Annotated in this window: 45 protein-coding genes and 1 tRNA gene; 29 read left to right on the forward strand and 17 right to left on the reverse strand. The window is 63.7% G+C overall.

What is annotated here, in order from left to right; genetic code table 11:
* The first annotated feature begins 156 nt into the window (after window positions 1-156).
* The 6 genes from FJ988_RS16170 (at window position 157) to FJ988_RS16195 (ending at window position 3,194) form a co-directional block, all read left to right on the forward strand.
* On the forward strand, window positions 157-474 hold the full coding sequence (locus FJ988_RS16170; RefSeq protein WP_140819333.1) for a hypothetical protein: 318 nt from the start codon (window positions 157-159) through the stop codon (window positions 472-474).
* Window positions 471-704, forward strand: coding sequence for a DUF680 domain-containing protein (locus FJ988_RS16175; RefSeq protein ID WP_140819334.1), 234 nt, complete (start codon window positions 471-473; stop codon window positions 702-704). Before FJ988_RS16170 ends, FJ988_RS16175 begins: the two co-directional genes overlap by 4 nt.
* A gap of 467 nt (window positions 705-1,171) precedes the next feature.
* Window positions 1,172-1,711 (forward strand): rod-binding protein, encoded by a 540-nt coding sequence (locus FJ988_RS16180; protein WP_140819388.1) that lies wholly within the window; start codon window positions 1,172-1,174, stop codon window positions 1,709-1,711.
* Window positions 1,712-1,719: 8 nt separating this feature from the next.
* Window positions 1,720-2,142: a hypothetical protein gene (locus FJ988_RS16185; RefSeq protein ID WP_140819335.1), complete on the forward strand. Its 423-nt coding sequence runs from the start codon at window positions 1,720-1,722 to the stop codon at window positions 2,140-2,142.
* Window positions 2,143-2,173: 31 nt separating this feature from the next.
* Window positions 2,174-2,713, forward strand: a complete 540-nt coding sequence (locus tag FJ988_RS16190) for a hypothetical protein (protein ID WP_140819336.1) — start codon at window positions 2,174-2,176, stop codon at window positions 2,711-2,713.
* Between the two features lie 196 nt (window positions 2,714-2,909).
* Entirely contained in the window at window positions 2,910-3,194 is a 285-nt protein-coding gene (locus FJ988_RS16195) for an SCP2 sterol-binding domain-containing protein (protein ID WP_140819337.1), read from the forward strand.
* Window positions 3,195-3,310: 116 nt separating this feature from the next.
* Here FJ988_RS16195 and FJ988_RS16205 read toward each other — a convergent pair whose 3' ends face one another.
* On the reverse strand, window positions 3,311-4,018 hold the full coding sequence (locus FJ988_RS16205) for an N-acetyltransferase (RefSeq protein WP_348644321.1): 708 nt from the start codon (window positions 4,016-4,018) through the stop codon (window positions 3,311-3,313).
* A 101-nt stretch (window positions 4,019-4,119) separates the two neighbouring features.
* The gene (gene odc2 / locus FJ988_RS16210; protein WP_140819339.1) at window positions 4,120-5,253 is read right to left on the reverse strand and encodes an ornithine/lysine decarboxylase; all 1,134 of its coding nucleotides are present in this window, start codon (window positions 5,251-5,253) and stop codon (window positions 4,120-4,122) included.
* 538 nt (window positions 5,254-5,791) lie between these two features.
* On the opposite strand from odc2, the gene FJ988_RS16215 reads away from it, so the two are divergent.
* The 4 genes from FJ988_RS16215 to FJ988_RS16230 all read left to right on the forward strand — a co-directional run bounded on the left by FJ988_RS16215 (window position 5,792) and on the right by FJ988_RS16230 (window position 9,879).
* Window positions 5,792-6,988 (forward strand): amidase, encoded by a 1,197-nt coding sequence (locus tag FJ988_RS16215; RefSeq protein ID WP_140819340.1) that lies wholly within the window; start codon window positions 5,792-5,794, stop codon window positions 6,986-6,988.
* A gap of 2 nt (window positions 6,989-6,990) precedes the next feature.
* Window positions 6,991-7,890, forward strand: a complete 900-nt coding sequence (locus tag FJ988_RS16220) for a LysR family transcriptional regulator (protein WP_140819341.1) — start codon at window positions 6,991-6,993, stop codon at window positions 7,888-7,890.
* Window positions 7,891-7,961: 71 nt separating this feature from the next.
* Window positions 7,962-8,630 (forward strand): DUF1007 family protein, encoded by a 669-nt coding sequence (locus FJ988_RS16225; RefSeq protein ID WP_140819342.1) that lies wholly within the window; start codon window positions 7,962-7,964, stop codon window positions 8,628-8,630.
* A gap of 7 nt (window positions 8,631-8,637) precedes the next feature.
* Entirely contained in the window at window positions 8,638-9,879 is a 1,242-nt protein-coding gene (locus FJ988_RS16230; protein WP_140819343.1) for a nickel/cobalt transporter, read from the forward strand.
* 3 nt (window positions 9,880-9,882) lie between these two features.
* Here the strand turns inward: FJ988_RS16230 and denD are convergent, their stop codons facing one another.
* Genes denD through FJ988_RS16250 form a run of 4 tightly spaced genes read right to left on the reverse strand, consistent with a single transcriptional unit; the run spans window position 9,883 to window position 12,848 of the window.
* Complete coding sequence (gene denD, locus FJ988_RS16235; RefSeq protein WP_140819344.1) at window positions 9,883-10,851, reverse strand: D-erythronate dehydrogenase; 969 nt, start codon at window positions 10,849-10,851, stop codon at window positions 9,883-9,885.
* 3 nt (window positions 10,852-10,854) lie between these two features.
* On the reverse strand, window positions 10,855-11,061 hold the full coding sequence (locus tag FJ988_RS16240; protein WP_140819345.1) for a hypothetical protein: 207 nt from the start codon (window positions 11,059-11,061) through the stop codon (window positions 10,855-10,857).
* 48 nt (window positions 11,062-11,109) lie between these two features.
* Window positions 11,110-12,111 (reverse strand): cation diffusion facilitator family transporter, encoded by a 1,002-nt coding sequence (locus FJ988_RS16245; RefSeq protein WP_140819346.1) that lies wholly within the window; start codon window positions 12,109-12,111, stop codon window positions 11,110-11,112.
* Between the two features lie 50 nt (window positions 12,112-12,161).
* Complete coding sequence (locus tag FJ988_RS16250) at window positions 12,162-12,848, reverse strand: GNAT family N-acetyltransferase (RefSeq protein WP_140819347.1); 687 nt, start codon at window positions 12,846-12,848, stop codon at window positions 12,162-12,164.
* Between the two features lie 83 nt (window positions 12,849-12,931).
* Here FJ988_RS16250 and FJ988_RS16255 point away from each other — a divergent pair, with 83 nt between their 5' ends.
* A complete protein-coding gene (locus FJ988_RS16255; protein WP_140819348.1) occupies window positions 12,932-14,116 on the forward strand; it encodes a pyridoxal phosphate-dependent aminotransferase in 1,185 nt (394 codons plus the stop codon).
* A gap of 120 nt (window positions 14,117-14,236) precedes the next feature.
* Entirely contained in the window at window positions 14,237-15,679 is a 1,443-nt protein-coding gene (locus tag FJ988_RS16260; RefSeq protein ID WP_140819349.1) for a hypothetical protein, read from the forward strand.
* A gap of 266 nt (window positions 15,680-15,945) precedes the next feature.
* On the opposite strand, the gene FJ988_RS16265 is transcribed toward FJ988_RS16260, so the two are convergent.
* Both FJ988_RS16265 and FJ988_RS16270 read right to left on the reverse strand, forming a co-directional pair.
* The gene (locus tag FJ988_RS16265; RefSeq protein ID WP_140819390.1) at window positions 15,946-16,698 is read right to left on the reverse strand and encodes an SDR family oxidoreductase; all 753 of its coding nucleotides are present in this window, start codon (window positions 16,696-16,698) and stop codon (window positions 15,946-15,948) included.
* A gap of 249 nt (window positions 16,699-16,947) precedes the next feature.
* Window positions 16,948-17,679, reverse strand: a complete 732-nt coding sequence (locus tag FJ988_RS16270) for a tellurite resistance TerB family protein (protein ID WP_140819350.1) — start codon at window positions 17,677-17,679, stop codon at window positions 16,948-16,950.
* A 195-nt stretch (window positions 17,680-17,874) separates the two neighbouring features.
* Between FJ988_RS16270 and FJ988_RS16275 the strand changes: the two genes are divergently transcribed.
* Window positions 17,875-18,237: a nuclear transport factor 2 family protein gene (locus FJ988_RS16275; RefSeq protein ID WP_140819351.1), complete on the forward strand. Its 363-nt coding sequence runs from the start codon at window positions 17,875-17,877 to the stop codon at window positions 18,235-18,237.
* Here FJ988_RS16275 and FJ988_RS16280 read toward each other — a convergent pair.
* Window positions 18,234-19,160 carry a rhodanese-related sulfurtransferase gene (locus tag FJ988_RS16280; RefSeq protein WP_140819352.1) on the reverse strand — a complete coding sequence of 309 codons (927 nt, stop codon included), beginning with the start codon at window positions 19,158-19,160 and terminating at the stop codon, window positions 18,234-18,236. The genes FJ988_RS16275 and FJ988_RS16280 overlap by 4 nt on opposite strands.
* 146 nt (window positions 19,161-19,306) lie before the next feature.
* Here FJ988_RS16280 and FJ988_RS16285 point away from each other — a divergent pair, with 146 nt between their 5' ends.
* Window positions 19,307-19,945: a 2-dehydro-3-deoxy-phosphogluconate aldolase gene (locus tag FJ988_RS16285; RefSeq protein ID WP_140819353.1), complete on the forward strand. Its 639-nt coding sequence runs from the start codon at window positions 19,307-19,309 to the stop codon at window positions 19,943-19,945.
* A 372-nt stretch (window positions 19,946-20,317) separates the two neighbouring features.
* Here the strand turns inward: FJ988_RS16285 and FJ988_RS30825 are convergent, their stop codons facing one another.
* The 4 genes from FJ988_RS30825 to FJ988_RS16305 all read right to left on the reverse strand — a co-directional run bounded on the left by FJ988_RS30825 (window position 20,318) and on the right by FJ988_RS16305 (window position 24,550).
* Window positions 20,318-20,494 carry a hypothetical protein gene (locus FJ988_RS30825; protein ID WP_181183547.1) on the reverse strand — a complete coding sequence of 59 codons (177 nt, stop codon included), beginning with the start codon at window positions 20,492-20,494 and terminating at the stop codon, window positions 20,318-20,320.
* 124 nt (window positions 20,495-20,618) lie between these two features.
* A tRNA-Gln gene (locus tag FJ988_RS16295) sits at window positions 20,619-20,692 on the reverse strand.
* A gap of 84 nt (window positions 20,693-20,776) precedes the next feature.
* Window positions 20,777-22,627 carry a DUF882 domain-containing protein gene (locus FJ988_RS16300; protein ID WP_140819354.1) on the reverse strand — a complete coding sequence of 617 codons (1,851 nt, stop codon included), beginning with the start codon at window positions 22,625-22,627 and terminating at the stop codon, window positions 20,777-20,779.
* 378 nt (window positions 22,628-23,005) lie between these two features.
* Window positions 23,006-24,550, reverse strand: a complete 1,545-nt coding sequence (locus FJ988_RS16305; RefSeq protein WP_140819355.1) for a sigma-54 dependent transcriptional regulator — start codon at window positions 24,548-24,550, stop codon at window positions 23,006-23,008.
* Window positions 24,551-24,708: 158 nt separating this feature from the next.
* Between FJ988_RS16305 and FJ988_RS16310 the strand changes: the two genes are divergently transcribed.
* The 11 genes from FJ988_RS16310 (at window position 24,709) to FJ988_RS16360 (ending at window position 37,641) form a co-directional block, all read left to right on the forward strand.
* Window positions 24,709-26,547, forward strand: a complete 1,839-nt coding sequence (locus FJ988_RS16310) for a M3 family oligoendopeptidase (protein ID WP_181183548.1) — start codon at window positions 24,709-24,711, stop codon at window positions 26,545-26,547.
* Window positions 26,548-26,890: 343 nt separating this feature from the next.
* Window positions 26,891-27,586, forward strand: coding sequence for a proton-conducting membrane transporter (locus tag FJ988_RS16315; RefSeq protein ID WP_140819356.1), 696 nt, complete (start codon window positions 26,891-26,893; stop codon window positions 27,584-27,586).
* A gap of 157 nt (window positions 27,587-27,743) precedes the next feature.
* The gene (locus FJ988_RS16320; protein ID WP_140819357.1) at window positions 27,744-28,889 is read left to right on the forward strand and encodes an aminodeoxychorismate synthase component I; all 1,146 of its coding nucleotides are present in this window, start codon (window positions 27,744-27,746) and stop codon (window positions 28,887-28,889) included.
* Window positions 28,838-29,500, forward strand: coding sequence for an aminotransferase class IV family protein (locus FJ988_RS16325; RefSeq protein WP_140819358.1), 663 nt, complete (start codon window positions 28,838-28,840; stop codon window positions 29,498-29,500). The genes FJ988_RS16320 and FJ988_RS16325 overlap by 52 nt, the downstream gene beginning before the upstream one ends.
* Before the next feature lie 39 nt (window positions 29,501-29,539).
* On the forward strand, window positions 29,540-30,475 hold the full coding sequence (locus FJ988_RS16330; RefSeq protein WP_140819359.1) for a DUF3445 domain-containing protein: 936 nt from the start codon (window positions 29,540-29,542) through the stop codon (window positions 30,473-30,475).
* A gap of 129 nt (window positions 30,476-30,604) precedes the next feature.
* Window positions 30,605-32,050, forward strand: coding sequence for a homospermidine synthase (locus tag FJ988_RS16335; protein WP_140819360.1), 1,446 nt, complete (start codon window positions 30,605-30,607; stop codon window positions 32,048-32,050).
* Window positions 32,051-32,136: 86 nt separating this feature from the next.
* Entirely contained in the window at window positions 32,137-32,514 is a 378-nt protein-coding gene (locus FJ988_RS16340; RefSeq protein ID WP_140819361.1) for a hypothetical protein, read from the forward strand.
* Window positions 32,515-32,761: 247 nt separating this feature from the next.
* The gene (locus tag FJ988_RS16345) at window positions 32,762-34,852 is read left to right on the forward strand and encodes a bifunctional UDP-sugar hydrolase/5'-nucleotidase (RefSeq protein ID WP_140819362.1); all 2,091 of its coding nucleotides are present in this window, start codon (window positions 32,762-32,764) and stop codon (window positions 34,850-34,852) included.
* Between the two features lie 148 nt (window positions 34,853-35,000).
* Window positions 35,001-36,065 carry a ferrochelatase gene (gene hemH, locus FJ988_RS16350; protein ID WP_140819363.1) on the forward strand — a complete coding sequence of 355 codons (1,065 nt, stop codon included), beginning with the start codon at window positions 35,001-35,003 and terminating at the stop codon, window positions 36,063-36,065.
* Window positions 36,066-36,199: 134 nt separating this feature from the next.
* Window positions 36,200-37,150, forward strand: coding sequence for an SPFH domain-containing protein (locus tag FJ988_RS16355; RefSeq protein ID WP_140819364.1), 951 nt, complete (start codon window positions 36,200-36,202; stop codon window positions 37,148-37,150).
* Window positions 37,151-37,176: 26 nt separating this feature from the next.
* Complete coding sequence (locus FJ988_RS16360; RefSeq protein WP_140819365.1) at window positions 37,177-37,641, forward strand: NfeD family protein; 465 nt, start codon at window positions 37,177-37,179, stop codon at window positions 37,639-37,641.
* A 38-nt stretch (window positions 37,642-37,679) separates the two neighbouring features.
* Here the strand turns inward: FJ988_RS16360 and FJ988_RS16365 are convergent, their stop codons facing one another.
* On the reverse strand, window positions 37,680-38,681 hold the full coding sequence (locus FJ988_RS16365; protein WP_140819366.1) for an SIS domain-containing protein: 1,002 nt from the start codon (window positions 38,679-38,681) through the stop codon (window positions 37,680-37,682).
* Between the two features lie 160 nt (window positions 38,682-38,841).
* On the opposite strand from FJ988_RS16365, the gene FJ988_RS16370 reads away from it, so the two are divergent.
* Window positions 38,842-40,629 carry an outer membrane beta-barrel protein gene (locus FJ988_RS16370; protein WP_140819367.1) on the forward strand — a complete coding sequence of 596 codons (1,788 nt, stop codon included), beginning with the start codon at window positions 38,842-38,844 and terminating at the stop codon, window positions 40,627-40,629.
* Window positions 40,630-40,850: 221 nt separating this feature from the next.
* Here FJ988_RS16370 and galU read toward each other — a convergent pair whose 3' ends face one another.
* Window positions 40,851-41,756, reverse strand: a complete 906-nt coding sequence (gene galU / locus FJ988_RS16375) for a UTP--glucose-1-phosphate uridylyltransferase GalU (protein ID WP_140819368.1) — start codon at window positions 41,754-41,756, stop codon at window positions 40,851-40,853.
* Between the two features lie 209 nt (window positions 41,757-41,965).
* On the opposite strand from galU, the gene FJ988_RS16380 reads away from it, so the two are divergent.
* From FJ988_RS16380 to FJ988_RS16390, 3 genes are all read left to right on the forward strand, one after another.
* Window positions 41,966-43,186 (forward strand): lytic murein transglycosylase, encoded by a 1,221-nt coding sequence (locus FJ988_RS16380; RefSeq protein ID WP_140819369.1) that lies wholly within the window; start codon window positions 41,966-41,968, stop codon window positions 43,184-43,186.
* Window positions 43,187-43,292: 106 nt separating this feature from the next.
* Window positions 43,293-44,510: a DUF459 domain-containing protein gene (locus tag FJ988_RS16385; protein ID WP_140819370.1), complete on the forward strand. Its 1,218-nt coding sequence runs from the start codon at window positions 43,293-43,295 to the stop codon at window positions 44,508-44,510.
* A gap of 88 nt (window positions 44,511-44,598) precedes the next feature.
* Window positions 44,599-45,006, forward strand: coding sequence for an MAPEG family protein (locus FJ988_RS16390; protein ID WP_140819371.1), 408 nt, complete (start codon window positions 44,599-44,601; stop codon window positions 45,004-45,006).
* A gap of 70 nt (window positions 45,007-45,076) precedes the next feature.
* Here the strand turns inward: FJ988_RS16390 and FJ988_RS16395 are convergent, their stop codons facing one another.
* Window positions 45,077-46,531 carry a glutamate synthase subunit beta gene (locus FJ988_RS16395; protein ID WP_140819372.1) on the reverse strand — a complete coding sequence of 485 codons (1,455 nt, stop codon included), beginning with the start codon at window positions 46,529-46,531 and terminating at the stop codon, window positions 45,077-45,079.
* 141 nt (window positions 46,532-46,672) lie between these two features.
* A partial coding sequence (gene gltB, locus FJ988_RS16400; protein ID WP_140819373.1) for a glutamate synthase large subunit occupies window positions 46,673-51,183 on the reverse strand: 4,511 nt, incomplete at its 5' end.

The following is a 51,183-nucleotide window of genomic DNA, read 5'->3' on the forward strand; positions in this document are numbered from 1 at the left end:
TGCAGCCGCGTGGCTTGCTTAATGCATGTCGCGCCGTTTTGCGGCAACGACATGCATGAAACAAACACCTAAAGCGCGTCGCCTGAATCCGTTTCAGCGCGACGCGCTTTAGACATTCGCCGCGCTTCGCGAGGCTTTCAACGCAAAATACCACGTTTGAACACGCTCTTCCCCTGTCGGTTACAACGCTCGCTAAAACGCGGCGTCTCTAAACCTGCCGCCATGTCGATCGCGGCGGACAACAGGCGGTACATTCCGCTCCACCGCGAGGCGACGGGCAATCCGGCTGCCGAGAGGCAGCCGATCCGAAAAGCGCGCGGCGACTCCCAAGACGATCGCGCGCTGGACCGGTGCTGCAAAGGCAGCGTTTGGCGGATTTTGCCTAAGTGCATGAAAAAGCGGCCTTATCAACGCGATGCGGGGCATGGCGTCGGGCCTGAAGTCAACCTTTGGAAATATGGAGAATTGAAATGAAGACGATTATTCTTGCCTCTATTGCGCTTCTGTCTGTCTCGGGCGCGGCTTTTGCCGGCAGCGACAATTTCGGCTCGGACTACGTCCCCGGTGCCGGCAGCTATCCGGGCACGGGTCACCACGCGATGCTCGACATGAGCACCACCAACAGCATCGGCAAGGCCGCGGGCGAAAACTCGACCGTCGACAAGCCGGCGCCGGGCTACGGCCAGGGCATCTGGGGCCGTTGATGGCTGGAGCAATTCCAGGAAAAGTGTGAAGCGCTTTTCTGTTCGGAATTGCTAAAGGCAAAAGCATAGAGCGGTCCGCCGTGTCCGTGAAACGGGGGACCGCTCTGGCCGGCCTATACGCTCGACACGCGACTTCCGGGCGGCGGATTCTCTTGCCGCCCGGAATCGAGAGAAATCCGCAAGCGGAATTTGTTCCGCGATATCGACCCGTGGACCGAACCGGCGAGGCACTGCGCACGCCATATGTCGGTCATGTCGAGCGGCTATCATGCGGGCATGCGCGGCGCGTTAAGACCACCGCAACCGGGCTGCGCCGGATAGCCAGCCGGGTCGCCGAGAGGCGTTCCTCCCACCGCAAGCCTGCCTCCCACCGCAAGCCTGCCACAAGCTTGCTGGTTCATTGTGCGGGCACCAAAACCGGCAAAGGGCGGACTTTCTTGGCTATTTCTCCTCCCAGCGACATCGTCATGGACGTTGCCCGCGCAGCGGAGCCGGCCGATGTCGACGCGGCCCGGGCCGCACTCGCCAGACGCGCGAACGGCGTCTCGGCGCCATTCTCGGTTGATCCATCCGCCACGGTCGATGCCGGTTCTGTGCTGTCGCGTGCGGCGGCCGACAAGGCGGAAGCCACCAATCCGGCAAAAAAATTCCAGCGCTTCGAGGCGATGGTCCTGACGACCTTCATCCAGAACATGATGCCCAAGGATACCGAAGGCGTTTACGGCCAGGGACTGGCCGGCGACATGTGGAAGTCGCAGTTGGCCGAGAAGGTAGCCGACGTCATGGCCGCCCATGGCGGCATCGGCATCGCGAAATCGATGCTTGCCGATCACTATCTCGACGGCAAGCGCAAGGTGCCGGTCGGGCCGGTCGGCGGCGGACCGCAGAAAACCGAGATCGACCAGCAGACGCGGCTCTCGACCTCGATGGTCGAACAGCTTGAACGCAAGGCCGCGCGAGCGATGACCGGCGACGACACAACCATAAAAACAGATATCAAGATCTAGGGACCTACATGGCCGACCAAAACGACCTTCCCAATCTGCTTGCACCGGCAACCGCGACGGAGGCGCCGGCCGCGTCCTTGCGGCCCGGCAATCTCGCCGCCATCATCGGCCGTATCGAAGAAGTGGTGGATGAGGAAACCGCCGGCATCCGCAGCGGGACCGGTTACGACCTCAAGTCCTCGAACGCGCGCAAAAGCCGTTATCTCTATGAGCTGAACCGGGCGCTCAAGGGCGCCAACGAGATCGAATTCCTTCAGCAGCACCGCGAAGGCCTGCTGCGGCTGCGTCAGAAGTTGGCGAAGAACGAGGCGGCGATCCTTGCCCATCTCAACGCCGTCAACGAGGTCGCAATGCTTTTGAAGAACGCTATCCAGCGCGCAGAGGCCGACGGCACCTATTCGGCGGGCGAATTCGGAATGGCCCGGGCCTGATTACGATGATTGAGGCGCAAGGACAGACCTGTTGATCAAGTTCATCGCCGCCGCGCTGTGGATCTGCGCCGTCACGCTCGGCGCGGTGTTCTATTCCTTCCAGGCGGCAGGCCAGCGCGGCGTCGGCGAACCGCCGAAGCCGATGCTGGGCGGTCTCGACTACGTCAAGTCCGACATGATCTCGGTGCCGCTGCTGCGCGACGGCAAGATCGACGGCTATTTCCTCACCAAGCTGGTCTACACGGTCGAGCCGGCCGAGATAAAGAAGCTGTCGATCCCGGCGCAGGCGCTGATGACCGACCAAGTCTATTCCTATCTCTACACCAACCCGCAGATCGACTTCACCAAGAAGGAATCGATCGATCTCGACGCCTTCCGCAATTCGATCCGCGACACCATCAACACCCGCGTCGGCGTCGACCTGGTGCATGACGTGCTGGTCGACCAGGTCAACTTCCTGTCCAAGGACGAGATCCGCGACAATGCGCTGCGCCGCCGCAAGGACTCCGGCGAAACCGCGGAAGCGATGACCAAGCCGTTCCAGTCGGCACCGGCGGCGCCGGCGCATTGACTGCCTGACCAAGGTCCGGCGCGATCCTCTGAACTTTTCCCGTAAAGCGATATGACGCAGCGGCACCGCGTTGACGTTAACGTCAACTAGAAGCTATATGCCCGGTGACCTGTGACCGCGCGCCTGCGCGGCATACCCTCGCCCAGCGGCTTCAAGAAGCCGGTTGGCGTCAACGCAACCAACGAGGAGAACCGCCATGGGCGTTCAGGAGATTGCCGACAAGATCAAGTCGCGCGTGGCAAGCGCGGGCTTCGAGCATTCCGTCAAGTTCGACACCGGCAGCGACGGCGTCATCGTCATCGACGGCGCGACCGTCTCGACCACCGACGCGCCGACCGACTGCACCGTCAAGCTTTCGCTCGACGACCTCGATTCGCTGATCGCCGGCGACCTCAACCCCACCATGGCCTTCATGGCCGGAAAGCTGAAGGTCGAGGGCGACATGACCGTCGCCATGGCGCTAAGCCAGTTGCTCGGCTGATCATTCGCAAGACACGACGCCGCCCGTCGGGCGGCGTTGTTTTTTGTCGAACCCAGAGCAATTCCAGGAAAAGTGCATGGCGGTTTTCCGTCCGGAATTGCGTGAAAACAGAGACTTCAGGCGACAAAGCCCAGCGCCGGCGCCTTGATCTTGCGGCCGGCGGCCTTGATCGTGCCCTTGGCGCCGTCCAGCGCGCCATTCTTCAGCTCCAGCGCCAGCAGCCGGTGCCGTTCGTAAGGACCAGGCATGGCAAGCGAACCGGTGCGATCGGCCGAGAAGCCGAACCGCCCGTAGTAGGGCGCATCGCCGACGAGCACGATCGCACCATGGCCGAGCCGCGCCGCTTCGGCGATCGCATGCCGCATCAGCGCCGAGCCGATGCCGCCGCTCTTCATTCCCGGTTCGACCGCGAGCGGGCCGAGCAGCAGCGCCGCGGGGCCGTCTTCACCCAGCCGCACATCCCACAGCCGCACGGTGCCGACGACCGCGCCTGTTAGATCGCGCGCGATAAAGGCCAGGCCTTCCGAAGGCCGGCGGCCGCGCCGCAGCTTCTCGGACGACTTCTTCCGGCGGTTCGGCCCCATGGCGCGGTCAAGCAGGATTTCGCGCGCAATGATGTCATCCGCGATTTCGGCAACGATCGTCGCCGCCCGTACGGCCCCCTCGTCCGGCGCGCCGCGCGAGCCAGCCTGTGCCCGGAGGGCAAGGGAGGGCGCCAGCGCCGCAATCGGGCTCTTCTCCCCCACGGAGAAAAGCTCAGCCGCCGGTCCGGACGAGGGGGTAATTTCGGTGGCCGTGACGGCCGATTTGATCAGGTATTCCATGTCCGCGATCCTTCACGAGCGGAGATCTGTTCCACAAGCGAGCCGAGGCGGGCGATCCTGATCGCCCGCGCCGGATGATCTGGCCAGCTCTGACGAGCCGGTCAGATCACGTAGGATCGGAGAGGCTCGAAGCCGTTGAACGCGACCGCCGAGTAGGTGGTCGTGTAGGCGCCGGTGCCTTCGATCAGCACCTCGTCGCCGATGGTCAGCGACAAAGGCAGCGGATAAGGCGTCTTCTCGTACATCACGTCGGCCGAATCGCAGGTCGGGCCGGCGAGCACGCAAGGCGCGGTCTCCGAGCCGTCATGGCGGGTGACCAGCGGGTAGCGGATCGCCTCGTCCATCGTCTCGGCGAGACCGCCGAACTTGCCGATGTCGAGGAACACCCAGCGCACATTGTCGTTGTCGGCCTTCTTCGAGATCAGCACGACTTCCGACTTGATGACGCCGGCATTGCCGACCATGCCGCGGCCCGGCTCGATGATCGTCTCGGGCAGCGCGTTGCCGAAATGCTTGCGCAGCGCCGAGAAGATCGCCTGGCCATAGGCCTGGGCCACCGGCACGTCCTTCAGGTAACGGGTCGGGAAACCGCCGCCCATATTGACCATCTTCAAGACGATGCCTTCGTCGGCGAGCGTCGCGAATACCTTCTTGGCATCGCCCAGCGCACGGTCCCAGGCGGTGAGATCGGTCTGCTGCGAGCCGACATGGAACGACACGCCATAGGCGTCGAGGCCAAGACCCCGGGCATGGCGCAGCACGTTGACGGCCATCGCCGGCACGCAGCCGAACTTGCGCGACAGCGGCCATTCGGCGCCTTCGCCATCGGTCAGCACGCGGCAGAACACGCGCGATCCGGGAGCGGCGCGGGCGATCTTCTCGACCTCTTCGACGCAGTCGACCGCGAACAGCCGGATGCCGAGCTGGTAGGCGCGTGCGATGTCACGCTCCTTCTTGATGGTGTTGCCGAAGGAAATGCGGTCCGCGGGCGCGCCCGCGTCCATCGCCATCTCGACTTCGGCAACCGATGCAGTGTCGAAGGACGAGCCCATCGCAGCAAGCAGGCGCAGGATCTCCGGCGCCGGGTTTGCTTTCACCGCATAGTAGATCTTGGAATCGGGCAACGCCTTCTCGAAGGCGCGAAAATTGTCGCGCACCACATCGAGGTCGACGACGAGGCAAGGGCCGTTCGGGCGTCGGGTGGCGAGGAAATCAAGGATGCGCTGGGTGGCCATCGTGGTCTCTCCATCACGCCTTTCGGCGCGCACAAGGGTGCGGACGCGGGCGGTCGGCCTCGCGAACACGCGGTCAAACAAAGGCGGGACGTCAAATCATGGAACCAGCCGGTGGAGACCCCGGAACCATGAATCGCCGTCTCGCGGCGGTGAACTTTAGCCTTGCCCGGCCTCGGTTCGCTTTGTCTGCCTTGGCTTGGATGGGAGACCCGTCCGCACTGCCGGCAATGAAGGTGTGCCTCTTTAGTAACCCCGGTCTTTGGACAACCGGAAGAGAACCAGAAAGGCCCGCACCGTCGTTGCTTCAAGGTGTCCTCGATCTTGTGGTTGGCCACTGACCGACTGGAGTGGTTGGCTCCAGTTACCTTACCGATTGCCCTCACCATTCGAGGATCGGCGGACACCCACAGGCACGTGCGACTTTGGGCAAGCGCGATATAGGAGCGAAGGGTTTCACAATCAATAAAAATCGTAAGCGCCGGTTGTAAAATTTCCGGCATCGAACAATCTACGCATGACCGTATTCGGATATCGAACGATGCCAGCCACCCAAGGCCCTCTTAACGCCTTCCTCGATCTGCGCCAAATGCCTGTGGCCAATGCACAATTGGGGCCGCTGGCTGGCATGCGCCTTGCCGTCAAGGACATCTACGACGTCGCCGGCTATCGCACCGGCTGCGGCAACCCGCAAAAATTCGACGAAGCGCATGCCGCCTCGCGCACGGCGGAATCAGTACAGATGATTCTCGACGCCGGCGCGCGCTTCGTCGGCAAGACACAGACCGACGAATTGGCCTTCTCGCTGTTCGGCCAGAACGCGCACTTCCCCTATCCGGTCAATCCCGCCGCGCCCGAGCGTGTCACCGGCGGCTCCTCCTCCGGCTCGGCGTCGGCGGTTGCCGGCGGGCTGGCCGACATTGCCACCGGCTCCGACACCGGCGGTTCGATCCGGGCGCCGGCAAGTTTCTGCGGGCTGATCGGCTTGCGCACCACCCACGGTCGCGTCTCGCTCGAGGGCGCGATGAAGCTGGCGCCGAGCTTCGACACGTTCGGCTGGTTCGCCGACGACATCGAGACCTATGAGGCGGTCGGCAAGCTTTTGCTCGGTCGCGACCAGCACCAGCACCCGCTCAACCGGCCGCTGTCGATCCGCTGGCTGGATGCCTTCGTCATGGGCCCCGCCGAGGCCGATCAATATGGTCGGATGAAAGCATTGGCGGCCGGCGTCGTCGGGCAGCCGGCCGAGACCGAATATGCCTTCGCCTCTTTCCCCGACGACCTTTATTGGTGCTTCCGCCGCCTTCAGGCCTTCGAAGCCTGGCGCGAGCACGGCGCCTGGATCTCGTCGGGCGGCCGCCTCAGTCCAAGCGTCGACGAACGCTTCGGCTTCGGCCGCACCATCGATGCCAAGACCGTCGCCGCCGAGGCGGCGCGGCGGTTGGCGTTCCGGGCCGAGCTCGGCGCTCTTCTGGGCAACAACGGCTTTCTGGTCCTGCCCACCGTTCCGGGCGCGGCGCCGCTGGCCGCAAGCACGCCGGAACAGTTCCAGGCCTATCGCGAACGGGCGCTGCATCTTTTGTGCCTGGCCGGCTTGTCCGGCTTTCCGCAAATCACCCTGCCGATCGGCTCCGTCGACGGCGCTCCCTTCGGCCTGTCGCTGCTTGGGCCTTCCGGCAGCGACGTTGCCCTGGTACGGCTCGGCCGCAAGATTCTCGACGCGCCACGAAAGGTCTGATCATGGATACACTGACCCGCATGCGCGCCTTCATCGACGTGGTCGAGGCCGAAGGCTTTTCGGCCGCCGCGCGCAAGATCGGCCGTTCCAAGGCGCTGCTGTCGAAATATGTGCGTGAGTTGGAGGACGAGCTCGGCGCGCTGCTGCTCAACCGCACGACGCGCCAGTTCTCGATGACGGAGGCCGGCCACACCTATTATCAGCGCGCGTCCGAGATCGTGCGAGAGGTCGACAGCCTGGCCGACGCCGTGCGCGAATCCTCGGGCGACGTGCGCGGCCGGATCAAGCTTTCGGCGGCGCGCACCTTTGCCGACGCGCCGATCGGCCAGTCGCTGATCGACTTCGCCAGGCAGCATCCGGACATCGTGCTCGACATCCATCTCGACGACCGCTTCGTCGATCTTGTCGAGGAAGGTTTCGATCTCGCCGTGCGCATTTCGCGGCTCGAGAACTCGTCGTTGATCGCTAGGCGCCTTGGACCGTTTTCGATCAAGCTGTGCGCGTCGCCGGAACTGATCGCCAAGCACGGCATGCCGACCCGCCCGCAGGATCTGGCAAACATGCCTTGCCTCGTCGACACCAATGGCCGCTCCTTGGCCAATTGGCGGTTCAAGGGCGAGGGTGAGGAATCGATCAGTGTCACGGTGTCAGGCCCGATCGAGGTCAACAGTCCGATCGTGGCACGGGCCGCCGCACTCTCCGGCCTCGGCTTCGCCATGCTGCCCGATTTCATCGCCGCCCCCGACATTGCTTCGGGCAAGCTGGTCACCGCGCTCGACGACCGCATCCTGTCGGGCACCGGCATCTTCGCCGTCTACCCGCATCGCCGCTATCTTCCGGCCAAGGTGCGCGTCTTCGTCGACTTCCTGGTGCAATGGTTCAGGACGCGGGAGGCTAGTTGACGGACGGCGTCCCAATTTCGCCCCCTTTCTGATAACTCTCGGGCTCGATCCCGAAGGAATCGCGGCCAGGAATGAATCTGAAACGGCAAGCAACCATGCTGGCTTCGGCCCTTGCGGCCATTCTTGCCACGGTCGAGAAGGCCGAGGTGCATCCGCATGTCTTCGCCGAAGCCCGCCTCGACGTCATCCTCAGCGCGGATCACCAAAGTGTGACGGCGCTGCGCCACCTTTGGCGCTTCGACGATCTGTTTTCGAGTACAGTGATGATGGAGTTCGACAAGAACTCCGATCTGAAACTTGACGACAAAGAGCTCAAGGAAGTGGCCGACACCGTCCATTCCTCGCTGGCCGAGTTCAACTACTTCCAGCTCGTCACTCAGGACGGCAAGGACGTGGCGATGATCCCCCCGCCGCATCTGATGGCGAATTTCGACAACGACCAGCTGATCATCCTGTTCGAATCGCAGCCGAAGACGCCGATCAAGCTCACCGGCAAGATCGACATCGGTGTCTACGACCCGACCTTCTACACCGCGATCGACTTCACCGACGATGCCAACCTGACCGTCGAGGGCCTGCCTTCGAACTGCACCAGGAAGGTGATCCGGCCGGATCCGGACGAGGCGATCAAGGAAAACCAGAAGACCCTGACGGACGCGTTCTTCAACGATCCGACAGGCACCGACTACAGCAAGATCTTCGCCACCAAGCTCGAACTGAACTGCTCGCCGGAGGGATGATCTGGTGATGAAACCGTCCATTCGTATGGCGCTCGGCCTGTTAGCCGCTATCGTGGCGATCACGCATCTGACCGCCGCCGCGCATGCCCAGAGCTCGCTCGGAATCGGCGTCAACGACGGCATGGCGCCCACCACCACCGGTCCGTTCGCCCACATCCTGATGTGGATCAATCTGCGGCAGCAGGAATTCTACCATTCGCTGGCGGCGGCGATGAAGGCGATGCGCGAGGACGGCAGCAAGCTCTGGCTGCTGATTGCGCTCTCCTTCGCCTACGGCATCTTCCATGCTGCCGGGCCCGGCCACGGCAAGGCGGTGATTTCCTCTTACATGGTCGCCAACGAAGTCGCACTGCGGCGCGGCATCTTGCTGTCCTTCGTCTCGGCGCTGCTACAGGGCCTGACGGCGGTCGTCGTCATGATGCTTGCCTATTTCGTGCTGCGCGGCACCGCCATCTCGATGACCGATGCAGCCTGGTTCCTCGAAATCTCGAGCTATGTGCTGGTGACTTTGTTCGGCGCCTGGCTGTTGTGGCGCAAACTCCGTCCGTCGATCCTGCGCCTGTTCGGCAGGGCGCCGGCCTACAGCCTGTCGGCCGCCCACGCCGGCCATTCGCATGGCGGGCACTCTCACGCCGGGCACTCACACGCACATGCGCATTCCCATGCTCATGCGCATGCCGACCATTCCCACGCGCATGCGCATGCCGCGCATACCCACACGACACGTGCCTTGCAAGTGCATGACGATCATGATCACGACCATCATGACCATGCGCACGCGCACAGCCACGCTCATGGCGCGCACGACCATCACGATCACGACCATGGCGGTCACGCTCATCACGATCATGGGCCGGGTGAAGTCTGCGAGACCTGCGGCCATTCGCACGCGCCGGACCCGGCGATGCTGTCGGGTGATCGCTTCGACTGGCGCACCGCCTGGTCGGCGGTCGCCGCCGTCGGCATCCGCCCCTGCTCCGGCGCGCTGATCGTGCTGAGCTTCGCGTTGCTCAACGGCCTGTGGGTCGGCGGCCTGTTGTCGGTGCTTGCCATGTCGATCGGCACCGCCATCACCGTCTCGGCGCTGGCGACGATCGCGGTGCTTGCCAAGGACCTGGCGGTCTATTTCGCCGGCGACGGACGCATAGGCAACCGCATCCATTCGATCGTCGAGATCGGCGGCGCCGCCTTCATCTTCCTGGTCGGCCTGCTGCTGTTGTCGGCCAGCCTGTCCGGCGGCGTCACCTGACTATCAATTCACCTTACCGTTCAGTTCGTCCTCGATATGCGCGCGGATGATTTCGTCGAAGCTGCTTTCAGCTTTGAAGCCTAGCTCCCTCGCCCGACTGGCTTCGAAACGCGTTGGCCAGCCCTTGACGATCGCCCAGATGGTTTCGTCGGGCTGCTCGCGGATGCGCTTTACCACCTCGGCGCCGGCGATGCGCTCCAGCGCCTCGATCTGTTCGCCGACGGTGACGGCGACGCCCGGCATTGTCAGGTTGCGGCGCGGCCCGACCCTGTCGCCGTCGATCTCCGCCGCATGGATGAGGAAGCCGACCGCCGAGCGCGGGCTGGCATGGGTGTGCAGCACCGAGCGCGGCACCGGCAGGATCGCCTCCTGGCCGGCGAGCGGCTCGCGGATGATGCCGGAAAAGAAGCTCGAAGCCGCCTTGTTCGGCTTGCCGGGGCGCACGCAGATGGTGGGCAGCCGAATGCCGATGCCGTCGAAAAAGCCGCGCCTGGTATAGTCGGCGAGCAGCGCCTCGCTCATCTGCTTCTGCGTGCCGTAGGATGTCAGCGGCGTGGGGTGGAATTCGTCCGGGATGACATCGGGGAACGGCGCGCCGAACACCGCGATCGACGAGGTGAAGACCAGGCGCGGGTGAAACGCCGCCAGCCGCACGGCGTCGAACAACGCGCGCGTGCCGTCGAGATTGACCCGGTAACCAAGATCGAAATTGGCCTCCGCCTCGCCCGACACGATGCCCGCCAGATGGAAGATCACATCCGGGCGCGAGGCGACGAGCTTTGCCGCCGCGCCGGCTTCGGCGAGGTCGCCGGTGTGGATCGAAGCATCGAGGCCTGCCGGCGTCTCAGGCGGGACGATGTCATGCAGGTCGAGCGAGCTTATCTTGCGCCCGCGCAATGATCCGTCCTTCGCCAGCCGCGCAATCAGCTTGCGGCCGACCATGCCGGCCGCGCCCGTGATCAGAATTCTCATGCTCTACAGACCTTTCTTGCGCTGGCTGCGTCCGCGCAGCCACAGGACGACGAACAACCCCAGCACGAAAACCAGGGCAACAAAGGCCGCGAGGACCGTCGATACCTTGCCCACCGCCAGCATGATGGCCGGCAGGAAATAGGCGGCGAGGCCGAACACGAGCAATATGATGGCGGCGGCAATCGCCGCGTTGCGTGTGTCGCGATCCATCAGCGGGTATTCCTGAGCTTTAGGCTATCGGGCTTCATCACGAGGCGATCAGTGATAATGCCGGCGATCGCGCGGCGCGTCATGCGCATGGTCGTGATCATGGTGATCGTCGTGCTCGTCATGGCTGTCGGCGCACTGGCCGAATTCGGGCTCGACCGTCGCATGCTCGATGCCGTGCTTGACCGCAAGCCGCTTCTTGATCGCGCTCACCGCGAGATGCGGATCGACACCGTCGTTCAGGCAGGCATGCAGCGTTGCCATGTTGGACGTGCCGTCGAGCGACCAGACATGCATGTGGTGCACCTCGCGCACGCCCTTGACCGCGCCTTCGATATCCTTGGCGATAAGGTCGCGGTCGAGGCATGCCGGCACGCCTTCGAGCAGCACATGAGCGGCCTCGCGCATCAGCGACCAGGCCGTGGAGAGAATGAGCAGCGAGACCAGCACCGACAGGATCGGGTCGATCGGCGTCCAGCCGGTGGCGAGGATGATGACCGCCGCCACGATCGCCGCAGCCGAGCCGAGCAGGTCGCCCAGCACATGCAGGATGGCACCGCGCATGTTCAAGCTCTCGCGGTCGCCGCCATGCAGCACGAAGAACGAGCCGATGTTGACCAGAAGGCCGGCGATCGCCACCACCAGCATCGGCCCGCCCAGCACCGGCGAAGGGTGCATCAGCCGCCCCCAGGCTTCGTAGACGATCCACAGCGCGATGACGAAGATGGCGATGCCGTTGGTGTAGGCGACCAGCGTCTTCACCCGCGCAAAGCCGTAGGTGAGCCGGCCGGTGGCCGGGCGTCCGGCAAGATGGAATGCATACCAGGCAAGGCCGAGCGCGATGGAGTCGGCCAGCATATGACCGGCATCGGCGACCAGCGCCAGCGATCCGGTGAGCCAGCCGCCCAGCGCTTCGGCGACCATGAAGCCAGCGGTAAGGCAGGTCGCGATCAGCACGCGCTTCTTGTCGGTCGACCCATGCACGTGGCCGGGACCGTGGCTATGGCTATGAGCAGCCGAGCCATGATCATGGGAAGCGTGGTCATGCGCCATCGCCAAACTCCTGTTTACCGGCCACGATTTCCACTTTTCGGGATCATGGTCTATGCGCCGAACTCGGCGCGAAAATCCTCGAGCCGCCGTTTCTGGCCGCCCTCGCCATCGAAATTCGCCGGATCGAGCCAGGCCTCATAGGCCTGACGCAGGGCCGGCCATTCCTTGTCGATGATCGAATACCACGCCGTATCGCGGTTTTCACCCTTGACCACAAGATGCTGGCGGAAGATGCCCTCGAACTTGAAGCCGAAGCGCTCGGCCGCGCGTTTCGAGGGCTCGTTGCGATTGTTGCATTTCCATTCGTAGCGGCGGTAGCCGAGCTCGTCGAAGATATATTTCATGAACAGGAACTGCGCCTCGGTCGCCGCCGGTTTGCGCGAGATCAGCGGACCCCAGTAGATGTTGCCGATCTCGATGACGCCATAGGTCGGATCGATGCGCATCAGCGTCTGTCGCCCCGCGACCTTGCCGCTCGCCTTGTCGATGACGGCGAAGAACAGCGGATCTTCGCTGGCTTCGACCTTGTCCAGCCATGGCTGAAAGGCGGCGCGCGTCTCCGGCGGATAGTCGGGCAGCCAGGCAAAGCGACCGCCAACGTCCGGAACCGACGAGGCTTCGTAGAGGCCGTGACCATGCCTGGCCGCGCTCAGCGGCTCGAGGCGAACGTATCGACCTTCGATCGCCTTGCGTTCGGGACGCGGCCGCGGCTGCCAATTCTTCAGATCCTCGGACACCTGAAACTCCAATCCGTTTGACTTTTTCCGCCGGACGGTCACAAAAACGCACGCTCGCTGAAAGAACCACAGGGACGGGAAAAATGCTCCACACCATCGCGGCCTTCGACCGGCTCGGCGAGGAAAATGCCTTCGCGGTGCTCGCCAGGGCAACGGCACTTGCCCATCAGGGCCGCGACATCGTCAATCTCGGCATTGGCCAGCCCGACTTCAAGACGCCGCAGCACATCGTCGAGGCGGCGATCAAGGCGCTGCGCGACGGCCATCATGGCTACACGCCCGCCAATGGCTTGCTGGCCACCCGCGAGGCGGTCGCGCGCCGCACGCTGACCACCACCGGCGTCGAGGTCTCGCCCGAGAGCGTGATGATCCTGCCCGGCGGCAAGCCGACCATGTTCGCCGCGATCCTGATGTTCGGCGAGCCGGGCGCCGAGATCCTCTATCCTGATCCCGGTTTCCCGATCTACCGCTCGATGATCGAGTTCACCGGCGCCACGCCTGTTCCGGTGCCGATCCGCGAGGAGAACGGCTTTGCCTTCTCGGCCGACGAGACGCTGGCGCTGATCACGCCGAAGACCACGCTCTTGATCCTCAACTCTCCCGCCAATCCGACCGGCGGCGTCACACCCCGCGCCGAGATCGAGAAGCTGGTCAAGGGTCTGGAGAAGCATCCCGAGGTAGCCATCATGTCCGACGAGATCTACGACGTGATGACCTATGACGGCGAGACGCATTTTTCGTTGCTCAACTTCCCTCAGATCCGCGACCGGCTGATCGTGCTCAACGGCTGGTCGAAGACCTGGGCGATGACCGGATGGCGCATGGGCTGGTCGATCTGGCCGAACGGCGACAAGGGCACCCATCTCTACGACAAGGTGCGCAAGCTCGCGGTGAACTGCTGGTCCTGCGTCAACGCGCCAAGCCAGTTCGCCGGCATCGCGGCGATCGACGGCCCGCAGGACGATGTCGACAAGATGATGCGCGCCTTCGACAATCGCAGGAAGATCGTCGTCGAAGGGCTGAATGCGCTGCCCGGCATTTCCTGCATCACCCCGAAGGGCGCCTTCTATGCCTTCCCCAACGTCTCGAAGACCGGCTGGAAGGCGAAGAAGCTCGCCTCCGCCCTGCTTGAGGACGCCGGCGTGGCGCTGATCGGCGGCCCGGATTTCGGCGTGCTCGGCGAAGGCTATATCCGGCTTTCCTACGCCAATTCCGAGGAGAACATTCTACGAGCGCTGGAGCGGATCGAGGCGTTTTTGGTAAGATGAGTACCAAAATCTAGCCAGCATGCATTTCAGCAAATACTCGATGCAACGACGTCGAAACGAATCAGACATCATAGCCAGAATCGAATCTTACGCTGGAACACATCAAGGTTTGGATTAAAAATGATCATTCTGGTTGCCACGACAAGCTTCGTTTTATATGTTGAAACAAATACTCGCAATGTTACAGTGATAGAATATTTCAAACCAGAGTATTATGGAATATCATGGTTCCGAGGATCATCTTCAATAACTTTAAGTCACTCCGGAATTGACAATGGAACACTAAAAGACCTGGAAACATATGCAACTTCGGAGCAGGGGTGGGTTTCATTTGACAACAGGAAAACGGAAACGTTTCTATCTCAGCCTCATCAAATACTTTGCTGCTCGGACGGGCGCGTGGTCTGCACGAACACCGGTCGCAACCGTTTGGTCGCAATAGATTTGAGATTGCGAGGTCATTTCCAGGAAGCAGGCATCTCTGAACGCAGATGGGACCGGCTTAGCCTGCAAGGACCTTTTGGTGACCATCTGAATTCAGTATTCGAGCATGAGGGTAAACTTTACGCGATTGCCCATGGTCACAGTACAGGTTCATGTCTCGCGGTTTTCTCGTACCCTGAACTTGCCTTGCTTTCGATAACGCCAGTACCGGCACGAACCGGGCTGCACAATGTTTTTGTTACGGACTCCAACCAAATACTGAGTTGTCATTCCGAGGCAGGAGCGCTCATTGACATCAAGAATGGAGCGCTTCTGTGGGAGGCTGGCAGCCCTGTGTACACCCGAGGCATGGCAGCGACGGACGAGTTGATCGTCCTCGGCGAAAGTGTACGAACGGGCCGAGACTTACGCCGCGGTTCGATGAGCGGCCTATGGTTTATCGATCGGCGAACGCACCGGGCGATCGATTATATGGCGTTAGGGCCGTTCGGTGCGGTCAACGAGGTAAGAATTGCGGATGAGCCCGACCTGGCGCACCACGGCGTGCCATTGGTCAATCCGGAGAAGCTACTTCTCAGCGCGCCTCTCGATGACGTTCGAAAGCAGAAAATGTTGGTGGCAAACAACGTTCTCGCGGCCCGCCAGCTTTGGAGCGGCTTTGAGTTGGTCTTTGGCTCTCCGGAGACCACAAACAATGGCTGGAAATCCGCGGGCGGCACGCTGTGCCTAGCCGTTAAGGTAGCAGGCGATCGTAGTCCATGGGAGGTTGATTATGAAATCGACGTTGGCGGCCATCTATCATTCATATTCGATTATCAGGGCAAGGGCGGCGACAACAATATGGTTGCGTTCCTGCTACAGCCTGGCGTGGAACACGTCACGTTGACAATATGGGAGGAGGCTGGCAGCGGCTGGGCAGTTCGTAAGCCAGTTCGCACACATGCGTTGCCGTCGAAAGGCCGGCTTGCCGTGAGCCAAGTCGCCAGCGCAGTCACGCTCAAAATCGATGGTAGGAAAGTTTTTAGCGGCACAGTACCCTCGGCTGGTAGGGTAACCGGCGTATCCGGCATTCGTTGGACCAGCTCAACCGTTCGCCCGGTTCAGATTAGCGCAAGATAAGGCCGACGATGTCTTGTCGAATCAGCGGCGACTCGACCCTTGTGAAAAAGGTTCAACGCCCGTCCGACTTTTGCAGAGAGGCCTTTGCGATCGACTACAAATTTTCCTGGTCGATCATCTCGCCATAGCCGCAATAGGCACTCTCGAACTCGATTTCGAGTAGTCTCCTAATCTTGTTGCGATAGACTGGCAAATCTGAGCCTGGAAGGACGTCCACGATGTATGCAACGAAGAAGGTTTCGGCCGGACGTTCGCTTAGACGAAGGCTATCCCCGCCCGACAAACGGCATCTTGGTCGCCATCACCGTCATGAACAGCACGTTGGCGTCGAGCGGCAGGCTGGCCATGTGGACGACCGCGTCGGCGACACGCTGCACATCCATCACCGCTTCGGCGGCGATCGAGCCGTTGGCCTGCGGCACGCCGACTGTCATCGGCTGCGCCATATCGGTCAGCGCGTTGCCGATGTCGATCTGGCCGCAGGCGATGTCGAAGGGCCGGCCGTCGAGCGCCAGGGTCTTGGTGAGCCCGGTGATCGCGTGCTTAGTCGCCGTGTAGGGAACCGAGCCGGGCCGCGGCGCATAGGCCGACACCGAACCGTTGTTGATGATGCGCCCGCCCATCGGCTTTTGCCGGCGCATGGCGCCGAAGGCGGCGCGGGCGCACAGGAAGGATCCGGTGAGGTTGACGCCGACGACATCGTTCCATACCTCGACCGGGATCTCGTCGATCGGCGTCGATTTGTAGCCCATGCCGGCATTGTTGAAGAGCAGGTCGACGCGGCCGAAGGCCTCGACCACCGTCTCGAACATGTCGTCGACCTCGCTTGCCTTGCTGATGTCGCAGGCCACCGCCAGCGCCTTGGCTTCGGTCTTGCCCGCCTCGGCGATCGCTTCATCCAGCACCGACTTGCGGCGGCCGCAGAACACCGTGTTCCAGCCTGCCTTGAGCAGCGCCGTGCCGACACTCTTGCCGATGCCCGTGCCGGCGCCTGTAACGATGGCGGTCTTGTCTGTCATGGCGGTCATCGTCCTCTCCGGTGATGGCTGGAAGAAGACCTGGCATCGCAAATGCCGGCGATCCTGGCAAGCAACTGCTGGCGATAAAGCAGGGGCCAACAAAAAGGGCGGTCATTGGCGACCGCCCCGATCTGAACCGCGCTTGGGAGGAGGATAAGCCGGTCCGACTGGTTAGAATGATGCGCTTGCTGAGTTAACGAGAGATTAACGACCGGCAAGGCGTCGCCCGATGGCGTTTACCACACTGATTCACCAGCGCGAATTCGGCGCAGTTCCAGCCGGCACCTTTGCAGCCGACACCGTCGCTTCGACGTGGTCGACAAGCGCATCCGGCAGGCCAAGCCGGCCAGCGAGCAGGTCGAGATAGCCGCGCTCGGTGCGGGTGTCGGGATCGATGGTGAGGCGCGACGCGGTGTAGAGTTCCAGCTTCTGCGCGTCGGTCTTGGCGCCCGCGACCAGCGTGTCGAGATCGAGCGGCCTTTCAAGCTCGGCAAGCAGGAATTTTTCCGCCTCCGCGCCGACGCCGGCGAGCTTCAGCTTGTCGGCGATCTTCTTGCGTTCCTCGTCGTCGACATGGCCATCGGCCTTGGCCGCCGAGATCATCGCCCGTACAAGCGTAAGCGTGAATTCGGCCTCGCCTTGCGGCGCCTGAGAGGGGTGGAAGGCAGTGTCGGCCGGCGGCGGCAGCAACTCCGGCCCGCTGGCTGGCGAAGCCTGCTCCGGCTCTTTTCCGGCCTTGTAATTCTGATAAGCCTTGTAGGCGAGGCCGCCAATCGCTGCCAGACCGCCAAGCTTCACTGCCGTACCGGTGATCTGCCGTCCAGTGCCGGTGCCAAGCAGTACGGCGGCCAGCGCGCCGGCGGCGAGCGGATTGTCCTTCGCCATCTGCACCGCTTGCCCCGCCTTGTCACGGACAGTCGAGCCGGTCCCAGGGATTTGCGAGCCGAGAAGGTCGTCGAGCAACTTCTTGGGGTCGAGCATCAATGCCTCCAGATTGGCCCGGCCGAACGCGCCCGGGCAAGGTTTCGGACGGGCAAGAGGTAGGCTGCGTGCTTCGACATTACAATGACGCCGGACATTTCGTCCGCACGAAGCCGTTGTCGGTTGGGCTCCCATGTGTCGAAACGCTGGAATGCTTCGAGTAAGATCATATCGATTTCCGAAAGGAGCATTTGAATGACGAATACAGAGAAGCGCGAGCCGGCGCGCGAGCCGCAGGATCTTGAGCGCCTGCTGATCGACCGGCAATGGGCAGGCGACATCGAAGGCATGCTGGCGCTGTTCGAGCCCGACGCCGTCGTCGACAGCGGCGGTGATGATCTGACGCGGGGCAGGCAAGCAATCCGCGCGCTCTTCCAAGAAGGCATCGCCGCCGGACGAAAGTTCCAGCGCGGCGAACAGCGCCCTGCTTTGATCAACGGCGACCTGGCGCTGACATCAACCAGACTTCCCGACGGCAGCATAACCAGCGAGGTTGCCCGCCGTCAGCGCGACGGCACCTGGCTATGGGCCATCGACCGCTACTCAGTGTCGTTCTAGCTGCCGATGTGACGCTTGCCGCCGCGCGCTTGCGCCAATTCCACCTGGCGGTGGCGCTCCGCATAGCGCTCCCGATCCTCATCGGAGCGAGTCTCGAAGCAATACGGGCATGAGACACCGTTCAGGTATTTCGGCGACAGCCTGTCCTCCACGGTCAGCGGATGCCGGCAGGCGCGGCAGAGTTCCGCCTCGCCCTCCGCCAAGCCATGCGACACGGACACACGCTCGTCGAAGACGAAGCACTCGCCCTGCCACAGGCTCTCTTCGGCAGGCACGTCCTCGAGGTATTTCAGGATGCCGCCCTTGAGATGGAAGACGTCCTTCAGGCCGAGCGACTTCACATAGGCGGTCGCCTTCTCGCAGCGTATGCCTCCAGTGCAGAACATCGCCACCTTACGGCCTTCGAGCTCTTCTCGATGCTCTTCGACCCAGGCCGGAAATTCGCGGAAGTTGGCGGTGTTGGGATCGACCGCGCCCCTGAAAGTGCCGATCGAGACCTCGTAGGCGTTGCGCGTGTCGATGAGAACGGTGTCGGTATCCGAGATCAGCGCGTTCCAGTCGGCTGGATCGACATAGGCGCCGGCGCTGATCGTCGGATCGATATCCTCGACACCCATGGTTACGATCTCGCGCTTCAGCCGTACTTTCATGCGGTGGAACGGCATCTCGGTCGCGACGCTGTATTTGACCTCCAGCCCGGCAAGCCCGTCGATCGCCTGCAGGCGATCGATCAAGGCGGCAATCGCCGCCACGTTGCCCGCGACCGTGCCGTTGATGCCTTCATGCGCCAGGAGCAGCGTGCCCTTGATACCGCGCCCGCAGCAGAAGGCGGCGAGCGGCGCGCGCAAGGCTTCGTATCCGTCGAGCCGCGCAAATTTGTAGAGCGCGGCGACGCGGAACGGATTTTGTGTTGCCGTTGTCATGGCCATGCCACTAGACCGTGCTGAAAGCGGTTTCAAGGCGCAGTCGGACGGCGGCTGCCGCGTGACATCGCGACACGCCTGCCTTCGTGGACTTGGCGTATCCCTTCTGCTAATCGGTTTAAAACGATCGAAACGGAGACCGACCCATGACCAGCAAGACCGAAAAGCTTCTGTCGCTTCTCAATGGTCAGCCGGTCATTCCGGTGCTCAAGATCGCCAACGTCGCCGATGCCGTGCCGCTAGCCCGCGCCTTGTCGCGCGGTGGCTTGCCGGCCATCGAGATCACGCTGCGCACCGCCGACGCGCTGGAAGCGATCCGCCGCGTCGCCGCCGAGGTCGAGGAGGCGATCGTCGGCGCCGGCACCATTCTCGATGCGAAGCAGTTCGACGAAGCTGCAAGCGCCGGTTCGCAATTCATCGTCAGTCCCGGCATCACCAGCCAGCTTCTCGATGCCGCCAAGGACAGCCCGGTGCCGCTTTTGCCCGGCGCCATCACGCCCGGCGAGATCATGGCCGCGCGCGAGGCCGGCCTGCGCTTCCTGAAATTCTTCCCGGCCGAGCAGTCCGGCGGCATCGCCTCGCTGAAGGCTTTCGCCTCGCCGCTCGCCGACGTTAAATTCTGCCCGACCGGCGGCGTCACCGCCAAGAACGCCGCCGACTATCTCAGCCTGCCCAACGTCATCTGCGTCGGCGGTTCCTGGGTCGCGCCGGACGACCTCATCAAGGCCGGCAAGTGGGACGAGATCGAAGCTCTCGCGCGCGAGGCAAGCAAGCTCAAGAGGTAAGCGCGATCCCGCCTACCAGGGCAGCGAACCGTTCTCGTCGAAATAACCGCCAGTCGGCCCGCCAGCCTCCAGCGTCGCCAGCCGCACGATGATCTCGGCCGCCTGTTGCACCGTCCGGTGACCCTTGCCGGCGTTGAGATCCGTCGCGGTGTAGCCGGGAGCCGCGGCGTTGAGCGCTTACACGCACGCCAATTCGGCTTGCCGCCCGCGCGGGATGTCGCCCGGCCCGTGGTGAAGGGCGAAACGGCTACACTCGAGATCGACTAAAGCACATCGCCGGAAGTGTGCGGCGATTGTGGGACAACATGCATCACACAGACATGAAAAACCCGGCCGGCTCACGCCGACCGGGTTCGTCTGCTCGAAACGGAATTACTTGCAGACCTTCACCGTGTCGGTGACCTTGTGGCCATGCCGCCAATGCGTGACCAGCTTGGTCACGCAATGATGTCTGTGAGTTTTGATGATCACGGTCTCGGCCTGCGAGGGAGCGACGGTCGCCGAAGCTGCCGCCAGCGCCAGAACCGACGCCAATACAATCTTCTTCATGAATATCCCCAGTTTGGAACGAACGCAGTCTAACCTGGAAAGGGGTGAGTCGTTCCCACTTCACGACAAGTTCAGTCCAGCGTGACCACGCGCAGGCAACAGGCGTGAAAAAAGTCCGGTCGCTTGGTTCCCGCTCATGGATTCGAACCACGATTCACGCCTTCAAAGGGCGCTGTCCTACCGTTAGACGAAGCGGGAAGCTGGCAGCCACGGCCATGGGCATGAAAGACAAAAGCCGCGCTTCAAGTCCAGCGCGGCCTCTCTTCTGTGCGTGTCAAATTGCTACTTCGTCTGGAAGCGCGCGACCGACAGGAACTTCACCGCATTGCCGGTGAACCGGCTGGCATCCTGCACGTCGCCATCGGTCTGGAAGCCGGCGGTATAGACCTCGCTCGGCGGCGTATGCACGATGTTATAGGCATAGCGCGGCGCCGTCGTCGGGTCGGAGACCGAAGCGATGTTGACGCCACTGCCCAGCGCCCAGCGCGCCGCTTGCGGAGGCGTCGCCACCACCATGGCCTTCGGCCCGGGCCTCAGGTCGCGGGACGAGGCCCGGCCTTCCTTGGCGGTGGTCTTCACGCCGGCGCCGATCGCCTTTGCCGGATCGCTTCCAGCCGGAAGCGCCGCGATGGCCTGGCGCGGCGATGCCGCGTCGACGCCAGACGGATCGTTGAAGGCCGAGCGCGGCTCCGGCTGCGTCAGCGACGCGAGCTGATACTCCGCGGGAGCGTCGGTCTTGGCGCTGGCCTGCTCGAGCACTGCCTTGATCTCATCCTGCTTGCCGGGCTGCGGGCGAGCCGTCGGCAGCACCTCGAACGCGTCGGTCGCGCTCTTGTCCTGCTGCGCCGTATCCGCCAGCGCCATCAGCACATTCTGGTCCTTCGGCGCCAGTTCCGCCGGCGTCGTCGAGCGGTCGGGACGCCAGGTCGGCAGCGGAATGTTGTTGACAGCCACCTGGGCTGGATCGGCGGCCGCGGCCTCGCCGGCACTTGCCGTGCCGAACGGAACCTTGTCAGGCACAGGCGCATGCGCGGTGGAAACCGCTTGCTCCGTCGTCGCCGAGGCGTCGGCGACCGCGAATGGCACGTTCTGCGGCGTCTGCTGGCCGACATCGACCTTCGGACGCGGCGCGAAATCGGGCAGCGGGACTTCCTTCGGCGGCAGCGCGGCGATGATCGTCTCGGGCGTGTCCTGCTGCGTCTGCTCGGAATCGTCCGCCACGTCATCCGCGATCTGCGGGATGTTGGCGCGCTTGGCATCCTTCGGCGACACGATGGTGATGCCCGGAAGGTTACTGTTGCGGGCGGGGGCGGCGCTGGCCATCTGAACCTGCTTCGCGGCCTTCGCCTTCGGCGCCGGCGCGCTGTCGTCGGCTTCGTCGTCCGCCTCGTCGGAACCGCCGCCAAACCAGGCGAACAGGCCGCCGGAGCGCTTGGTCGAGCCACCTGCGCTGGCCAGTTCGATATTGGGCGTGCCGGAACCCTTGCGTGCCTGATAGGCAGCCAAAGCCTGCTGATAGCCGGGAAGCGGCTTGCCGTCGCTCGGCACATGTAGCGTCTTGCCGTTGGGGAACAGGCTGACCAGTTCCTGGCGGCTGATGCCCGGCCAGTGGCGCACATTGCCGACATCCATATGGACGAAGGGCGAACCGGAGTTCGGATAGTAGCCGACGCCGCCGCCCTGCATCTTGAGGCCGATGTTGCGCAGCTTCTTCAGCGGCACGCCCGGAATGTAGAAGTCCATCGCCTTGCCGAGCATATGCTGGCTTTTCTCGGCGACGCCGCGGCTGCGCGAGCGCAGCAACGCGTTGGTCGACGGCGAACGGTAACCACAGACGACCTGGATATAGTCGGTCGCGCCGGCTTCGCGATAGGCTTCCCACACGAGATCGAGCAACCGCGGATCCATCTTGGTCGGCTCGTTGCGGCGCCAGTCGCGCAGGATGATATTGATCTTGCGCAGGCCTTCCGGATCGTAGCGACCGTTGCGCTTGTAGACGATCTCGGCCTTTTCGTGCGTATGCAGGTGATAGAGCTTAAGCGAACGGATTTCCGCCCTGGCGCCGGATGTCGCCGTGGACAGGAAAGCTACGGCCAAAATCACGAACGTCAGCCACCTCGGCCAGACGCTCATGTGAAAATGCCGCCCGTTTGTATGTCGTTCGACTTTGTTCAAATCAAATGGCCTTGCAGGCTGCCGTTTGTCCCCGGATTTGACCAAACGGATGTGTCGTTTCACATCCGAGTATCGATCCTAATGGTTAATCATCGTTTATTGAAGCCGAAATGCGGTAACACCGTGGCGATATCCCGTCAAAAATGCTGCACAGCATTTCGTGGTAAATTGCTGGTTTAGATCAAGAATCCGGCTTCGGCCAGAACACGATCTGTTACCGTTAGCGTTAATGCGTGATCCGCAGCAACCCCAACCGCGGAATACCCGCGATTTTCGTGTCAAACGCGACAATTTGACTCGGATTTTAATCCCGAGAGCTGGCTCGAAGCTTGTCGTTCACGAAGCTAGGCGGTCGACACGACCGGCTTCGGGATCAATGCCATATTCCTTCAACTTTCGGTAGAGTGTCGAGCGGCCGATGCCCAACCTGCGCGCGACTTCGCTCATTTGGCCATTGTAATGGTCGATGGCGAGCTTGATCATTTCGAACTCGACCTCGGCCAGCGCGCGCACATTGCCGCGCTCGTCTAGGGCCTTAAGCGTACCGAATCGTGGCAGCAGCCGCGGCGGCGCCTCACCACCGGCCGGTGCGGCCGCGCTGGCGTTACGAACCTCGTTTTCCGCCAGCGCCGAAACATCCCAAGCCGCGTCGGCGGTTGCCGATACCGGTTCCGCTTCGAGATTGACCGTTCCTTCCACCTGCGCGCGGATCTGCGGGAATTCTTCTTCGGTGAGCAGGTCGCCGTCCGCCAGGACCGATGCCCTGAACACCGCGTTTTCCAGCTGGCGGATATTGCCCGGCCAGTCGTAGGCCTGCAGCATGGCGAGCGCCGCCGCCGATATGCCGGTAAGCCGGCGGCGCGGGTCGGCGGGAGCCACCTTTTCCATGAAGTGGCGGACCAGATAAGGAATGTCGTCGCGGCGGTCGCGCAGCGGCGGCACGAAGATCGGGTAGACGTTCAGCCGGTAGAACAGGTCCTCGCGGAACTTGCCGTCCTTGACCTGCTGCAACAGGTTGCGGTGCGTCGCCGAGATCAGCCTGATATCGACCTTGACGGTCGAGCGGCCGCCGACCGGATCGACCTCGCCCTCCTGGACGGCGCGCAGAAGCTTCACTTGGACGTCGAGCGGCAGGTCGCCGATCTCGTCGAGGAACAGCGTGCCGGCATTGGCCTCGACGAACTTGCCGGTGTGCTTGTCGCTGGCGCCGGTGAAGGACCCTTTTTCGTGGCCGAACAGGATCGATTCGACCAGGTTCTCTGGGATCGCGCCGCAATTGACGGTGACGAACGGCTTCGAGCGGCGGTCGCCGCTCCCCTGGATGGCGCGCGCCACCAGCTCCTTGCCGACGCCGGATTCGCCTTCGATCAGGATCGGGATGTTGGACGCCGCCGCCTTCTGGCCGAGGCGGATGACCCGATCCATCGCCGGGCTGTGCGTGATCAAGTCCTTGAAGGTGAGATGGCCGCCGCGCCGCCGCGCCGTGCGCTTCACCTCGTCCTCGACCGCTTCGACCTTCAACGCATTGGCGATCGAGGTCTGCAGCCTGTCGGGCGATGCCGGCTTGACGACGAAATCGAACGCGCCGTGCCGCATCGCCGAGACGACGGTCTCGATGCCGCCCTGGGCCGTCTGCACGATGACCGGGATGTTTATGGCGCGCTCGCGCATCGCCTTCAGCACGCCGATGCCGTCGAGGCCCGGCATCACGAGATCGAGGATGACGACCGACACCTCGCGTGCATTCGCTCCGTCGAGCACATCGAGGCCTGCCGCGCCGCCATCCGTGACGATCGCGGCATGGCCGAACTTCGTCACCGCGGCCTCGAGCAGCCTGCGCTGCACCGGATCGTCATCGACTATGAGTACGGAACCTGTCATGAGTGTCTTGAACGCCCGCCCGAGAAATCCCCATGGATCATCTTGGCACACGGTTCTAAATAAGGTTTCAAAAAACCCGGTGAACGAATTCCTTAGGATTTGACCGGCTTGTTTTTTCCCCTTTGATTTTGGCCCCTTCATTCAAAAGAGGATTGTCCATGCGCATGATGTTCGATCGGCGGCTTGCGGCGGCGGCGACCGGTCAGGGCGCGGCCGGTCTTGGCGAATTGCCGGAATGGAACCTCGCCGATCTTTATTCCGGCATGGATGCGCCCGAGCTGAAGCGCGACATCGCCAGGGCAGCCAGCGACGCCATCGCCTTCGAGACCCGCTGGAAGGGAACGCTCGCTGCAGAGGCCGGGCGCGGCGCCGCCGGTCGTCTCGGCGAGGCGCTGAAGGCCTATGAGGCGCTGGAGGAGCTGATCGGCCGTATCGTTTCCTATGCCGGCCTCGTCTATGCCGGCAACACTGCAGATCCGCAGCGCGCCAAGCTCTATGGCGACGTCCAGGAGAAGATGACCGACGCCAGCGCGCATCTTCTGTTCTTCGCGCTCGAGCTCAACCTGATCGACGATGCCGCGATTGAAAACGCCTTGGCCTCCGACGCGGCCTTCGGCCATTACCGGCCCTGGGTGATCGATCTCAGGAAGGACAAGCCTTATCAGCTCGAGGATCGCGTCGAGCAATTGTTCCACGAAAAGTCGGTCACCGGCCGCGGCGCCTGGAACCGCCTGTTCGACGAGACGATGACCGACCTGCGCTTCGATATCGACGGCGAGGAGCTGACGCTGGAGCCGGCGCTCAACCGATTGCAGGATCCGGATGGCGAGGTGCGGCGGCGCGCCTCGGAAGCGCTCGCCGCGACCTTCCGCAAGAATTTGCGCACCTTCACGCTGATTACCAACACGCTGGCAAAGGACAAGGAAATCTCCGACCGCTGGCGCGGCTTCCAGGACATCGCCGATTCACGCCATCTCGCCAACCGCGTCGAGCGCGGTGTGGTCGACGCGCTGGCGGCCGCCGTCCGCGAAGCGTATCCGCGCCTGTCGCACCGCTATTACGCGATGAAGGCGCGCTGGCTCGGTATGGAGGTGATGAACCACTGGGACCGCAACGCGCCGCTGCCAGAGACGCCGAAGGCGGTGATCCGTTGGGACGACGCCAGAGACACGGTGCTGTCCGCCTATCAGCGCTTCGCGCCGGAGATGGCCGAGATCGCGCGGGGCTTTTTCGACCACAACTGGATCGATGCGCCGGTCAGGCCCGGCAAGTCGCCCGGTGCCTTCGCCCACCCCACTGTGCCGTCGGCGCATCCTTACGTGCTGCTCAACTATATGGGCAAGCCGCGCGATGTGATGACGCTGGCGCATGAGCTCGGCCACGGCGTTCACCAGGTGCTGGCCGCCGGCCAGGGCGCGCTGATGGCCTCGACGCCGCTGACGCTGGCCGAGACCGCCTCCGTCTTCGGCGAGATGCTGACCTTTCGTTCGCTGCTCGACCAGACCACCGATAGGCGCGAGCGCAAGGCGATGCTCGCCCAGAAGGTTGAGGACATGATCAACACCGTCGTGCGCCAGATCGCCTTCTACGAGTTCGAGCGCAAAGTCCATGCCGAGCGCAGGAACGGCGAGCTGACCTCGGACAGGCTGGGCGAGTTCTGGCTGGAGGTGCAGGCCGAGAGCCTTGGGCCGGCGATCAAGCTGCGCGAGGGCTACGAGGTTTTCTGGACCTACATCCCGCACTTCATCCACTCGCCCTTCTACGTCTACGCCTATGCCTTCGGCGACTGCCTGGTGAACTCGCTCTACGCGGTCTACCAGAATGCCGAGCGCGGCTTTCAGGAGAAGTATTTCGAGATGCTGCGCGCCGGCGGCACCAAGCATCATTCGGAGCTTCTGGCGCCGTTCGGCCTCGACGCCACCGACCCTGCCTTCTGGCAGATCGGTCTTGGCGTGATCAGTGCGCTGATCGACGAGCTCGAAGCGCTCGACAAGTGACGGCGCTGGCATCGTAGGAATAATTTAGCCGGAATGCATGTTCGCGGCTGCGTTGTTCTTGGTCCAAATATCTGTTCCGGAACAACTTTGCGCTGAATTTTTCAATTAGCTTTCGCCGGCCCGTATGATAGCGTCCGGCGCAAGCTCAGCCGGACGCATAGCCAAGGCCGGAGACGGCCCCTGGGCGCATCGGCGAATGCGACGATGGCCGTCGGTCAAGAGCACAAACGCACCCGATAGCCCGATTGAAGCCGGCCGTTCCGCCGATCGCGGAACGCTTGATGATCCCTGCGGCGCGCTCGCCATTCCGGGCGACAGTCGGCAGATCGGACTGGAGACAGAAATGAGCACTTTCTTCTACATGCTCCTGGCGTTCGTTGTGGGTGTTTTGGTTGGCTGGTTCATCTGGGGCCGCCTGCGCGGCGAGCTCGACAGCCTGCGCGGCGACCTCGACCGCACACGCGGCGAGCGCGACAGGGCGCGCAACGATCTCGATGCCTGCGGCCGCGCCCGCGCCGAACTCGAGGCCAAGCTGCGCGATGCGGCGGCCGGAGCCGCGAAGACGCCCGCGCCGGCGTCGGCCCCCTTGATGTCGACGTCCTCGGCACCTGCGTCCGCTGCGGCCAAACCGACGGCGAAGGCCGCTACAGCCAAAAAGCCCGCGGTGGCCAAGACGGCGGCCGCGCCAAAGCCGGCCGCCAAAACCGCCGCTCCCAAGCCGGCGGCGAAGAAGGCAGCAGCACCTGCCGCGAAGAAAACAGCCGCCCCGGCGGCAGTTGCCGGCAAGGCCGACAATCTGCGCCGCCTGATCGGCATTGGCCCGGTCAACGAGAAGCTGCTCAAGGGCCAGGGCGTCACCACCTACGCCCAGATCGCCGCCTGGACCGAGGCCGACGTCAAGCGCATCGAGGAAGTGCTCAACTTTGACGGCCGCATCGCGCGCGAGAGATGGATCGAGCAGGCGAAGCTTCTCGCCGCCGGCGACGAGGCAGAGTTCGCCAAGCAGTTCCCCACGGCCGGCACCGCTAACAACACTTGAACAACCGCGCCTGTCGAAAGGGAGGCGGCGTCCACGACGGATGCCGCCTTTGTTCTGGGCCACGATAAGCTTTACGCCGCCCGACGCCGCTCCCTCGATTGCGCCTCGCCGAGCCCCCATATAGAGCGGTCGATTGAACTGACCGCATCCGAGGCTCATGTCCCTGCCCGCCGCCATCTTCCGCAACGACGAGAGCGCTCGTCAGCTGGTGTTCGACCGGCCGCGCGAGATCATCGTCGCGCACAACGCGGAGGAGTTCGCACCGGCGCTCGAGCGGGCGCAGGCTGCCTCCGACGGCGGCAAATGGCTGGCCGGATATTTCTCCTACGAGGCCGGCTACCTGCTTGAGCCGAAGCTGGTGCCGCTGTTGCCCGAAGGCCGTCGCGCGCCGTTGATTTGCCTCGGCGTCTTCGATGCGCCGCTCGAACAGGCGGTGCCGCCGGCCAACGGCCAGGCCACCAATGGCCCGATCTTCGACGCAAGGGCGACATGGTCGGCGCGCGATTATGCCGCCCGCTTCGAGCGCCTGCACGACCACATCCGCAAAGGCGACTGCTATCAGGGCAACCTCACCTTCCCGGTCCAGGCGCATTGGTCGGGCGATCCGCTTGCCGCCTTCGACGCGCTCACCGAACGCCAGCCGGTGAAATACGGCGCGCTGGTCTCGCTCGGCGATCCGATCGTCTTGTCGCGGTCGCCGGAATTGTTCTTCGAAATCGATGCCGACGGCGTGATCGAGACGCATCCGATGAAGGGCACCGCGCCGCGCGGCGCCACCAAGGCCGAGGATGCGCGGCTGAAAGCCTTCCTGCGCAACGACGAGAAGAACCAGGCCGAGAACCGGATGATCGTCGACCTGTTGCGCAACGACATCTCGCTGATCAGCGAGGTCGGCACGCTGGACGTGCCTGAGCTGTTCCGCATCGAAAGCTATCCGACGGTGCACCAGATGGTGAGCCGGGTGCGGGCGAAGCTTTTGCCCGACATCGGCATCCGCCACATCTTCGCCGCGCTCTTTCCCTGCGGCTCGATCACCGGCGCGCCGAAGATCCGCGCCATGGAAATCCTGCATGAACTGGAAGGCGTGCCACGCGACGTCTATTGCGGCGCCATCGGCTGGATCGCGCCGGACGGCAGGATGCGCTTTTCGGTGGCGATCCGCACCATATCGCTCTTTGCCGATGGCGAAGCCGTCTACAATGTCGGCGGCGGCGTCGTCTTCGATTCCACCGCCGAGGAGGAGTACCGGGAGTGTCTTCTGAAAGCGCGCTTCGCGACGGGAACGGCGCCGGCTTCGAGCTGATCGAGACCATGCGCTGGGAACCGGGCTCGGGCTTCCTGCGCTTCGACCGCCACCTCGCCAGGCTCTATTCCTCCGCCGCCGAACTCGGCTTCGCCTGCGATCCCGAGCGGATCGGCGAAGCGCTGTCGAGCGCCACCGGCGGGCATGGCCTTGCCTTGCGCACGCGTCTTGCCTTGCAGCGAAACGGCGAAGCGACGGCGGCAGCAGAACCTTACGAACCGCTTGCCGCCGACAAGGTCTGGCGCCTGCGGCTTGCCCGCACGAAGCTCGACTCGCAGGACATGCTGCTGCGCCACAAGACCAGCCGGCGGCAGCTTTATACACACGCTCGCTCCGAATATCTCGTCACCCAGGCGGACGAGGTGATCCTCGCCAATGAGCGCGGAGAGCTCTGCGAAGGCACGATCACCAATCTCTTCGCCGACTTCGGCGACGGCATTCTCGCCACGCCGCGCCTCGACTGCGGCCTGCTGCCTGGAATATTGCGCGGCGCGCTTCTGGATGAAGGCCGCGCCGTCGAAGCGATCTACAGCTTCGAGGACCTGAAGTCGGCGAAGGCGATCTTCGTCGGCAACTCGCTGCGCGGGCTGATCCCGGCGCGGCTTGATTGATCGGGCTGGAGAGATAAACTGGATAGCACCCAACCCGGCATGACCATTCGCCAGCCGACCCACACCCCCTATGACGGGTCCTCGAAGCTCTTCACCATCGGGCTGAAGCCGCTCGACTTCGACCGTTGGATTGAGACCGATGAATTCCTGCGGCCGCATCTTGCCGAGAAGCAGCGGCTTTACGCGGAGATTCCTGAAAAGGTCTTTGTCGCGGAAGACGGCACGAGCGACGCGCAAGCCGAAGTGCTGGACCTGCTTGCCGCGCATCTGCTGGCTAGACACCCGCATAGCCATCGCGGCGCGGGTTCCGACGTCGAAGTCGCCGGGCTTGCAAGCGCCATAGACAGGCTGCCCCCCGCCCTGCGCGACGCGCCGCTTGCAAGAGCCTCGCTGCTCGTCCAGGACGACCTGATCCTGATGCGCCGCGACGAACGCGGCTGGCGGCTCGCCGCCGGATCGCTCTGCTTTCCCTCGTCCTGGTCGCTTCGGGAAAAATTCGGCAAGCCGCTGCAGGAGATCCATGCGCCGGTGCCGGGCTTCGGCCCGGGCACACGGCCGGCAGAGCTGATCAACCGCATGTTCGACGGCCTGCAGGGCCAGGCGGTCGAGCGCTTCAACTGGTCGATCCAGGCCAATGATGCGCTCTATCACCCGCTGTCCAATGTCGAGCGCATCGACCGCGCCACCAACCGCCCGAGCCGCTTCCCGGACGGCGACATCAACGCCCACGCCTTCATCCGCGTCGAACGCCAGACGTTACGCAAGCTGCCCGTGTCAGGCGACATCCTGTTCACCATCCGCATCCACCTCGACCCGCTCAAGGTGCTGGCCCAGAATTCCGACCGAGCGACGCTCGCGGCATCTTTCTGCGCGCAGCTCAACGCGCTCGACCAGGTCCAGCTCGACTATAAGGGCCTGACCGCCGACCGCGACCGGCTGGTCGAATTCCTCAACGCCATGACGGCGGTGGCTTAACGCCAGCCCAATCGGCTTAGCCGGCGGTTGGCGCTTTTTTCTGGTTTATGACAATGATCTGTGGTGTAGCGCTTGACCGTTCGGCGGAAACGCCGGGTTTTGCTTGTGTTTGAAGGAGTGCGCGGAAAAATGGCGAATGAAAACTGGCCCGTTTACGGTGAGATCACCGGCCCTGTCGTGATGATCGGCTTCGGTTCGATCGGGCGGGGAACGCTGCCGCTGATCGAGCGCCATTTCAAGTTCGACAAGGCGCGCATGACGGTGATCGATCCGCGCGACACCGACCGCAAGCTGCTCGACGAACGCGGCATCGCCTTCGTCCAGGAACACGTAACCGAGAAGAACTACAAGAAGCTGTTGACGCCGCTTTTGACCAAAGGCGGCGGCCAGGGCTTTTGCGTCAACCTGTCGGTCGACACCGCCTCGGTCGATCTGATGCGGCTTTGCCGCAAGCTCGGCGTGCTTTATATCGACACCGTCGTCGAACCGTGGCTCGGCTTCTATTTCGATGCCAAGGCCGACAACGCCAGCCGCACCAACTACGCGCTGCGCGAAGCCATGATCCAGGAAAAGCATGACAAGCCGGGTGGCGCGACCGCGGTCTCGACCTGCGGCGCCAATCCCGGCATGGTCTCGTGGTTCGTCAAGCAAGCGCTGGTAAACCTCGCCACCGACCTCGGCTTGGAGTTTTCCGAGCCAGCCGAGCACGACCGCGAAGGCTGGGCCAAGTTGATGAAGAAGGCCGGCGTCAAGGGCATCCATATCGCCGAGCGCGATACCCAGCGGACCAAGAAACCCAAGCCGATGGACGTGTTCTGGAACACCTGGTCGGTCGAGGGCTTCATCTCGGAAGGCCTGCAGCCGGCCGAGCTCGGCTGGGGCACGCATGAGAACTGGATGCCGAAGAACGGCAAGAAGCACAAGCATGGCTCCAAGGCGGCTATCTATCTCGAACAGCCCGGTGCCAACACGCGCGTGCGCTCCTGGTGCCCGACGCCCGGCCCGCAATACGGCCTGCTGGTGACGCACAACGAGTCGATCTCGATCGCCGATTTCTTCACCGTACGCTCCAAGAAGGGCAAGGTGCAGTACCGTCCGACCTGTCACTATGCCTACCATCCCTGCAACGACGCGATCTTGTCTCTGGACGAGATGTTCGGCGCCGCCGGCAAGCCTCAGGCGGTGCACCACGTGCTCGACGAGAACGAGCTGGTCGACGGCGTCGACGAGCTCGGCGTGCTGCTCTACGGCCACGACAAGAACGCCTATTGGTACGGCTCGCAATTGTCGCTGGCCGAGGCGCGTAAGCTTGCGCCCTACCAGAACGCCACCGGTCTGCAGGTCACCTCGGCGGTGCTCGCCGGCATGGTCTGGGCGTTGGAAAATCCCGAGGCCGGCATCGTCGAGGCCGACGAGATGGATTACAAGCGCTGCCTGGAAGTCCAACTGCCCTATCTCGGGCCGGTGAAAGGCTACTACACCGACTGGACGCCGCTGGATAACCGTCCCGGCCTTTTCCAGGAAGACCTGGACCAGGACGATCCGTGGCAGTTCCGCAACATCTTGGTGCGATAGCTGTCTGTCCAACTGGCCTCACCGCCTTGCAATCGCCCGGAAATCGGGCGATTGAAGGTTTGCGGACCGAGGAGAGGATTTTCAAAATGACCATTGCGCGCAAACTGCTTTCGGCAGGCGCCGCGGCAAGCCTTCTGGCTGCTGCCGCCTGCAATACCACAGGCCCTTCCGACCAGCCGTCCATGGCCGCCGCGCCCAAGGGCGTCGAGGGCAACTGGATCGACGCCAAGGGCACCGGCCTGTCGACCTTCGCGGGCGGGAATTTCACCACCGTTGCAACCGACACCGGCCAGAAACTTTCCGAGGGCACTTACACCCTGACCGGGCCGACGTCCGTGGAGATCCATGGCACTTCGCTGATCCGCCAGGCGCCGGTCAGCTTCAATTGCCTGATGGTCTCCACCAGCCAGCTCAACTGCACCGCGGCCAGCGGCCAGAATTTCGTTCTGACCCGCCGCGCCTGAGCGATACGGACATTGATGGCTCTGAAGAGCGGCGGCGTAAGCCGCCATTCTTTTTTGTGCCGGCAAAACACTCCGGGATTTCTGCTTGCATCACCTGAAACGCGATGTGAACATGACCCAAAGCTGACTGTTATTTTCCAGTCAAGCGGCGGGTTTAATGCATGTCGCCCAAAAGTGTGCAGCGGTTTTGGGAGAACGACATGCATGAAATGAGATCACGTTAAGTCCGCGCATCCGGGAGACGAAGATGAAGAAGATTGCCGCCATTCTAGCCCTGTCCGCCTCGACGCTCGGCCTGTCGGCGGGCGTATCCTTTGCCGACTACACGCTGAACATCCTGCATTTCAACGATTGGCACAGCCGTATCGAAGGCAACAACAAATACGAATCCACCTGCTCGGCGGACGAGGAGACCAAGGGCGAATGCATCGGCGGCGCCGGCCGGCTGATCACCGCGATCGCGCAGGAGCGCAAGAAGCTCGAGGGCCAGAATGTGCTGTTGCTCAATGCCGGCGACAGTTTCCAGGGGTCGTTGTTCTACACCACCTACAAGGGCGCCGTGGAAGAGGAATTCCTCAACCAGATCAAGCCCGACGCGGTGACGCTCGGTAACCATGAATTCGACGACGGCGAGACAGCGCTCGTGCCTTACCTCGACAAGGCGAAATTCCCGATCGTCAGCGCCAATGTCGTGCCCAACGACAAGTCGGGCGCGGCGGGCAAGATCAAGCCGTCGATCGTCGTCGAGGTCGGCGGCCAGAAGATCGGCATCATCGGCGCCGTCACCAACGACACGCCGGAGCTCGCTTCGCCCGGTCCGAACATCGCGATAACGGACGACGTCAAGGCGATTACGGCGGAGGTCGAGAAGCTGAAGGCGCAAGGCATCAACAAGATCATCGCAGTCACTCATATCGGCTACAATCGCGAGCGCGATGTGATCGCCAAGATCCCGGGCATCGACGTGGTGGTCGGCGGCCACAGCCACACGCTTCTGTCCAACACCGATCCAAAGGCGGCAGGCCCCTACCCTACGATGGTCGACAACCCCGACGGCTCCAAGGTGCCGGTGGTGCAGGCGGCGTCCTATTCGAAGTATCTCGGCGAGTTCAAGGTCGTGTTCGACGATAATGGCGTCGTCAAGGAAGCGAGCGGCGCGCCGATCTATCTCGACAAGTCGATCACGCCCGACCCCGCAGTGCTCGCGCGCATCAAGGAGCTCGGCGCGCCGATCGAGGCGCTGAAGAACAAGGAGGTTGCCGAGACCACCAAGGCGATCGACGGCAGCCGAGAAAGCTGCCGCACGCGCGAATGCGAGATGGGGAACCTCGTCTCCGACGCCATTCTCGACCGCACCAAGGGCCAGGGCGTGGAAATCGTAATCTCGAATGGCGGCGGCCTGCGCGCTTCAATCGACCAGGGCACCGTAACCATGGGCGAGGTGCTGACCGTGCTGCCGTTCCAGAACACGCTGGCGACCTTTAAGATCTCGGGCAAGGACCTGGAAGCGGGCCTCGAAGGCGGCCTCAGCCAGATCGAGGACGGCGCCGGTCGCTTCCCGCAGGTGGCGGGTCTCAAATATTCCTTCGACAAGTCGGTCGCGCCCAATGCCGGCCGGCTCAAGTCGGTCGAGGTGATGGAGAACGGCGCTTGGGCGCCGATCAACCCGGACAAGCAGTATCTCGTCGCCACCAACAATTACGTCCGCCAGGGCGGCGATGGCTACAAGGTGTTCGCCGACAAGGCCACCGACGCCTACGACTACGGCCCGGGGCTAGAGCAGGTGGTAGCCGACTATCTCGGTGCGCACCGGCCCTATACGCCGAAGCTCGACGGCCGCATCACCGAGATCGCCGCCACGACGGCGGCGGCACCGGCCGCCGAACCCGCCAAGCCGGCCGAAGCAGCGCCTGCCGCGCCCACGACCCAGGCGCCGGCTGCCGATGCGGCGAAGCCGGCCGAGACCGCGCCCGCAGGCAGCGAACCCGCTATGCCGGCTTTGCCTTCAGGCTCGAGCGACATCGCCGGCACGCCGCCGGCCGTCCCGGCCGAGACCGCGCCCGCGGCGCCTGCCGCGGAACCGGCACAGCCCGCCGAAGCCACCCCGACAGCGGCCCCTGCCCCTGCTGCAGAGCCGGCAAAGCCGGCGGAGGCAACCGCAGCCAAGCCGGCCGAGACCAGCCATACCGTCGCTGCCGGCGATACCTATTGGGAGCTCGCCAAGAAAGCCTATGGCGATGCCACTAAGTGGAAGCTGATCTCAGAGGCCAACAAGGACTACAAGCCGCGCCGCCTGCCGCTCGGCGCGACGCTGACCATTCCGCCGGCCGCGAAGTAACGCCCCGCCGAAACGAATCGCACCCGCTCGGGCAACCGGGCGGGTGTTCCTTTTCCACGCCGTAACACGATAAGGTGCGGCCAGACGCAGCATTGAAAACCGGCAGGGCATCGCTAGTTTCCGCGACGCTGCTCCCCGGAGATCCTCGATGACGCTTGCCAGCCCCACCGATGCCAAAGCCGTGCCGTCCGACGGCCCGCTGTCGGCCGCCGCCGCGCCGGTGAGGCCGGGCAAGATCGGCATCATGCTTGTCAATCTGGGCACGCCGGACGGCACCGACTTCAAGCCGATGTGGCGTTATCTGCGGGAATTTCTCTCCGATCCGCGCGTCATCGAGCTCAACAAGGCGATCTGGTACCCGATCCTCTACGGGCTCGTGCTGACCACGAGGCCGAAGAAATCCGGCGCCAACTATGCCAGGATCTGGAACCGCGAAAAGAATGAGTCGCCGCTGCGCACCTTCACCCGCGCCCAGGCCGAAAAGCTGGTGACGGCGCTCGGCGACCTGCCCAATGTCACGGTCGACTGGGCGATGCGCTACGGCAACCCCTCGACGGCAAGCGTTGCCGAGAAGCTGGTCGCGCAAGGCTGCGAGCGCATCCTTTCCTTCCCGCTCTATCCGCAATATTCGGCAACGACGACGGCGACCGCCAACGACCAGTTGTTTCGCGCGCTGATGAAGATCAGGCATGCGCCGGCGGTGCGGAGCGTGCCGCCCTATTACGATGAGCCCGTCTATATCGAGGCGCTCGCCCGCTCGATCGATAAACACATCGCCACGCTCGACTTTAAGCCGGAGGTGGTGATCGCCTCCTATCACGGCATCCCGAAACCCTATTCCGACAAGGGCGATCCCTACCGGGCGCATTGCCTGGAGACGACAAGGCTGCTGCGCGCGCGCCTCGGCTGGGACGAGAAGAAGCTGATCACCACCTTCCAGTCGCGCTTCGGCGCGCAGGAATGGCTGCAGCCCTATACCGACGTCACGGTCGAGAAGCTGGCCAAGGACGGCGTGAAGTCGATCGCCATCGTCAATCCGGGCTTTTCCGTCGATTGCATCGAGACGCTGGACGAGATCGGCCGCGAAGTGGCCGAGACTTTTCATCATGCCGGCGGCAAGGACTTTGCCCACATCCCTTGCCTCAACGACAGCGCCGAGGGCATGGCGGTCATCGAGACGCTGGTGCGGCGCGAGCTTGCCGGCTGGGTGTGACCGGCTTCACCGACGGCACGAAAGCGGTGCGCAAAAGCCTCCGCTAACCAATATTAGCGATCACCTGATTGTAACGTTGCGGAAACACACTTAAGTGATTCCGTGAAGTCGGCGCCTATTGAGGGAGATACGAAATGGGCTTCAGCGGTTTCGATATTGCCATCGTCGTTCTTGTTTTCCTGGTTATCATCCTTCTGTTCAAAGGCATCAGGACGGTGCCGCAAGGTTACAATTACACGGTGGAGCGCTTCGGCCGTTACACCAAGACGCTGACCCCTGGCCTCAACATCATCAACCCCATCTTCGAGCGCGTCGGCGCCAAGATGAACATGATGGAGCAGGTGCTGGATGTCCCGACGCAGGAGATCATCACCCGCGACAACGCCATCGTCGGCGTCGATGGCGTCGCCTTCTACCAGGTGCTGAACGCGCCGCAGGCGGCCTATCAGGTCGCGGGCCTGCAGAACGCCATCTTGAACCTCACCATGACCAACATCCGTACCGTCATGGGCTCGATGGATCTCGACGAATTGCTGTCCAACCGCGACGCCATCAACGAGCGCCTGCTGCGCGTCGTCGACGAGGCCGCGCATCCCTGGGGCATCAAGATCACCCGCGTCGAGATCAAGGACATCAACCCGCCGGCCAACCTGGTGGAATCGATGGGCCGCCAGATGATGGCCGAACGCGACAAGCGCGCCCAGATCCTGGCCGCCGAGGGCCTGAAGCAGTCGCAGATCCTCGAGGCCGAAGGCCGACGCGAAGCCGCCTTCCGCGACGCCGAGGCGCGCGAGCGCTCGGCCGAGGCCGAAGCCAAGGCGACGCAGGTCGTCTCGGAGGCCATCGCCAAGGGCGACGTGCAGGCGATCAACTACTTCGTCGCGCAGAAATACACCGAGGCCCTGGCCAGGATCGGCTCTTCCAGCAACAACAAGATCGTGCTGATGCCGTTCGAGGCCTCCTCGCTGATCGGTTCGCTCGGCGGCATCGGCGAGATCGCCCGCGAAGTCTTCAAGGGCGAAGGCCCGTCCGGTACGCAGCGGCAGGGCTCGCGCCCGCCGGTCGTGCGCCAGACGGACAACTGATGATCTAACTCCGTGGGAGACCATCAATGATCGACCGCATCGTTTCGGAACTCGGCCCGTGGAACTGGATGGTTCTGGGCATCGTGCTCCTGGTGATGGAAGTCGTGGCGCCGGGCGTCTTCATGCTGTGGATCGGCATCGCGGCGCTGATCATCGGCGCGGTATCGCTGGCGATCTGGGACGCGGCCTTCTGGACCTGGCAGGTGCAGGTCCTGGCCTTCCTGGTGCTCAGCGTGGTGTCGGCCTATGTCGGCCGGCAGATCGTGGTCTCGCGCCAGGGCAGCGGCGACCAGCCGCTGCTCAACCGCCGCGGCGCCCAGATGGTCGGCCGCACCGCGACGCTGTCCGAACCGATCAAGAACGGCCGCGGCCGCATCCGGCTCGGCGACACGCTGTGGCGCGTCTCCGGCCCGGACCTGCCGGTCGGCGCGCAGGTGCGCGTGACCGGCGCCGCGGACACTGACCTGGAGCTGACCGTAGAGGCTATTTGAGCCGAGCGTCCAAGGGACGTGTCGTGTACCGATCCGTCCTAAGCCGCGCCGATGCGTAGCAAATCGTGGAGGTGGACGAGCCCGACCGGGCGTCCGCTTTCGACCACCATCAGGCTGGTGATAGCGGAGGTGTTGATGGTCTGCAGCGCCGTCGCCACCAGCGTGTCCGGGCTTGCCGTCTTCGGCTTCTTCGTCATCACCTGATCGACGCTCATCGAGAGCAGGTCGCTGGCGATGTGGCGGCGGATATCGCCGTCGGTGATGATGCCGGCCAGCGCGCCGTCGGCGCTGGTGATCGCCACACAGCCGAAACCCTTTTGCGACAATTCCAGGATCGCCTCACGCATGCCGGTGCCCGACGTCACCAGCGGCAGCCGCTCGCCGACATGCATGATCTCGCGCAACTGCGTCAGGTTGGCGCCGAGCTGGCCGCCGGGATGGAAGGTACGGAAATGATCGGGCGTGAAGCCGCGTGCCTCGAGCAGCGCGATCGCCAGCGCATCGCCGGTGACGAGCTGCAGCAGCGTCGACGTCGTCGGCGCCAGCCCGTGCGGACAGGCTTCCGGCACGATCGGCAGCAAAAGCACCACGTCGGCGGCGCGGGCCAATGCCGACGTCTCGCCGGAGGTGATCGCGATCAGCGGGATCGAAAAACGCCTGGAATAGGCGACGATCCCCATCAGTTCCTTGGTCTCGCCCGACCACGACATGGCGATGATGGCATCGTCGCCGTGGATCATGCCGAGATCGCCGTGATTGGCTTCGGCAGAATGGACGAAGAAGGCGGGCGTGCCGGTCGACGCGAGCGTCGCGGCGATCTTGCCGCCGATATGGCCGCTCTTGCCGACGCCGGTGACGATGACGCGGCCTTTGATGTTGGAAATGAGGTCGATGGCGCGGGCGAAGGGCTCGGCCAGCCCGTTCTCCAGCGCGGCGGCCAGGGCCGTCACACCGGCCTTCTCCGTCGCCACCGTTCTAAGCGCCGATTCGATCGCAGCCTGGCTGTCCGGCCGCTTTCTTTCTGGGGACCCCGCATGCATGGCGCAAGCGATTAGCGCTTTGGCGCGCCCCTGTCCAACAGAATTGCCTCAGGCCGGTCTTCCGGGGGTGCCGCGAGACCCAGTCTCAACCCTCCGTTAACCATCCGCATTTACGGTTCGGTAAGTATGGCGCAACCGCGCCGCGCAAGCAGTGGTGACGATGTCCGGGGGCCAGCCTGATACGAAAATCGGTCGAAAGGGCATTGCCATCGCGGCTCTGCTGCTGACGGCAAGCGCGCTTGCCCTGCTGCGGCCGGCGCCGGCATTTTCGCAGGATACCGAGCTGCGCGGCGAGGTTTCCGAATCGGCCATCCTTGCCGACCAGCAGCGCAAGGCGCGGCAGTTGCGGGCGCAAGGGTCGCAGGATGAGACGCCTGCCCCTGCGGCAACCGCCCAGAACACGGCGCCGACCGCCTATCAGCCCGTGAGCCCCGGCGCTGTTCCGGATGACGACCAGACCGCCGGCACCGGCAGCGTTTTCGACCAGCCGCAGGTGGGCGACGATCCGCTCGCCACCAATCCGACGCCGGTGAAGCCGCGCCGGCCTTCGACGGCAAAACAGCGCGCCGACGACGCCAAGGCGAAGGCCGATACCAAGACGGCCAGCAAGAAAAAGGCCAAGAAGGCCGTGGCCGACACCGACAGCACCACCACCGCCGCCACGGCCGCCGGCGACCAGACCGACGCTGCGGCGACCGACGATGACGGCACCAACCGCCGCGCCGTCACGATCGACAGCGTCGACAAGCAGAAGCTCGATCCGGGCGCCGAGCGCACCGGCTCGATCGAGACCCCGAAGGTAAAGCCCGAGGACGACCCGTTTGCCGCTCCCGGCGTCAAGGTTGGCACCTTCCTATTCCGGCCGACGCTGGAACAGGGCGTGACCGCGACGTCGAATGCCGATTCCAGCAACGCCGGCAAGTCGGCTGCGCTGTCGGAGACGGCGCTGCGTTTTACCGCGACCTCCGACTGGCGCGAGAATTCGGCCCTGATTACCGGTTATGGCCTGTTCCGCAACACGATCTCGGGTGAGAAGATCAACGATGCGCAGGGCCGCATCGAAGGCCAGCTCAATATCGACCTCGACAACGAGCTGCGCGCCATCGCCAAGCTCGGCTACGAAGCCGCGCCAGAATCGGCCTCCGCGCCCGATGCCGTCGCCGGCGTCAACCAGCAGCCGCTGCGCCAGACGGTGGACGGCAGCCTCGGCATCGAAAAGGATGTCGGCAAGATGCGTTACACGCTGACCGGCGCGGTCTCGCACGACTTCTACGGCGATGCCGAACTCACCGACGGCACCACCCTGTCGCAAAAGGATCAGGACAACACGCTCTATACGGCGACCTTGCGCACCGGTTACCAGGTGTCGCCGGCGCTGACGCCGTTCACGGAAGTCGAGCTCGGCCGCAGGGTCTACGATCTGCGCCTCGACACCGACGGCTTCGACCGCGCCTCGAAAAGGATCGGTGCGCGCGCCGGCCTCGAGCTCGATATGGGCGACAAGCTGTCGGGCGAATTCTCCGTCGGCTGGCTGCGCGAGGCGCTCGACGACAGCCGACTGCCGGCGATCGCCGGGCCCAGCGTCAACGCCGACCTCAAATGGTCGCCCGAGCGCGGCACCACCATCGGGCTCACCGGAAAGACCGAGGTCGAGACCACCACGACGGCAGGCCAGAGCGGCGACATCCTCTATTCGGGCCGGCTCACGGCCGAGCGGCAGATCCGCGCCAACCTGACCGCCAATGCGGCTCTAGGTCTGGATTGGCGCGACTATGTCGGTATCGACGGGCACGACAGAATCCTGAGCGCCGAGACCGGGCTGACCTGGTGGCTGAACCGCTATGCCGGCCTCACCACGCGCGTCAGAACGGAGAAGCTGACCAGCAACCTGCCCGGCCGCGACTACACAGCCAACAGCATCTATCTCGGCCTGAAGATCCAGCGCTGACGCCTCGTCATCCACGGGCGGAGCGGGAGCGAAGCGGACGCGCAGACCCGAGGATCCATTCCGTGACCTCGCGCGAAGGGTAAAGGCGGTGCAGAACAGAGGTCGTTCTGCACCGCTGTGACGCTTATAGGTAACGGAATGGATTCTATGGTCTGCGCCGCGTCGCTTCGCTCCTTGCTCCGCCATAGAATGACGAAACGCGTGTGGTCTTGGCCAACGGCTTAGGAGGCTGCCCCGCGACGCTCCGACGGCCGCACCTCATCCAGCAGCGTGCGGATGACTCCGGCCATGCTTCCATTCATGTCGTTGCGCCACAGCGCGAAGGCGACATTGGCCTCGACAAAACCTTCCGGCGAGCCGCAATCGAACGTCCGGCCCTTGTAGTGGTAGCCGTAGAAGGCCTGCTTTTTCTCCAGCTTCAGCATCGCGTCGGTCAGCTGGATCTCGTTGCCGGCGCCGCGTTCCTGGCTCTCCAGGATCGAGAAGATTTCCGGCTGCAGGATGTAGCGGCCGTTGATGAACAGGTTGGAGGGCGCGGTGCCCTGCTTCGGCTTCTCCACCATCTGGGTGATGCGGAAGCCGTGATGTGTGTCCTCGCCGCGGCCGACGATCCCGTATTTATGCGACTCGGCCGGATCGCATTCCTGCACGGCGATGATGTTGTTGCCGGTCTCTTGATAGAGATCGACCATGTCCTTCATGCAGCTCTTTTCCGACTGCATGATCATGTCGGGCAAAAGCAGCGCAAACGGCTCGTCGCCGACCAGTTCGCGCGCGCACCAGACAGCGTGACCGAGGCCCATCGGCACCTGCTGGCGGGTGAAGCTGGTCTGCCCCGGCGCCGGCTGCAGCCGCTGCAGGCGCGCGAGCTGCTCGTCCTTGCCGCGCTGGGCCAGCGTGTCATAGAGCTCGAACTGAATATCGAAATGATCCTCGATGACCGCCTTGTTGCGGCCGGTGACGAAGATGAAATGCTCGATGCCGGCGTCGCGCGCCTCATCGACCACATACTGGATGACCGGCCTGTCGACGACGGTCAGCATTTCCTTGGGAACAGCCTTGGTGGCCGGGAGGAACCGCGTGCCGAGGCCTGCGACCGGGAAAACTGCCTTGCGAACTCGCTTCATGTTGCCAACCATCCGCTTGAGGATCTCTATGCCAATCCCGTTTCGGGACATTTTCGCGCCGAAATCATGGACTAGCAAACAACAATTGAAAATTAACAGGGCTAAAAGCGCCGGAGCCTCTTTTCGTTCCCGGCGGCACCTATGGTAAACTAAATACTAACCCGGTTCGGCGTTGAATGATCCTTCCTGATTTGACGAAGGAGGAAAAGATGTCGGTTCGAAACACGGCCAGGCGCCTGACGGCCCTCGTGACGGCCGCCGGCCTCACGCTCGCCCTGCTGATGCCCGCCGGGCCTGCTTTCGCCGATGCCGGGTTCCGCCAGTGGGTCGCGGGTTTTCGCGCCACCGCGGTGGCGGGTGGCGTCTCCGGCGCGGTCTATGACCAAGCCATGCGCGGCATCGAGCCCGACCCCGTCGTGCTGGAAAAGGCGCGCACCCAGCCTGAATTCAGCGCTCCCGCCTGGGACTATTTCGACAACCGCGTGCATGACCAGTCGGTGGCCAACGGCCAGGCGATGGCGAAGAAATGGAAGCCCTGGCTGGACCGCATCGAGGCGCGCTTCGGCGTCGACCGCAACATCCTCCTTGCCATCTGGTCGATGGAATCGAATTACGGCGAGATCCTCAAGCGCACCGACATCATGCGCAACGTCATCCGTTCGCTGTCGACGCTCGCCTATGGCGATCCGAAGCGCTCGAAATATGCCCGCACCCAGTTGATCGCGGCGCTGAAGATCCTGCAGAGCGGCGACATCGACGAAAGCCATCTGATGGGCTCTTGGGCCGGCGCTATGGGCCAGACGCAGTTCATCCCGACCAGCTACCAGCACTATGCGGTCGACATGGACGGCAACGGCAAGCGCGACATCTGGAATTCGATCCCGGATGCGCTGGCCACCTCGGCTAATCTATTGAAGAAGAACGGCTGGCAGGCCGGCAAGACCTGGGGCTATGAAGTGACCATCCCGGCCGGCAAATTGCCCGGCGGCGCCAAGACGCTGGCACAGTGGCAGGCGCTCGGCGTCGCGCGGGCCAACGGCAAGCCGTTCAAGAACCCGAACGACAAGGCGACGCTGAAAGTGCCGGACGGCCGCGGCGGACCGGCCTTCCTGATGATCCGCAATTTCTCGGTCATCAAGGCCTACAACAACGCCGACAAATACGCCCTGGCCGTCGGCCTGCTGGCCGACGAGATCGCCGGCGGCAGCGGCCTGGTGCAGGACTGGCAGCGGCCGTTCACCAAGCTCACCTTCGAGGAACGGCAGGAACTGCAGAAGCGGCTTTCGCAGCACGGGCTTTATGACGGCAAGTTCGACGGCAAGATCGGTGACGGTACGAAAACCGCCATCATGACTTACCAGGCCAAGGTCGGCTTGACCCAGGATGGCTATCCGAGCCTGGAAGTGCTCAAATGGCTGCGTAAGCAGTAGGGCCGGCGCAAGCGAAGGCATCCTTTCAAAGGCGGCACGAATGCTTTAGCGGCTCGGCTCATGCGTGGCTTTCGTTAGGGTCATGCACCAAGGGATGGAGAAGCGTTTGGTTTCGGTTTCGCGTATCAGGCAGAGCATTCGCCGGATGCCGATCCTTGTCCTCGCGCTTGCCGTGCTTGTCGTCACCGCCGCCGGAGCCTTCCACGCTCCAGCCTTCGCGCAGGAGCAAAGCCGCGGCTGGTCGCTGCGCGACCTTCTCTTTCCCCGCCGCAGCGAGCGTATCGAGCCACCGCTCGATGTAGAGAAACCAAGGCCGAAGCCGAAGAAGAAGTCGAAGCCGCGGCCACCGGCCGAGCCGCAGACGCCGATCGTCGAAAAGACGAACGATGCCCGTGTCGTGCTGGTGGTCGGCGATTTTCTGGCGAGCGGGCTTGCCGAAGGGCTCGACACCGCCTTCGCCGACAATCCAGCGGTCAGGATCGTCGGGCGCGCCAACGGCTCGTCCGGCTTCGTTCGCGAGGATGTCTACAATTGGCCCGTCGAAATCAAGTCGCTGATCGAGACCGAGAAGCCGGCTGCCGTGGTCCTCATGCTGGGCTCCAATGACCGTCAGCAGATGAAGGTCGGCGACGTGCGCGAGCAGCCGCGCTCGGAAAATTGGACCAAGGAATATGAGCGCCGCACCGATGCGCTGGGCAAAGCCCTGCAGGACACCAAGGTGCCGTTCCTGTGGGTCGGCATGCCGGCTTTCGGCTTGTCGAAGATGAACTCCGACATGCTCGCTTTCAATGACATCTACCACCAGGCCGCCCAGAGCCATGGCGGCGAGTTCGTCGATGTCTGGGACGGTTTCGTCGACGAGAACGGCGCGTTCGTCACCTCCGGCCCCGACATCAACGGCCAGCCCGTGCGCCTGCGTTCCGACGACGGCATCAACGTCACCAAGGCCGGCAAGCGCAAGCTCGCCTTCTATACGGAAAAGCCGCTGGCCAAGATCCTCGGCCTGGCGCCGCCCGGCAGCATCACCACCGTCTCGGCGCCGACGGGCGAGCCGGTCGAAGCGCCGACGCCGGCCGCTGTCCCGGTCATCGTCGACCGCACCGCGCCGATGCTGCTCGGCGACCCAGCGCTCGACGGCGGCACGGAACTACTCGGCGCCGCGCAACCCGCCAAAGCCGATCCGAACCTGCCCGGCGAAAAGCTTATCGTGCAAGGCAAGGCGCCCGCCGCCTCGCCCGGCCGCGCCGACGATTTCACCTGGCGGCCGAAGACGCCGCCGGCGACGGCGGCGGCCGAGTCCAGCTCCACGCCGGCGACCCCTTAGCCGACATTCTTGCCTGGCAGCGATTTCGCGCCAAGTCGAAACGATGGCATTATCGGATTTTGGCCGAAGTCAAAGTCGGGGGACGAATATGTCGGCAACGGGGTATGCCTTGCTTGGGTTCCTGACGTGGACCCTCTTATTGCTCATATGGATGGAAATCCTGCGCACCCATCTTGTGGTGAGCGGCCGCATCCTCGCGAATGGCTTCAAGCCTGACAACGCCGGCCTTTCGCCCTTCTTGCAGAGGCTGGCGCGAGCCCACGCCAATTGCCTCGAAGGCCTCCCTATATTCGGAGGCCTCATGGCCCTGGCGATGATGAGTTCGCGCGCCTCGATTACCGATCCGCTTGCATATTGGTTTCTCGGCGCGCGGCTGGTCCAGTCGGCCATTCACTTGACGTCGACAAGTCCAACAGCCGTCAAGGCCCGATTTTCCGCGTTCGCGGTTCAGATGGCTATCGGCCTCTATTGGGCGGTAAAGCTGCTGATCAGCTAGGGCACGCTTCACTAAAAGACTGCGGCCGGTCAGCCGCAGACATAGCCCGATACCGAACTGCTGCCCGTTCTCAGCGCGGCAGCACGGAGGATCCCATCAACGCCTCGTCGATCGAGCGCGCCGCCTGGCGGCCCTCGCGGATCGCCCACACCACCAGCGACTGGCCGCGGCGGACGTCGCCGGCGGCGTAGAGCTTGTCGACGCTGGTCCTGTAGTCGCGGTCATTGGCCTCGACATTCCGTGAACGGCGGCTGTCGGTGACGGCCATGATCTGCCCGTCAAGCTCCTTCATCACGCTGTCACCGGCCGGCCCGGCAAAGCCGATGGCAATGAAGGCGAGGTCGGCGCGGATGACGAATTCGGTGCCGGCGATCGGCTTGCGCTTGTCATCGACCTCGCAGCAACGAACGCCGGTCAGTTGGCCTTCCTCGCCGATGAATTCGAGCGTCGCCACCTGGAATTCGCGCTCGGCGCCCTCTGCCTGCGAGGAGGAAGTGCGCATCTTCGTCGCCCAATAGGGCCAGACCGCGAGCTTGTCTTCCTTCTCCGGCGGCTGCGGCCGGATGTCGAGCTGGGTGACGCGCACCGCGCCCTGGCGGAAGGCGGTGCCGATACAGTCGGACGCGGTGTCGCCGCCTCCGACCACCACGACATGCTGGCCGCCGGCGATGATCGGATGCGAGGGCCAGGCCACCGACTGGATCGGCTCGCCGCCGACGCGGCGGTTCTGCTGCACCAGATAAGGCATGGCGTCATAGACGCCGCTGAGATCGGCGCCCGGAATGCCGGCCGGCCGCGGCGTTTCGGAGCCGCCGCAATAGAGAACCGCGTCATACTCCTCGAGCAGCTCGGCGACCTTTTTGTCGACGCCGACATTGACGCCGCAATGGAAGGTCACGCCCTCGCCCTGCATCTGCTCGATGCGCCGGTCGATATAGTGCTTCTCGATCTTGAAGTCCGGAATGCCGTAGCGCATCAGTCCGCCCGGGCGGCTTTCGCGCTCATAGACATGGACGTCGTGGCCGGCGCGGCCGAGCTGCTGCGCGGCCGCCATGCCGGCCGGACCGGAGCCGATGACGGCGACCCGCTTGCCGGTCTTCCTCTCCGGCGGATAGGGCCGGATATGGCCGGTCTCATAGGCCTTGTCGGCGATCGCCTGCTCGACCGTCTTGATCGCGACCGGAATGTCCTCGAGGTTCAGCGTGCAGGCTTCCTCGCAAGGCGCCGGACAGATGCGGCCGGTGAACTCAGGGAAATTGTTGGTCGAGTGCAGGTTGCGGATCGCATTGTCCCAGTCGCCATTGTAGACGAGGTCGTTCCAGTCGGGGATCTGGTTGTGGATCGGACAACCGGTCGGCCCATGGCAGAACGGAATGCCGCAATCCATGCAGCGCGCGGCCTGTTTCTCGACCTCCTTGTCGGACATCGGCAGCGTGAATTCGCGGAAATGCCGGATGCGGTCGGAGGCCGGCTGGTACTTGTGCACCTGCCGGTCGATTTCGAGAAACCCAGTTACCTTGCCCATAGTCCAGTCCCTGCTGTCCGAAGGCACGCTTTTGTCGGCGCACCCGTTAACCCCATAAGGCCGCCGTGGCAACCGCAGTCCGGGGTAAGGATTGTTGGTGAGGAGGCGGCCGGAGAACCATCGCTCCGGCCTTTCCAATTCTTATTCCGCCGCCACGCTCATGCGCATGCGTTCCATCTCGATCAGCGCGCGGCGGTATTCCACCGGCATGATCTTCCGGAATTTCGGCCTGAAATTCTGCCAGTCGTCGAGGATCTCGCGGCCGCGCACCGAACCGGTGAAATGCACATGGTTCGAGATCAGCTGGTAGAGGCGCTCCTCGTCATGGCTGGTCATGTCGCCCGATACGTCGACGCGGCCCTTGTGGTCGAGGTCGCCGCCGTGATGGAGCAGTTTCTCCATCAGGTCGTCTTCTTCCGGCACCGGCTCCAGCTCGACCATCGCCATGTTGCAGCGCTCGGCGAAATCGCCCTTCTCGTCCAGCACATAGGCGACGCCGCCCGACATGCCGGCGGCGAAGTTGCGCCCGGTCTTGCCGAGCACGACGACGATGCCGCCCGTCATGTATTCGCAGCCATGGTCGCCGACGCCTTCGACGACGGCGGCGACACCGGAGTTGCGCACCGCGAAGCGCTCGCCGGCGACGCCGGCGAAATAGGCTTCGCCTTCCGTCGCGCCGTAGAGCACGGTGTTGCCGACGATGATCGAGTCCGCCGCGACGATTTTCGCCTCTTCCGGCGGACGGATGACGATGCGGCCGCCCGACAGGCCCTTGCCGACATAGTCGTTGCCGGCGCCGACCAATTCGAACGAAACGCCGCGCGCGAGAAACGCGCCGAAGGACTGGCCGGCGGTGCCGGTCAGCTTCACCTTGATCGTGTCCTCGCGCAGCCCCTTGTGCTTGAAGCGCTTGGCGACTTCGCCCGACAGCATGGCGCCGGCGGAACGGTCGACATTGCGGATGGGGACCTCGATTTCGACGGCCTGCTTGGCTTCGAGCGCCGGCTTGGCCAGCTCGATCAGCTTGCGGTCGAGCACGTCGTCGATCGGATGCTTCTGCCGCTCGGTCCAGTGCAGCGCCTCATGCGGCGCGTCCGGCTTGAAGAACATTTTCGAGAAGTCGAGCCCGCGCGCCTTCCAGTGCTGGATGACGTCGCGCTTCTCCAGGAGATCGGCGTCGCCGATGATCTGGTCGATATGGGTGAAGCCCATCTCGGCGAGCAGCGCCCTCACCTCTTCCGCCACGTAGAAGAAGAAGTTGATGACGTGCTCGGGCGTGCCCTTGAAGCGCTTGCGCAGCACCGGATCCTGGGTAGCGACGCCGACCGGGCAGGTGTTCAGATGGCACTTGCGCATCATGATGCAGCCGGCCGCGATCAGCGGCGCGGTCGAGAAGCCGAACTCGTCGGCGCCAAGCAGCGCGCCGATGATGACGTCGCGCCCGGTGCGCAACCCGCCATCGACCTGCAGCGCAACGCGTGAGCGCAGGCCGTTGAGCACCAGCGTCTGATGCGTTTCGGCAAGACCCATTTCCCAGGGGCTACCGGCATGCTTGAGCGAGGTCAGCGGCGAAGCGCCGGTGCCGCCGTCATAGCCGGAGATGGTGATGTGGTCGGCGCGCGCCTTGGCAACGCCCGCCGCCACCGTGCCGACGCCGACTTCCGACACCAGCTTGACCGAGACATCGGCCGCCGGATTGACGTTCTTCAGATCGTAGATCAACTGCGCCAGATCTTCGATCGAATAGATGTCATGATGCGGCGGCGGCGAGATCAGGCCCACACCTGGCGTCGAATGCCGGACTTTGGCGATGGTGGCGTCGACCTTGTGTCCGGGCAGCTGTCCGCCCTCGCCGGGCTTGGCGCCCTGCGCGACCTTGATCTGCATGACGTCCGAGTTGACGAGATATTCCGCCGTGACGCCGAACCGGCCCGAGGCGACCTGCTTGATCGCCGAGCGTTCCGGGTTCTTCCCGCCGCCGTGCAGCGGCAGATAGCGGTCGGCCTCTTCGCCGCCCTCGCCGGTGTTCGACTTGCCGCCGATGGCGTTCATGGCGCGCGCCAGCGTGGTGTGCGCCTCACGCGAGATCGAGCCGAACGACATCGCCCCGGTCGAGAAGCGCTTGACGATCTCGGCCGCCGGCATGACGTCTTCGATGGCAACCTTCTTGCGGCCGGTCTCGTCGGCCGTTCTGATCTTGAACAGGCCGCGGATGGTCTGCGCGCGCGCGGTCTCGCTGTCGATCTGCGCCGAATAGTCCTTGAACGTGTCCCACGAGCCCTGGCGCACCGCGTGCTGCAAGGTGGCGACGGCGTCGGGCGACCACATATGCGCCTCGCCGCGCATGCGGAACATGTATTCGCCGCCGACCTCTAGGTTGTTGCGCAGCACCGGGTCGTTGCCGAAGGCATCATTGTGGCGGCTGAGCGTCTCGGCCGCGATCTCGTCCAGGCCGACGCCTTCGATCAGCGTCGCGGTGCCCGTGAAGTACTTCTCGACGAATTCGGACTTCAGCCCGATGGCATCGAAGATCTGCGCGCCGCAATAGGACTGATAGGTCGAGATGCCCATCTTGGACATCACCTTGAGGATGCCCTTGCCGATCGACTTGATGTAGCGCGAGACGACTTCGTAGGCGTCGACCTCTTCCGGCAACTCGCCGCGCTTGTGCATGTCGAGCAGCGTGTCGAAAGCGAGATAAGGGTTGATCGCCTCGGCGCCGTAGCCGGCCAGGCAGCAGAAATGATGCACCTCGCGCGGCTCGCCGGATTCGACGACGAGGCCGACCGCGGTGCGCAGGCCCTTGCGGATCAGGTGATGATGCACCGCCGCCGTCGCCAAGAGCACCGGAATGGCGATACGGTCCGGCCCGACCTGGCGGTCGGACAGGATGATGATGTTGTAGCCGCCGGCGACCGCCGCCTCGGCTCGCTCGCAGAGCCGGTCGATGGCGCCCTGAAGACCTGCCGCGCCTTCTGTCGAAGCGTAGGTGATGTCGATCGTCTTGGTGTCGAAACGGTCCTCGGTGTGGCCGATCGAGCGGATCTTTTCCAGATCGCCATTGGTGAGGATCGGCTGGCGCACTTCGAGCCGCTTGCGGCGCGACGTGCCGACCAGGTCGAAGATGTTCGGCCGCGGGCCGATGAACGACACCAGGCTCATCACCAGCTCCTCGCGGATCGGATCGATCGGCGGGTTGGTGACCTGGGCGAAGTTCTGCTTGAAATAGGTATAGAGCAGCTTCGACTTGTCCGACATCGCCGAGATGGGCGTGTCGGTGCCCATCGAGCCGACCGCTTCCTGGCCGGTGGTGGCCATCGGCGCCATCAGAAGCTTGGTGTCTTCCTGCGTGTAGCCGAAGGACTGCTGGCGATCGAGCAGGCTGACATCCTTGCGCAGCGCGCGCGGCTCGACCGGCTTCAGATCTTCGAGGATCAACTGCGTGTTGGTGAGCCAGCTCTTGTAAGGATGCCTGGTCGCGATCTCCGACTTGATCTCCTCGTCGGGGATGATGCGGCCCTTGACCAAGTCGATCAACAGCATGCGGCCGGGCTGCAGCCGCCACTTCTGCACGATCTTTTCCTCCGGCACCGGCAGCACGCCGGCTTCGGAGGCCATGATGACGCGGTCGTCGTCGGTGACGATGTAGCGCGCCGGGCGCAGGCCGTTGCGGTCGAGCGTCGCGCCGATCTGGCGCCCGTCGGTGAAGGCGACCGCGGCCGGGCCGTCCCACGGCTCCATCAGCGCCGCGTGATACTCGTAGAAAGCCTTGCGGTCGGCATCCATAAGCTTGTTGCCGGCCCAGGCTTCCGGGATCAGCATCATCATGGCATGGCTGAGCGAATAGCCGCCCTGGAACAGGAACTCGAGCGCGTTGTCGAAACACGCCGTGTCCGACTGCCCTTCATAGGAGATCGGCCACAGCTTCGAGATGTTGTTGCCGAACAGCTCGGAATCGACCGAGGCCTGGCGCGCCGCCATCCAGTTGTTGTTGCCGCGCACCGTGTTGATCTCGCCATTATGCGCGACCATGCGGTAGGGATGCGCCAGCTTCCACGACGGGAAGGTGTTGGTCGAGAAGCGTTGGTGGACCAGGATCAGCGCGGTTTCGAAGCGCCTGTCCTTGAGGTCCTTGTAATAGGCGCCGACCTGGTAGGCCAGGAACATGCCCTTGTAGACGATGGTGCGCGCCGACAGCGACACGCAATAGGAGCCGATATCGCGGTTGTTGTTCTCGGCATAGATGCGGCCCGAGATCACCTTGCGCAGCAGATAGAGCCGCGCCTCATACTCCTCGTCGTCGGTGATGTCGGGCGTGCGGCCGATGAAAACCTGCCGGTGGAACGGTTCGGAGGCGACGATGTCGGGCGCCTTGGACAGCGACGAATTGTCGACCGGCACGTCACGGAAGCCGATCAGCGGCAGCCCTTCCGACTGCGCCGACTCGGCGATGATCTCCTCGATATGGGCGCGCAGCGTCGCGTCCTGCGGCATGAACCAGTGACCGACGCCATATTGGCCGGCCGGCGGCAGTTCGACGCCCTTGGCCGCCATCTCCGCGCGGAAGAAGGCATCGGGGATCTGTACCAGCACGCCGGCGCCGTGGCCCCCCCCCCGGGGGGGGCCCCCCCCCCCCCGCGGGGGGGGGGGTT

Source organism: Mesorhizobium sp. CU3, assembly GCF_006442965.1.
Classification (GTDB): Bacteria; Pseudomonadota; Alphaproteobacteria; order Rhizobiales; family Rhizobiaceae; genus Mesorhizobium.

Excerpts from the sequence above, each read along its gene's own strand:
- FJ988_RS16175 (WP_140819334.1), top strand. The coding sequence starts at position 471 with ATGAAGACGATTATTCTTGCCTCTATTGCGCTTCTGTCTGTCTCGGGC.
- FJ988_RS16180 (WP_140819388.1), top strand. The coding sequence starts at position 1,172 with ATGGACGTTGCCCGCGCAGCGGAGCCGGCCGATGTCGACGCGGCCCGG.
- FJ988_RS16185 (WP_140819335.1), top strand. The coding sequence starts at position 1,720 with ATGGCCGACCAAAACGACCTTCCCAATCTGCTTGCACCGGCAACCGCG.
- FJ988_RS16195 (WP_140819337.1), top strand. The coding sequence starts at position 2,910 with ATGGGCGTTCAGGAGATTGCCGACAAGATCAAGTCGCGCGTGGCAAGC.
- FJ988_RS16205 (WP_348644321.1), bottom strand. The coding sequence starts at position 4,018 with ATGGAATACCTGATCAAATCGGCCGTCACGGCCACCGAAATTACCCCC.
- odc2 (WP_140819339.1), bottom strand. The coding sequence starts at position 5,253 with ATGGCCACCCAGCGCATCCTTGATTTCCTCGCCACCCGACGCCCGAAC.
- FJ988_RS16215 (WP_140819340.1), top strand. The coding sequence starts at position 5,792 with ATGCCAGCCACCCAAGGCCCTCTTAACGCCTTCCTCGATCTGCGCCAA.
- FJ988_RS16220 (WP_140819341.1), top strand. The coding sequence starts at position 6,991 with ATGGATACACTGACCCGCATGCGCGCCTTCATCGACGTGGTCGAGGCC.
- FJ988_RS16225 (WP_140819342.1), top strand. The coding sequence starts at position 7,962 with ATGAATCTGAAACGGCAAGCAACCATGCTGGCTTCGGCCCTTGCGGCC.
- FJ988_RS16230 (WP_140819343.1), top strand. The coding sequence starts at position 8,638 with ATGAAACCGTCCATTCGTATGGCGCTCGGCCTGTTAGCCGCTATCGTG.
- denD (WP_140819344.1), bottom strand. The coding sequence starts at position 10,851 with ATGAGAATTCTGATCACGGGCGCGGCCGGCATGGTCGGCCGCAAGCTG.
- FJ988_RS16240 (WP_140819345.1), bottom strand. The coding sequence starts at position 11,061 with ATGGATCGCGACACACGCAACGCGGCGATTGCCGCCGCCATCATATTG.
- FJ988_RS16245 (WP_140819346.1), bottom strand. The coding sequence starts at position 12,111 with ATGGCGCATGACCACGCTTCCCATGATCATGGCTCGGCTGCTCATAGC.
- FJ988_RS16255 (WP_140819348.1), top strand. The coding sequence starts at position 12,932 with ATGCTCCACACCATCGCGGCCTTCGACCGGCTCGGCGAGGAAAATGCC.
- FJ988_RS16260 (WP_140819349.1), top strand. The coding sequence starts at position 14,237 with ATGATCATTCTGGTTGCCACGACAAGCTTCGTTTTATATGTTGAAACA.
- FJ988_RS16265 (WP_140819390.1), bottom strand. The coding sequence starts at position 16,698 with ATGACAGACAAGACCGCCATCGTTACAGGCGCCGGCACGGGCATCGGC.
- FJ988_RS16270 (WP_140819350.1), bottom strand. The coding sequence starts at position 17,679 with ATGCTCGACCCCAAGAAGTTGCTCGACGACCTTCTCGGCTCGCAAATC.
- FJ988_RS16275 (WP_140819351.1), top strand. The coding sequence starts at position 17,875 with ATGACGAATACAGAGAAGCGCGAGCCGGCGCGCGAGCCGCAGGATCTT.
- FJ988_RS16280 (WP_140819352.1), bottom strand. The coding sequence starts at position 19,160 with ATGACAACGGCAACACAAAATCCGTTCCGCGTCGCCGCGCTCTACAAA.
- FJ988_RS16285 (WP_140819353.1), top strand. The coding sequence starts at position 19,307 with ATGACCAGCAAGACCGAAAAGCTTCTGTCGCTTCTCAATGGTCAGCCG.
- FJ988_RS30825 (WP_181183547.1), bottom strand. The coding sequence starts at position 20,494 with ATGAAGAAGATTGTATTGGCGTCGGTTCTGGCGCTGGCGGCAGCTTCG.
- FJ988_RS16300 (WP_140819354.1), bottom strand. The coding sequence starts at position 22,627 with ATGAGCGTCTGGCCGAGGTGGCTGACGTTCGTGATTTTGGCCGTAGCT.
- FJ988_RS16305 (WP_140819355.1), bottom strand. The coding sequence starts at position 24,550 with ATGACAGGTTCCGTACTCATAGTCGATGACGATCCGGTGCAGCGCAGG.
- FJ988_RS16310 (WP_181183548.1), top strand. The coding sequence starts at position 24,709 with ATGCGCATGATGTTCGATCGGCGGCTTGCGGCGGCGGCGACCGGTCAG.
- FJ988_RS16315 (WP_140819356.1), top strand. The coding sequence starts at position 26,891 with ATGAGCACTTTCTTCTACATGCTCCTGGCGTTCGTTGTGGGTGTTTTG.
- FJ988_RS16320 (WP_140819357.1), top strand. The coding sequence starts at position 27,744 with ATGTCCCTGCCCGCCGCCATCTTCCGCAACGACGAGAGCGCTCGTCAG.
- FJ988_RS16330 (WP_140819359.1), top strand. The coding sequence starts at position 29,540 with ATGACCATTCGCCAGCCGACCCACACCCCCTATGACGGGTCCTCGAAG.
- FJ988_RS16335 (WP_140819360.1), top strand. The coding sequence starts at position 30,605 with ATGGCGAATGAAAACTGGCCCGTTTACGGTGAGATCACCGGCCCTGTC.
- FJ988_RS16340 (WP_140819361.1), top strand. The coding sequence starts at position 32,137 with ATGACCATTGCGCGCAAACTGCTTTCGGCAGGCGCCGCGGCAAGCCTT.
- FJ988_RS16345 (WP_140819362.1), top strand. The coding sequence starts at position 32,762 with ATGAAGAAGATTGCCGCCATTCTAGCCCTGTCCGCCTCGACGCTCGGC.
- hemH (WP_140819363.1), top strand. The coding sequence starts at position 35,001 with ATGACGCTTGCCAGCCCCACCGATGCCAAAGCCGTGCCGTCCGACGGC.
- FJ988_RS16355 (WP_140819364.1), top strand. The coding sequence starts at position 36,200 with ATGGGCTTCAGCGGTTTCGATATTGCCATCGTCGTTCTTGTTTTCCTG.
- FJ988_RS16360 (WP_140819365.1), top strand. The coding sequence starts at position 37,177 with ATGATCGACCGCATCGTTTCGGAACTCGGCCCGTGGAACTGGATGGTT.
- FJ988_RS16365 (WP_140819366.1), bottom strand. The coding sequence starts at position 38,681 with ATGCATGCGGGGTCCCCAGAAAGAAAGCGGCCGGACAGCCAGGCTGCG.
- FJ988_RS16370 (WP_140819367.1), top strand. The coding sequence starts at position 38,842 with ATGTCCGGGGGCCAGCCTGATACGAAAATCGGTCGAAAGGGCATTGCC.
- galU (WP_140819368.1), bottom strand. The coding sequence starts at position 41,756 with ATGAAGCGAGTTCGCAAGGCAGTTTTCCCGGTCGCAGGCCTCGGCACG.
- FJ988_RS16380 (WP_140819369.1), top strand. The coding sequence starts at position 41,966 with ATGTCGGTTCGAAACACGGCCAGGCGCCTGACGGCCCTCGTGACGGCC.
- FJ988_RS16390 (WP_140819371.1), top strand. The coding sequence starts at position 44,599 with ATGTCGGCAACGGGGTATGCCTTGCTTGGGTTCCTGACGTGGACCCTC.
- FJ988_RS16395 (WP_140819372.1), bottom strand. The coding sequence starts at position 46,531 with ATGGGCAAGGTAACTGGGTTTCTCGAAATCGACCGGCAGGTGCACAAG.